This window comes from Acinetobacter sp. ACNIH3 (genome assembly GCF_002918965.1).
Taxonomy (GTDB): domain Bacteria; phylum Pseudomonadota; class Gammaproteobacteria; order Pseudomonadales; family Moraxellaceae; genus Acinetobacter; species Acinetobacter schindleri.
The window spans coordinates 1-41,859 of the sequence record NZ_PQLP01000026.1 but is presented as its reverse complement, the minus strand read 5'-3'; the positions used below and the strand labels follow the sequence as shown (position 1 = coordinate 41,859).

The following is a 41,859-nucleotide window of genomic DNA, read 5'->3' as shown; positions in this document are numbered from 1 at the left end:
TACTTATATACCACAATATTAAAAATTTATTTTTAAAACTTGAAATAGTAATTTTTTCAAAATCTTCTCTCTCAAAGAAAGAAACTTCATAATCTAGTAAATTCCCATTTCTTTCTAACTTAAATTTTTTATTTTCTTTCTCATATATTAGGCAATTATTATAAGGATGGATATAAACTTCGATATCAAAATTCTGTTCTTCTATCTCAAAAAAATTGAGTTCAATAGCCATAATATTTTATATATAATTCAATTATTTGATTAAATATTAAGCTATATTTTTTCCTTACGCAATAGATCAATTCTCATACTTCTTCCACTTTAACAAATCAAAAGCCTAGCAAAATCTAAACTATTCAAAGACTAGCTTCCAAAGCTCCCTTTGTATAATAGTGTCGCCTATCATCACACTCAATCACCGAATTTGGAGCAGGACAGTAAAAATCCACGATGTAATTCAAAATGGGCTTTTGTCTATAAAACTGCAAACCTAAAATTTGCTTATTGCGAAGCCGTGACCATAACAGCTTTTCAGCATCTGTCATGTTATTGCGTAAATCACGCGATGCTTGTTTTAAATTTTCATTGTAAGGTTTCATTTTTATTCTCTTTTTTAGAATCCCCCTAAATCCCCCTTTTGCAAAGGTGGATTTAGGGGGATTCTTTTCATAAATATATACATCAAAAACAGCCCCTTTTCTAACCCATCACACCAAAATCATCCGTTTTAACACTATTCATTCAGCAATCTCAGTCACTTTCCATAATAATAGGTCCTTAAATTTATCTCCCAAATCAATAATTACTGGTGTTTCAATGAAAAAACTCATCAACAACCCTGAAAACCTGGTTGTCGAAATGTGCAAAGGCTTTGTCCTTGCCCACCCTGAACTACAATTTACCGAATCCCACAAAATCATTTCACGTAAACAAAAACACAATAACGTGGCACTGATCAGCGGCGGTGGCAGTGGTCACGAACCTGTACACGCAGGCTTTGTCGGTACAGGCATGTTAGATGCTGCCGTATGTGGCGATGTCTTTGCCTCACCTTCGCAAATTCAAGTCTATAAAGCCCTGCAACATGTCGCAACGGACAAAGGCGTGTTGATGATCATCAAAAACTATTCTGGCGATATGATGAATTTCCAGAATGGTGCAGCTTTAGCTATAGAAGATGGCATTAAAGTCGATTATGTAAAAGTAGCAGATGATATTGCAGTCAAAGACAGCCTCTACACAGTCGGCCGTCGTGGCGTGGCGGGTACTGTATTTGTACATAAAATTGCAGGTGCAGCAGCATCAAAAGGTTTAGAGCTTGCGGAAGTCAAAGCTGTGGCTCAAAAAGCAGCAAATAACGTGATTAGCCTTGGTTTTGCCTATAGCTCATGTACTGTTCCTGCCAAAGGTACACCGACCTTTACCCTAGCCGATGATGAAATGGAATACGGCGTCGGCATCCACGGCGAACCGGGTATCCGCCGTGAAAAAATCCTGCCATCCAAAGAGCTGGCACAACGTATTATCGATGACTTGTTCCTCGATCGCCCTGATCTGACTGAAGTTGCTGTTCTAGTCAACGGCTTTGGTTCAACACCAATGCAAGAGCTGTATGTCTTTAATAACGATGTGTGCGAACATTTGGCGCGCAAAGGCATCAAGATTTACCGTACTTTTGTCGGCAACTACATGACCAGTATCGACATGAACGGTGCTTCGGTGTCATTGCTAGCTGTGGATGATGAACTAAAAGGCTATTTAGATGCAGAGGCGAACACGCCCGCTCTTAAAATGGATGGTTCAGCCGCACAGCCTTTAATCTTCTCAACAAAAAATGCCGCAGCAGAAGATGTAATAAATACGGAAGTCGAAACTCAGCCCGAACATGCTGAAATTCAAAATGAACAGTTCACGATTGAAAATATGCGTTATGTAGTCGATGTGATGGCTGCCTGCATTATCAAAAACGAAGTGCCATTCTGCGAGCTGGATGCCCATGCAGGTGATGGTGACTTTGGCATGAGTGTAGCTAAAGGTTTTAAACAGCTGAAACGCGAATGGCAAAGCCTGATTCAAGCCCAGCACATGGATGAATTCTTGCTAAATAGTTCAATGATTATTATGGAACACTGTGGTGGTGCATCGGGCCCGATCTGGGGTTCAGCGTTTCGTGCAGCGAGTAAAGCCATTCAAGGCAAATCCACATTAACTGTGGCAGATTTTGCCGAGATGCTGCAAGCAGCAGTGAAAGGCATTCAAGTTACCGGCGAACGTTCATTTGGCCGTGGAGCAGTTGTTGGTGACAAGACCCTGATTGATGCCTTAGTGCCATGTACAGATTCCTGGTCAGCCAATACCCACAAGACGTTTAAAGAAAACTTTGTGTTGGGTGCAGCGGCGGCAGTAAAAGGTGCAGAATCCACCAAAGATATCGTGGCGCGTATGGGTCGTGCCGGTACGGTCGGTGACCGTAGCTTGGGCTATCATGATGCAGGTGCACATGGGTTAGGCGTAATCTTTACGGATATTGCTGAACATATTAAATAAGAATTTCAAGATTTGAAAAAAGCCTCACATTATCGGGGCTTTTTTATTTACTGACAGATATCCTATTCTGAAGCAAGCTGGCAGAAAAACGTCTATTGAAATTTTTCCAGATACTTGGTCAGTTTTTCTTTGACCACGACCCTTTTATTACCCTTCATCTGGGCTTCACTCAAAATTCCTTCCGAATCAACCACCACGACTGGATGACCATCCTTCTTCAAACGGGCCACACCTTCAAATAACATTCGGGCACCAACATTATGAATTAAGGTCAAATTGGTCAGATCCAACACAATTCGTTTTTTGCCTTCCGGTTCATTTTCCAAAATACGCAGCAGCATTTCCGATTCAGTAAACTGCAATACGCCACGTAGTTCATATACCACCACATGATCACGTTTACCGGTGAGATAACGACTTTGCAAAATGGTTTGTGCCGATGGCGTCCCTTCCATTAAATGCAGCCCCATTTCCCGGGACATACGCTCAAAAATATCGACACCACGTACACTATGTCCATGCTCATCAATTCGCGGAGAAAACACGGCGATACCCACCTGTCCAGGTAACACGCCGATAATACCGCCTGCAACCCCACTTTTGGCCGGAATACCCACCGTGGTCAGCCAGTCACCAGCTGCATCATACATGCCGCAAGTGAGCATCACACTCAGGACTTGCCGCACTACAGAACGGTCCAGCAATTTTTTACCAGTCTGTGGCTGAATTCCCCCGTTGGCGAGTACCCCGGCTATCATCGCCAGGTCTTTGACCGTCACCTTGATTGAGCATTGCTTGATATAACCATTCACAATCGCTTCCGGATCTTCTTCCAGCACCCCCACGGTACGCAGCATATAGCCCAAGGATCTGTTACGAAACGCTGTTTTCAGTTCGGAGGTATATACATCGGTATCAAAACTCAGTTCACGCCCAGCCAAACCACTTAAAAAACGGCGCAATTGCTCTGCACGGGACACTGTCCGTTTATAGGGAATCAAGGAGTGGGTGGTAATTGCACCCGAATTTATCATCGGATTTTTTGGAATATTGGAATCTTTCTCCAGTGAAATCTGGTTAAAGGCTTCGCCCGAAGGTTCCACGCCCACCTTTTCCATGACCTTGGTCAAGCCGACTTTCTGCAAAGCCAAGGCATAGGCAAAGGGCTTGGACATGGACTGCATGGTAAACTCAACTTCGTCATCACCGGTGGAATAGATCGTGCCATCTACGGTGGAAAGTGCCAAAGCAAACTTATCTGGATCGACTGCTGCCAGCTCAGGAATATAATCTGCCAAGGCACCTTTTTCATTGTCACGGCAGGAAGTTAAAACATGCTTGAGGTAGTCTGGCACCGGTGTTTTCATCGAATGAGCTTATTCCAGTTGGCTGTTATTTTTAATTAACATACCGGCTTTTGGCTTAAGTACCAGAGTGAAAAGGTAATTTTCTGCATATCCGTGTTATCGGAACTGTACTCTTTGGATCAGATTCTCCAGAAATAAATGGTACATATATTAGAGTTCTTCCATAAATCATTATGGAATCACTATAAAGGGAATTCCCTCTCCTTGCAGGAGAGGTTTTTTTCTAAGAAATCCCTTCATTCTCTTGCTAAGCTATGCTTCTCATCCCAGAGGGAGACGGAAATTTAAATATGAATATAACGATCATGTTTTGATTTATGAAAAAGATCTATTTTAATTTTCTCTTTTTAAGAAATATCAAAAAAAGGGCACTCCTGCCCTTTTATTTATGCTCGATAACTTATTTCACTTTAGTCTTGCGAATCATTTTATACAGCATCTTTGGTGAAATACGTGAAACCAGTACGCCCAGTTTTTCTTTCTTGCCGCTAACTACAATATATTCCTCGCCCTGCTGTAATGCCCTCACCGTCTGTTTAGCAAAATCATCAGCCTCTAAACCATTTTCAATTGCTTCATCCTGCTTGGCTTGCGGTTTGCCTTCACCATTTAAGGCATTAAAAGAGACATTGGTTTTGACAAAGCCCGGGAAAATCACTGAGACCTGAATACCCTGATCCGCCACTTCAGCACGCAGACTATTCGCCCACATATGTATTGCACCTTTGGCAGCGGAATAGGATGCGCGATACTGGGTGCCCAGCAAACCTGCTACACTGGAAATAAATGCAATACGTCCAGACTGCTGTTTCAAGAAAGTTGGCAAGACCGTTTTAGTCAAAAACACCTGCGAGAAATAATCCACTTCCATAATGGCGCGTTCAGTCTGCATGGTAGTATCAGCAATCAAGGCACGCTGACTTAAACCGGCATTATTGATCAGCCAGTCAATCCGGCCTTTATTTTCCAAAACCTTGGCATAGGCTTTTTCCACCTGGGTTTCATCGGTAATGTCAGCAATGACAGACAGATGCTGATCAGGATTAGGCAAACTGAGACGCACATTTTCCAGTTCTTCAAAACGGCGTGCCGTTAAAACTACCTGCGCTCCCTGTGACGCACATACCTGCGCGACTGCCTTACCAATCCCTGAAGATGCTCCGGTAATCCAGACCACTTTTCCATTTAAACTTTCCAGCTTTGCCATTGATCCCTCTATCTCTTTTAAATATCCGATGTCTGTTTTACTTCATCTTCTAAAAACGCTAAAAAATGCTCAAAGTAATGACTGATAGTCGGTGCATCATACAGGCTTCCCAACTTGTCAAAACGCTTATAACCGAGCTGCGTAGTTAAATTAATCACACCATTCAGGGTTTTATCAACCACCATATTGAACTTCAGCATGTTTTTGGGTTGACGTACCAGATGGGTAACCCCCTGATCCACCACTTCAATAAAAGTCTTTAAGGCAGGTGAAACACAGTGATGATTGCCACTTTCCATTTCTTTTACATAGCCGAGTAATTCGATCGCCAGTGTCTTCTGAATGGGATAACGCACATAATAATCGCCTTCAATTTCATGGGTCATTTCATAAAGATAATTCACCATTGGAATCAGCCGTTCATTGCCAAAAAATGACACTGACCATGGCATATATTTACGTGTGGTCTCAACAATTTGCTGAACGACTTTTTCAGACTCGCGATCCGCAGAATTTGAAAGACGCGCAAGGCGGCCAAAGACCTGATCGATAATTTCGCAGGCAATATCCGTCAGGCTTTCACCCAGGGCTTTGGATAGACTGGTTTGATCACCACTATTGAGACGGGAATGAATATCGCGGAAACGATAGTGAGTTTCTGGCTGTATTTTCAGGGAAATGTTATAGCTCATCTTCTTATCCTTAATATTCATCTTGTTATTTAAATTTTGTGATGAGTTGTCTGGCACTGTTGCTATCATACGATGAGTTCAGCTTACTGCCAATTGCTTAAAGTTTGCTTTTGGTTAAGCTGCCGCAGCCGCCATTTTTTTTGCTACAATAGATGCAATTTTTTATCCACTTTTGATCTGTTCGAACTATGACTGATTCAGCGCAAAATATTGCTACAACTTACGATCCGACCGAGATCGAGAAAAAATGGTACCAAACCTGGGAAGAGCGCGGTTACTTCAAGCCGTCTGAAAAAGGCGAGTCTTTCTGTATCATGATTCCGCCACCAAACGTCACCGGTAGCTTGCACATGGGTCATGGTTTTAACAATGCCATCATGGATGCCTTAACCCGTTATAACCGTATGTCAGGTAAAAATACGCTTTGGCAACCGGGTACTGACCACGCAGGTATTGCAACGCAAATGGTGGTTGAGCGTCAGTTGGGTGCACAAGGCATCAGCCGTCATGACCTGGGTCGTGAAAAGTTCATCGAAAAAGTCTGGGAATGGAAAGAACAGTCTGGCGGTAATATCACCCGTCAAATCCGTCGCCTAGGTTCTTCAGTTGACTGGTCTCGTGAACGCTTCACCATGGATGAAGGCCTATCTAACGCAGTGAAAGAAGTGTTCGTTAAACTGCATGAAGAAGGTCTGATTTACCGTGGTAAACGTCTGGTGAACTGGGACCCTAAACTACAAACTGCCCTGTCTGACCTGGAAGTTGAGTCTGATAAAGAAGAACAAGGTTCGCTGTGGCACTTCAAATATTTCTTTGAAGACAAGTCATTGCGTACCCACGATGGTAAAGATCACATCGTTGTGGCAACAACACGTCCTGAAACATTGCTCGGTGATACGGCGGTTGCGGTTGCATTGGATGATGAACGTTATGCGCACTTGGTCGGACAAAACATCATCTTACCTATTACAGGTCGTGCGGTTCCAATCGTTAAAGATGAATATGTCGACAAAGAATTCGGGACAGGCTGTGTAAAAATTACCCCTGCGCATGACTTCAATGACTATGAAGTGGGCAAACGTTGCGAATTGCCAATCATCAACATCTTCAACAAAAATGCTGAAGTGTTGGCTGAGTTTGAATACATCGCGAAAGCAGGCGAGCAAATTTCTAAAACCATTCCTGCCCCTGCGGACTATGTTGGTTTAGAGCGTTTCGAAGCTCGTAAAAAGTTAGTAGAACAAGCGGAAGCTGAAGGCTGGTTAGACCAAATTCAACCGTACACATTGAAACCACCTCGCGGTGACCGTTCAGGTGTGATCGTTGAGCCGTTATTGACGGATCAATGGTATGTGAAAATCGCGCCACTTGCGAAACCTGCAATTGAAGCGGTTCAAGATGGTCGTATCAAGTTCGTTCCTGAGCAGTACAGCAACATGTACATGGCGTGGATGAACAATATTCAAGACTGGTGTATCTCACGTCAATTGTGGTGGGGTCACCGTATTCCAGCCTGGTACGACGCTGAAGGTAATGTTTACGTGGGTCGTGACGAAGCTGAAGTACGTGCGAAAAACAACATTCCTGCCGATGTTGAGTTGAACCAAGATGAAGATGTACTGGATACATGGTTCTCATCTGGTCTTTGGACATTCTCAACTTTAGGTTGGACTGGCGACGAAGCGAAAGATAAAGAAAACTATTTCTTAAATACCTTCCACCCAACTGATGTATTGGTAACAGGTTTCGACATCATCTTCTTCTGGGTTGCTCGTATGATTATGCTTACGATGCACTTCATGAAAAATGAAGATGGTACACCTCAAGTACCGTTCAAAACTGTGTATGTACATGGTTTGGTACGTGATGGTGAAGGTCAGAAGATGTCTAAATCTAAGGGTAATGTCCTTGACCCACTCGATTTGATTGACGGTGTAGATTTAGAAACTTTAGTACAAAAACGTACCACAGGTTTGATGAATCCGAAACAAGCGGCGAAGATTGAAAAATCAACCCGTAAAGAATTCCCTGAAGGGATTCAATCTTACGGTACAGATGCGGTTCGTTTCACATTCTGTGCGCTTGCCAACACCGGTCGTGACATCAAGTTCGACATGAAACGTGTTGAAGGTTACCGTAACTTTGCCAACAAAATCTGGAACGCAACACGTTTCGTGATGATGAATGTCGAAGGCCAAACGATTGGTTCAGAAGCACGTCAAGACCTCTGGGAATTGCCTGAACAATGGATTGTGAGCCGTTTACAAAAAGCGGAACAAGCAGTGCAAACAGCATTTGCAACCTACCGTTTAGACTTGGCTGCACAAGCGATTTACGAGTTCATCTGGAATGAATACTGTGACTGGTATGTTGAGCTGACTAAGCCTGTCCTCAATGACGAAAATGTGTCTGAAGAGCGTAAAGCTGAAGTACGTCGTGTTCTTCTTTCGGTAATGGAAGCGTCTTTACGTTTGGCTCATCCGTTGATGCCTTACCTAACAGAAGAAATCTGGCAAACCCTTGCGCCAAAACTCGGCATCACTGGCGAAACGATTATGTTGGCGCAATACCCTGTTGCTGACCAAGCGTTAATTAACGACCAAGCTGAAGCAGATATGCAATGGCTTCAAGGTTTGATTGGTGCAGTACGTAACATCCGTGGTGAGATGGGTCTAGGTAATGCTCGTTTGTTGCCTGTTCTGCTGCAAAACACGACTGAAGCTGAAAAAGCACAGATCACACGTATTGAAGCGCTGTTCAAAGCACTGGCGAAAGTTGAAAGCATCACCTTCTTGGCTGATGGCGAACAACCACCATTGTCTTCATCTTCTGTAGTCGGTCACGTGTCTGTATACGTTCCAATGAAGGGCTTAATTGACCCTAAAGCAGAACTGGGTCGTCTACAAAAAGACTTAGACAAGGTTCAAAAGCAACATGACCAAATTGCCACTAAACTTGGTAATGAAGGTTTTGTGGCGAAAGCACCTGCTGCTGTGGTTGAAGGTGAGAAAGTAAAACTTGCTGAGTTTGCTGATCAGTTAGCGAAGATTAAAGCGAATATGGAGCAGATTGCGGCGCTTTAATGTGTTGCTTAATTAATCTTTTTTGTGTAAAAAGAAGTCTTTAGGGGCTTCTTTTTGTTTTTATGAATATCGACACATTATTATTAAATCTAAAAAATGATCACAAATTAAGTGAAAATGAAATTAATCACAATATAGAAATATTAATACGCTCTATAATTTCTGAAGATATTAAAAAGAAATCTATCACGTTTGACCGTGATTACAAAATTAGTGAAAGTGCAACATATGATTTATATCTACTCGATTCTTATGAAAATTATAAACCCCCAATCGTTATAGAGTTTAAGCCACAAATAACTCCTAATTACTTTAATGCTTTAGTCCATCATTTGGTCTTTAGTAATAATATAAATTACAAGACTTTATTAATTATCCATCTAAATGATTTCAAGCCAGATGAAAATCTACTAAAAGAAATAAACTCATTAGGTATAGAAATTAATTTTTTAAATAAAAATTTTATTAATAAAATCATTAATAAAAATAAAAATTTTACTGAAAAAATCATCAAAAACTTATTCTCTGCAAAGATTCAAGAAGCTGTTTTCAATAAAGAAGATGACTGGAAAGCAAAACGGACTAAATTAATTTTAGATTTAAGACAGATATATAATGAAAGTGGTAAAACAACTTTACTTATAGGTGCTGGAGTGTCATGCAGTGCTAATCTGCCGAGTTGGAATGAATTGATATCTGGCTTATTTATTACTTATTTAATTAATATCAATTCAGATAATAATGTATTAGGAATTGAAGTTGGTGACTTCATAGAATCCATCCAAGATATAAATAAAAATTTCTCAGAGAAACATTTAAAATCTGCTTTATTATCAGCTAGATATTTAAGAAAAGGATTAGCTACGGACGATAAAGAAAACAGTAATGATTTCATCGAACTTCTGAGAAAAAACTTATATAAGAATGAAAAACCTAGACAATCTGAATTAATTAAAATTATAGGAAAGTTATGTTTGCCCACCAGAATTGGAGCGAAAATCCATTCCATAATTAATTACAATTTTGACGACTTACTTGAACAACATTTTGAACAGTTAAACTTAAAAAACAAAGCCATATATTTTCAAAATGCAACTTATACTAACGAAGAATTACCAATCTATCACGTGCATGGATTTATACCCGAACAATCTAGTCATTATAGAAACTTAGAGTTAATTGAAATGGTATTCTCAGAAGAAGGATATCATCGTATGTATTCAAACCCATATCACTGGTCAAATCTTGTTCAATTAGCAAATTTTAGAGATAATACTTGTGTGATGATAGGTCTTTCAATGGACGACCCTAATTTACGGAGACTCTTAGATATTGCTCAAAATGGTAATCCAAATGCAAATCATTATGCTCTCTTACAACGCGTATCACTGAAAGAAATCTCAAATAAAAAAGAAAATGAATCTATAATAATTGAAGAGTCTTTTTTAAAAAGACACCATAATTTACAAGAACTTATTTTTAAGGAATTAGGAGTTAATGTCATCTGGTTTGAAGAATTTGATGAATTACCTCGATTATTGGGTCAGTTATTAAATTAAAAACCCATACCTACCTCTCACTACAAGGGAGAACGTAGTAATTGTTTTGTATACCTATATAAATTTCACAATGGAGCCCCCTCTCCCTATGGGATGAGAAGCACCGCTTCGCAAGGGGTGAGGGAAACTAAAGAACTTGATGCTCTATCAACATCTCTACCCCACTTACCTTCTTCATATACTTCAACCGTTCTTTCTCCCCTTTTAACTGCTTTTTCATCGCTAAAGTATCTGCATCCACTTGCTTATATAAATCAGTAATTTTGACCTTGCCTGTATGGGCTTTTTTATTCCAGCTCAACGATTGAAGAATCTCTTCTATCTGGTCATCTAGGTTCTGGCTTTGCATATCCAAAGCCAGTTGATAAAACTTTAGCTGCTCGGAACTTAAACCCTTTTGTGAAACACCCCGATTCTGCTCAATCTGGATTTGTAATTTCAGTAAATAAAATAAATCTTGCGCTGCATAGGCCTCATTCGCGCGTTGCAGTAACTCAGTCTTTTCTACTTTCTTGGCTTCATCCGGCTCACGGTCTGGATGAATGGTTGCAGCAATTTTTAAATACACTGCTTTTAAAGACTGCTCTGCCAACTTCGCAGCCTGTTCCAGTTTTTCCTGCTGGCGTTTAAGCTTGGCTTGCTCTCGTGCCTGACTATACTTTTCGCTATCCCATTCTTCAAAATTTTCAGATGCTGCCTGATCCGAAGTATCGTCATTAGCAAAGAACAGCTCAACATCCTTTATGCTTTGCTTTTTGTTTTTTCTGGCTTGGCTATGTTCAATATGCTGTTGATAGTAATTATAAATTTCCTTAACAATCTCGGCCTGTTGTTTTGATAAAGATTGGGAGTCGGTTAAATAAGCCGCAAGATACTGGATTTTAACATCTAGCTGCGTCGCCTCGGCCTTGGAAAATTCTGCCTCATGCAAATGCTTCCATAACTGTTCCAGTTGCTGAAACAGCACTGTATGTAACTCATGATAGACCGGCATCAAGGTTTGACGGGTATATTGCTGAATCTGTTCCTGCGCCTGCTGCCACTGCTTCAGTTCAAGCTGCTGCTGTTCAATTTTATCAATCAGACGGTTCAGCTTTCTTTGCTGCGGAGTAAGATCGGCATCGGGCTGAATAGTAGTTTTCAAATCAAAAGACATGGCAAACAGGCAAAGCAAATAAATGCTATTTTATCCCTAAAACTTTTAAGTGACTGCTGATTTACTGCAAATAAAAAAAAGCAGACCGCAGTCTGCTTAAGGGAGTTATCAATTAATTTTCAACAATAACCCGTCCATTTAAGGGCTGAATCGGACGATTATTCGGATGTCCCATAAGTTTGGAAAACGCTGCAATCTGTTGTGCCGAAGCCTGCTGAATATCTTTTAGAATTAACCAGCGTACCCCTTCCGAACAAGGCGGTGTCGTCAGTGACCCGCTAAAGCGATAATAATCAAGGTTTTTAGGTAGCATCTGATTCACCGGTTGCGGCTTGTTTAATACCACTTTTTCACCTTGCTTTTTCGGCAGACGATTCCACATACGTTTGAGCATCTGGCTTTCTGCACCCTGCTCGAACATCATGCCGACCACAGCAAGCTCACCTTTAGTATTGGCATGCACAAAATGAATTTCCAGTGGATAGCTTTTGCCCTTGATCAGATTTTCACTCGGGCTATGCAAATGAAACTGTTTCAGCACAAAGGTATCGCCGTCCAGCTGTAATTTGCCACCTTGAGCAAAATCTACCTGCACGGTATGACCTTTATTCTCGATCGCATGAATCATGGTGTTATAGCTGAACTTTAAAGGTTCCAGTTCTGCCTTTACGCTGCCTTCGATATTAATAGGTGACTGATTTACGCTATTACATGCAGCATATTTATCGCTCAGTGAACCCCACTGATGGGTATGCTTATAATCCCAGTCTGCATCCGCATATGCCGTATTTATTAGTCCAAAAGCAACTGCACATAACATGGCCTTTTTCATCTATTCACTCACCCTTGTTATCAATCATCTTGTCAAAATGCATGAATATTCATACATTAATTTTCCATACGATATAATTAAGAAACTGATTTATTAATAAAATAATATCTATAATAATAATTATGATATTAAAAAATTCAGACGGGTATTATTAAAACAGAGCGGAAATTTGAAACAAGCACAAAAGATTCCATTCTCAAACTTGAATGTCGTTGGAGTTTTATAGTTTTGTTATTAATTGAAAAATATAATATTTTTAAATTGGTAATTCATGTTCATCATCGGCTAATCGATAACCGATGATACCGAGATCTTACCTGTATAAACATAATCACTAAACTTCGCATCCAAGTTCATTGCTACACTCAATTCACTTAAGGAAATATGAGCTAAGCCTATGGATTTTTTCACGATTTTTATCCATGACACTGACTGGACCTTTATTGGCGAAATTCTGCTGCGCTGCCTGGTCATGTATACCATGATCATTGTATTCTTGCGCCTGACCGGTAAACGTGGGGTACGTCAACTTTCTATTTTCGAAGTCGCAATTATCTTGGCTTTGGGTTCGATCGCAGGCGATCCTATGTTCGATGAAACACTGCCTTTGCTGCAGGCGTTTATCGTCATGGCTACCATCATTATTTTATACCGTCTTACCACCTACCTGACCATGCAATATCAGTCCTTCGAAGATCTGCTCGAAGGCAAACCGCTTTATATTGTGGAAAATGGTGAAATGGTGCTTGAGCATATTTCCAAAGGCAAAATGTCGCATGATGAATTCTTTGCCGAAATGCGTCAGCAAGGTGCTGAACATTTGGGACAAATTCGTACTGGACTGCTGGAAAGCGATGGTAAATTCAGCATACTCTTTTACAGTCCCGAAGAAGTCCGTTATGGCTTGCCCTTATTTCCCAAAGCCCAAAAAGACCTCATTACGGAAGTTGAACCAGATACTTATTATGCCTGTCTGCATTGCGGCAACGTGGAGTTGCTGTCTAGTCCAGATGCAATCTGCCAGCGCTGTGAATATTGCAAATGGATCAAAGCCATCAATACCCTGCGCCAGACTTAATGTTTGAGATAATCCAGCACTTGAGCCAGATTCTGGATCTTGTGTTCTATCTGCTGTAAAGGCGTATGGAATCCTTCCATCCATAAAGTCTACATGCCGGCATTCTGTGCACCCTGAATATCATTGACAGGATGGTCTCCAATATAAAGACAATGCTCTGGAGCTACAGCGAGCTTTTGTGCAGTATATTGAAAAATTTCAGGATTTGGCTTACTGATACCAACCAGACCTGAACTCATGATTTCATCAAAATAATGAGCAAAACCCAGCCCGTTAATAATATTCATGCGGGTGTCATGTCCACCATTAGAAATAATCGCCAGCTTATAATCTGCGGCTTTAAGTGATCGCAATAAGTTTTCTGCTTGCGGCATGGCGACTGCGAACTGGCCAAAATACTGGAACCAGAAATCATTCAATTCTTCTAATGCTGGCTGAGATTTCCAGGACAATTCTTGCAGAAGCGCAAAAGCGACTGATCTACCAATTGTGGAATGGGTCAGCAGTTCTTTTTTCGGATAGCCACCATTATCAATACGGCGTACGATCTCGGTAATTTTTGCGATATCGGCTAGATTTAGCATCGGGCTATATTGCTCTGCCAGATATCGGCTATAAGCCTGCACACTCAAATCACGATGCGTCAGTGTATTATCCAGGTCAAATAAAACAGCTCGTATAGTCATAATAGTTACATCAAACTTTTGTGTTTACTTTAACAGCTCAAACCCTGCGGCTAATGGGTTTAAAGTCATAAGCTATACAAAATTCCATATAAAAAGGCGATGTAAAAACATCGCCTTTTTTCAGAATACGAAGTCTAGATTAGAATTTGTATTCGAAACCTGTACCTAACAGGAACTGATTATCTTCATCAGAACCTTGTTCAATCGTCAGGTAGCCTGCTGTACCGTACACTTTTACTTGTTTAGAGAAAGCATAGTCAACACCAGCAAGAATTTGCTTAGCTTCAAAGTCAGAAGTAGCATCATCAAACGTTACATCGCTATAGCTGTACTGCCCCTTCACTGTCCAATTTTTAGCATTTGGAAGGTTATATTCCGCACCAATTAACCATGCTTGCGCATCGTCAATATTTGCTGCTACCAAAGCGTTTGCTGGAGTTGGACTTGCATCAGCATTTTCAATATCAGAAGTTTGATATAATGCGCGTAGTGATAGCCCATTATCCAAATTAATACGACCAATTGCACGAATTGTATTTGCTTCTGCTAAAACATTACGACTTGCTGTAACATCTTGACCTCGTCGTGCATCCGTATTATCAGCATTTAAGAAACCACGACTTAAGAAACGAGATGGGATCGCTTTATCATAGCCCAGGCCAGCAACGAACATTTTGTCGCTATAAACAACTGAAGAAGACCAAGAATCACCTAGGCCACGACCAGCAACAGTTGAACCACCTTTAGTTGACTCAATAGTGTCATTACCTTCACCTGTAGCAAGCTGTAATTTACCTTCAAGTTTACCTTCACCTAACTGGAAAGCTGGTGTTTCATAAACAAGTACATTATCAATACGGTTTTCACCAGCCATGATACCTGCCACATCTGCATTGTTAGCTACATAGTTATTAAATGTATCTACTACAGATGAAAGTTGCTTTACTGGCGTATCAATTTTACCTAATTTTACTGTACCCAGCTTTTCATCTTTAAGACCAATTAAAAGATTACGTGGTACGAATGTGTCAGAGCTTCCACCATTGTCTACATAAAAAGTAAACTCGGCTTGGTAAAGTGCACTTAGGCGGTCAGTTAACTTCTCATCACCCTTTAAACCAAGGAATGAGTTATTTGAATTTAGGTCAGTAATATGACGATCTTCTACGCCATTTTTATTATCTGCCTGTACATGGTCAACAGAAAGGTCAATTTCACCATAGAAAGTTGGTGCTGCAAGAGTTGTCCCCGCCAATAGGCTCAATGCAATCGCTGTCGCTAACTTGGTTTTCATTTCAATAATCCTTTGGTTTATTTTGTAACAAATCATACACAACGTCTTTATATTACAAAATTATTAAAAATGTATTTATATATTCTTTTTAGTACTTTAGGCTAATATCTAATCAAACATTTGATTTAGATAATTTTTCAATCAATTTTACGGTATTTTATCCAACCGTTTATCGGGATTAAGCACAATATTGCAGTAAAAACGATGCCATACAGATAATCCTGATAACCCAATCTATCCCCTAATATTCCACTTATGCTATAAAGCCCACCACTTACCGTCGCCATGATCGCTACTTGAAACGTAAAGTCCGTTCCCGCCAGATGTTTACGGCTGTATTGCATAACTAAAGTCAGCATCACGACTAATAACATGGCAGAAATCATATCTTCAGCCGCATTAATCAAGTAAATCACCATGGGTGTAACTGACTGTTTGGCTTCGTATTGCATTGCCAGCCAGGCATACGCCATTAGGGTAATAATTTTGATAATTGAGAAAGCCATCAAAGTTCGGGCACGGGAAAATATTTTCAGGCACCAGCCCGCAAGTCCTGCACCAATCAGTGCCGCAAATGCACCGAGCATAGTCACGTAAATCCCGATCTGGCTAAAACTCAGTCCCATATCTATCATTAACGGTTTTAATAGAGGTCCAGACAGGCCATCCGCAATTTTAAACGTCACCAGAATCGCCAGCCACCAGCGTAAAGTAGGCTGTTGGAGAAAATATTGAAAATAGGTTTTTAACTGGAATTTATTTTGCTGGTTTTTTGCAATCGCGTTCAGGTTTTCATGTTGTGGCTCTTTAAATAAAAGTATGGGTAAAGTATTCAGAAAGACCAGAGCTGCTAAAATCAGGAACGTCGTTTGCCATTGCAGGACATCCAAAAGCCATAGGATGGCACCCCCACCGACAATAAACCCCAGACGTGAACCCATCACCTGAAAGGTATTACCCCAGTGTTGCTGGTCATTTTTCAGAATATTGACCGCGAGTCCATCCGTAGCAATATCCTGTGTCGCTCCAATACCATTCATAAATAACAGCGCCACAAAAAAAGCTAGCAGATAAACTGGCTGATTTAATGCCTCAATTGGTATAAAGGACAGGATGATGAGTACGATGACAGACAATAACTGTGCGGGAATAATCCAGCTACGATAATGGCCTTTTGTAGAACCATAACGATCGACTAGAGGTGCCCAAAAGACTTTGATTGACCAAGGCAACATCAGCAGGCCGAATCCCCCAATATGCGTCAAAGATACACCTTGAGCACGCAAAATTACTGGAAGTGCATGCGTCATAAATCCCACCGGTAAACCTTGCGCCCAATATAAGGAAAATAGCAAAACATAGAGGTTGCGCATGGCCGGCATTAAAAGTCCTTGGCTGATCAAATATTCCAGAAAACATCATCTGGCATGGATATTTTGCCAGTGAAAAAATTATCACGAAGCAATAATATAATAAAAAACAAAGAATATTGTCGTAATTCAAGAGTCTTATAAGATGGCAAATACTTCCTTTCCTAACCTACCTGCTTTAGTCCCTGGGCGTGGCAGTAAATTCAGCCGGACATTTTATAAAAAGCTTTTTCTTGCTCAAGGCTGGAAAATGGAAGGTGAATTTCCAAATCTGCCAAAAGCAGTTGCCATCATTTCTCCGCATACCTCTAATATTGATGCCTGGTTGGGCTTTAATGCTCTGCTCGGTCTCGGCATTCAGATCACGATTTTTGGCAAGGACAGTTTATTCCGTACACCACTGAAACCGATTCTGGAATGGATTGGTGTGGTTCCGGTGGTACGTGATACTCCTCAAGGACATACCCGACAGATTGTTGATATCATTAACAAGACTGATCGGATCTGGATAGGTATGGCACCTGAAGGTTCGCGTAAGGCACCGGAAAAAATCCGTAGCGGTTTTTATCATATTGCCAAAGCTGCCAATCTGCCGATTGTGATGTTTTCTTTTGACTATGACATTAAAACCATTCATATCCTGGGCGTATACCATTTAACCGGTGATTATGAATATGATCTGGAGCAGATCTATGCCCATTATGAAGGCAAGATCTCGGCAAAAAACCCGGACTGGATTGCCAAGCCTTTACAAAAACTGGTGAAAAAACGCTAGGCAAAATGTCTTTTTTTTGCTCTGATAACCATAATTTGCTTATTTAATCCTCTATTTTTAGAATGAAATTAATTCGTTATGCAATGATTGGCTGTTTGGGCCTGAGCCTTGCAGCCTGCGACAGAAGCCCATCGAAACCTGTTGTTACCCCGACGCTTAAAGCCCGTGAACCTGTCATTGCCCTTGCCTTGGGTGGTGGCGGAGCGAAAGGTTTTGCCCATATCGGCGTGATTAAAGTCCTTGAATCACATGGAATTAAACCTAAAATTGTGACTGGAACCAGTGCCGGCAGTTTTGTCGGCAGTCTGTATGCCAGCGGTAAAACTCCATATCAGCTGCAACAAATTGCGCTTAATTTTAAAGAGGCGGATATTCGTGATCTGACTTTAAACCGTCAGGGCATTATCGCCGGTCAAAAGCTACAGGATTATGTAAATAAGAACGTGGCCAATAAACCCATTGAACAGTTCCCGATCCGTTTTGCTGCGGTAGCTACCCGCCTGGATAATGGCCGTAAGGCTGACTTTATCAAAGGCAATGCTGGCCAGGCGGTACGTGCCTCTTGCAGTATTCCAAATGTCTTTGTGCCAGCGGTGATTGGGGGTAACAAATATGTCGATGGTGGATTAGTCAGTCCAATTCCAGTGAAAACAGCCAAAGATATGGGAGCGGATATTGTCATTGCAGTTGATATCTCAGCGCGTCCGGATGCCAACAAAGCCATGAACATGTTTGGCCTGCTGGATCAGACCATTAATATCATGGGTCAGCAAAGTATTAATGAAGAACTGGCTCAGGCTAATGTGGTCATTCAGCCGAAGGTCGGACATATTGGTACACTGGATCTGAAATCGAGTAATGAAACGATTCTGGAAGGTGAAAAGGCGGCCCAGTTAAAAATCCGGGCCATTGAAAAGGCCATCAACGATTTCAGCAAGTCCCCAGCTGCATTACAACCGCCACGCAAGGCCAGGTTCTAAATCGGGATTGCAGGTATTCATCCGCTGCTGCATCTGCTACATTGAAGTGAAGATAAAAATCATGATGAATATTTAATTTTGAATTACATAGGTTAATTTATGCAATTTGTTCTTGAACCGTGGCACTGGTTTGTACTTGGCATTATCCTGATTCTGTCAGAGTTAATTCTGCCAGCATTTGCTGCACTCTGGTTTGGTATTGGGGCCATTATGGTGGGTATTCTGTACTGGATGTTCCCGATGATGGGACTGACCACGCAGCTGCTGACCTGGATCGTTCTCTCTGTGCTATGTACTCTGGCCTGGTTCAAGTTTATTAAACCGCTGTCTACAGACAAGACCAAAGCCGGACTGTCACGTGAGGCCACCATTGGTCAGGTGGGGATGGTGATTCAAACCAATCTGGATCACGGTCAAGTTAAAGTCCGCTTTCCGCTCCCTGTCCTCGGTTCAGATGAATGGGAATGTCGTACCCTCAGTCCGGTACAAGTTGGCGACCGGGTTCGTGTGGTCGATATTCTCGGCAATGACCTGGTGGTACAACCACATAGCAATAATTAAGAAAAGGAAAAGGTGAAAAAGACATGAGTATAAGTTCTATTATTGTATTGGCCTTGCTGGTCTTTGTGGCCGTCACCATCTTCAAAGGTGTACGAATTGTTCCTCAAGGCTATAAATGGATTGTACAGCGTCTGGGTAAATACCATTCTACCCTGAATCCTGGCTTGAACTTCGTGATTCCTTATATCGATGAAGTTGCTTATAAAGTGACGACTAAAGATATCGTGCTGGATATTCCTTCTCAGGAAGTGATTACCCGTGATAATGCAGTCTTGCTGATGAATGCCGTAGCTTATATTAACCTGACTACACCTGAAAAAGCCGTATACGGGATTGAAAACTATTCTTGGGCGATTCAGAACCTGGTTCAGACTTCATTGCGTTCGATTGTCGGTGAAATGGATCTGGATGATGCCTTATCATCTCGTGATCACATTAAGGCACGTTTGAAAGCCAGTATTTCGGATGATATTTCAGATTGGGGGATTACCCTGAAAACCGTAGAAATCCAGGACATCAAACCATCGCATACCATGCAGGCAGCGATGGAAGAACAGGCAGCGGCTGAACGTCAACGTCGTGCCACAGTAACTAAAGCCGATGGTGAAAAACAGGCAGCCATTCTGGAAGCAGATGGTCGTCTTGAAGCCTCACGTCGTGATGCGGAAGCACAAGTGGTATTGGCTGAATCTTCACAGCGTGCTATTGATATGGTGACTCAGGCGATTGGTGATAAAGAAATTCCTGTGGCTTACTTACTTGGCGAGCAATATGTAAAAGCCATGCAGGATATGGCGAAATCTCCAAATGCCAAGACTGTGGTCTTGCCAGCAGATATTATGAATACCATTCGTGGCGTTATGGGTCGCAACAATTAACTGTTAAGAAATATGAATCAAATAGGCAGTCGAATGACTGCCTATTTTCATTTAAATCAAGAAAATCTCAGCAAAGATTGTGAAATTATGGTTAAATTTCGCGTTTATTTTTGAAATCTTCTGGATTTAATGTTGCATGGCTTTCGGATTAAAGACCATAACATTTGCCATAATCCTTATTTCGATCTACTGTCCAACTTAAAAATGGATACCGTATGAGCTCCCTAAATCCAACCTTAATCACCTTTCTATTTTATATTGTTGCCATGATCGTGATTGGCCTGATGGCTTATCGCGCGACAACAAACTTTTCCGACTACATCTTAGGGGGCCGACGTTTAGGTAGTTTTGTTACTGCACTTTCTGCTGGTGCTTCCGATATGAGTGGCTGGCTGCTGATGGGTTTGCCCGGGGCAATTTATCTTTCAGGTCTGTCTGAAATGTGGATTGCAATTGGCCTGATCATCGGTGCCTGGCTAAACTGGCTCCTGGTCGCTGGACGTTTACGTGTACATACTGAAGTACAGCACAATGCCTTGACCTTGCCAGATTATTTCTCGAACCGCTTTAACGACCAGAAAAAAGTTCTGCGTGTGGTTTCTGCATTCGTGATCCTGATTTTCTTCGCTATTTATTGTGCTTCAGGCATGGTTGCAGGTGCACGTCTGTTTGAAAGCATGTTTGAACTTCCATACAGTACTGCCCTCTGGATTAGCGCGATTGCGACGATCAGTTATGTATTCATTGGTGGCTTTCTGGCTGTCAGCTGGACTGACACGATTCAGGCGGGTCTGATGATCTTTGCTTTGTTACTGACACCAATTGTGGCTATTTTATCTTTCTCAGATATATCACAAATCACTTTGGCACTTGAAGCGGCTCGTCCACAAGCCATGAATGTCATGGGTGATCTGAGCTTTGTTGCGATTATTTCCTTACTGGCTTGGGGGCTGGGTTACTTTGGTCAACCGCATATTCTGGTGCGTTTCATGGCAGCAGATTCGGTGAAATCGATTCCGAATGCACGTCGTATTGGCATGACATGGATGATACTGTGTCTGGGTGGTGCGGTCGCAGCCGGTTTCTTTGGTATTGCTTACTTCCAGGCACATCCAGAACTGGCAAGTGTAGTCAATGCCAATCCTGAAACCGTATTTATGGAGCTGACTAAAATTCTGTTCAATCCATGGATTGCCGGTGTGGTTCTGGCTGCAATTCTGGCTGCGGTAATGAGTACACTCAGCTGTCAGTTACTGGTGTGCTCAAGTACTTTGACTGAAGACTTCTATAAATCTTTCCTGCGTAAAAATGCTTCTCAGAAAGAACTGGTTTGGGTCGGTCGTTTGATGGTGCTATTGATTGCCCTGCTTGCGATCTGGATGGCGGGTAATCCGGAATCTAAAGTGCTTGGTCTGGTTGCTTATGCTTGGGCGGGCTTTGGTGCTGCATTTGGCCCACTGATTATCCTGTCACTATTCTGGAAACGTATGACCCTGAATGGTGCCTTGGCCGGTATGATTGTGGGTGCAACTGTTGTGATCCTATGGAAAAATCTGTTTGCTGCGACTGGTCTGTATGAAATCATTCCAGGTTTCATCTGTTCAATGATCACTATTATTGTGGTGAGCTTGATGGGCAAAGCGCCGACAGAAGAAATTACTGACCGTTTTGAACAGGCAGAACGTCTGTACAATGAAAGCAAATAAAATGAGCTGAAATAAAAAAGAGGACTAAATGTCCTCTTTTTTATGCGTTACATCCCCATGAAAATTAACTTTTGCGATGTAACAAAAACTGTGTAATCTGAGTCAATTCTTCAGCCTGACTTTCGAAGTGAGCCAAAGCATTTAAGGCTTGATCATGCAACTGCTTAGCATACTGTTTTGCCTGCTCGAGTCCCATAAGCGCAGGATAAGTCGATTTCTCTACCTGTTCATCCTTGCCTGCCGTTTTTCCTAATACTTCAGTATCAGAAATGATATCCAGAATATCATCCTGTACCTGGAAAGCCAGACCAATGGCCTGCCCAAATTCACGCAGTTTCGGAATCGCCAGATCTGTACCTTCAAAAATCGTCACCGCTGCCATCATGATGGCTGCTGAGATTAGTGCACCAGTCTTATTACGGTGAATAATTTCTAATGCTTCCTGGTCAATTCGTTTTCCTTCAGACTGCAGATCTAAAACCTGACCATTGACCATCCTGGAAGATGCTGTAGCCAGAATCTGCATCTGCTTTAATACAATTGCTGGCTCAACTGCAGGGCCCTGATCAAACAGACGGCTGCCTAAAATTTCAAAAGCCATGGACTGCAGAATATCGCCAGCAAGCAACGCGGTATCTTCACCAAAGGCAACATGGCAGGTTGGTTGTCCACGACGCAGCAAATCATTGTCCATACAAGGCAGATCATCATGAGCTAGTGAATAGCAATGAATGAACTCGATTGCGACTGCAGCACGACGCACAGCAGCAATGTTCTGATTTGGCTTGAGTGTGGCCGTGGCATAACACAAGGCTGGACGTACACGTTTTCCACCCAGCATCACTGCATGGTGTACGGCCGATTTCAGCGGCTCAGGAATGGCAAAAGCATCTAATGCTGTCAATAGGTCCTGTTGAATACGATGTTGTGCTTGAGTCAAAGCATGGGTTGACAGCTCAGTTGTAGATGACACATTCGCCTCAGATCGGTTGTTCAATATATTTTCGATGACAAGAATAAAGAACTTGCCGCTTTATTCCTGCATTGTACCTCTAAATATCCTGAATTATCAGCTTGAATTCGTCTGCTGATTTTTTTCTATAAAGAGCAAAGTTCATTTTTAATGAAGAGAAGCTATCTAGAATGTTAAAGGTGCTGCCCTGAATATAAAAAACCATTGTACGGACAATGGTTTTTTATATAAGCAGATTTCATTAAATTAATTCTATTCTTTCAAAACTTCTGCAGGCACACGTACCCAGCCTTCCATCAAGACACGCGCACTACGGCTCATGATAGCTTTCTTCACTTTCCATTCACCATTTTCCTGAGTAGCTTGTGCCCCAACGCGTAAAGTCCCTGATGGATGACCAAATCGCACCGCTTCACGCTCCCCCCCACCTGCTGCCAGATTCACCAATGTTCCTGGAATCGCAGCTGCAGTGCCAATCGAAACCGCGACGGTTCCCATCATGGCATGATGCAGCTTACCCATCGATAAGGCACGTACCAATACATCGGTATCTAATTCGGTGATCGCTTTCCCCCCTGAAGATACATAGGCCTTAGGCTGGGATACAAAAGCGATTTTCGGCGTATGCTGACGTTGAGCTGCTTCAGTAATATCTAAAATCAATCCCATTTTTAATGCGCCATAAGCACGAATGGTTTCAAATTTAGCGAGCGCTACCGGATCACTATTAATATCTTCCTGTAGCTCTGTGCCCTGATAGCCCAGGTCTTCAGCTTTCAGGAAAATTGTCGGAATACCCGCATTGATCAAAGTTGCTTCAAAGGTACCGTATTCTGGAACAACCAGCTGATCGACTAAATGACCTGTCGGAAACATGGCTCCACCCTCGGCATCATCATCGGCAGGGTCCAGAAATTCGATCTGAACTTCAGCCGCTGGAAAGGTGACACCATCCAGCTCAAAATCACCCAGTTCCTGTACCTGTCCATTCACAATTGGCACATGGGCAATAATGGTTTTCTGAATATTGACCTGCCAGATCCGTACTGTGCAGATGCCGTTTTCTGGAATACGAGAGGAATCTACTAGACCTTTACTAATCGCAAATGAACCTACACCCGCTGTCAGGTTGCCGCAGTTACCACTCCAGTCGACAAAAGGTCGGTCAATTGCAACCTGTCCAAACAGATAATCTACGTCATGATCAGTTTGCTGGCTTTTAGACAGAATGACTGTTTTGCTGGTACTGGAACTGGCTCCCCCCATCCCGTCAATCTGCTTGCCATAAGGATCTGGGCTACCAATCACACGTAAGAGTAACTGGTCTCTGATTTTGCCCGGCTGTTGTGCTGCAGGTGGAAGATCTTCCAGCTTGAAAAATACACCTTTACTGGTACCGCCACGCATATAGGTAGCTGGAATCTTGATTTGCGGGGCAAAACTCATCGTTATTATCTTCCTTTGTCTGATCTTTATTTTGTAAATGCAATGTAACTGAGGTTGAATTTGAGTATAGTATATTTATATCGTGATAAATTGACTGCAAGACCTTTGTATAAAAAAACAACATATACAACGGCTGTCTTTTTAGTATTCGATGAGGAATATCAGATTCAATAAAATTAATATATTGATTCATTTATCTTTTATTTAATTTATTTTTATAATAATTTTTTATTAATCTGATAATAATTTTTCATTCAAGGCTTCTACTAGGCTTCTTTTGACTGATCAATTACAATCTTTCAACTTATTTTTACATTGTCGGGCTGAATACTTTGAATAACGAGTCTTCACAACTTCAGCGTGGCTTAAAGAACCGTCATATTCAGTTGATCGCCATGGGCGGTGCAATTGGCACAGGCTTATTCTTAGGTTCCGCACAGGTGATCCAATCCGCTGGTCCTTCGATTATTCTGGGCTATGCCATTGGTGGCTTAATTGCTTTCCTAATTATGCGTCAATTGGGTGAAATGATTGTTCATGAACCTGTTGCAGGTTCTTTCAGCCATTTTGCTTATAAATATTGGGGTAAATTCCCTGGCTTCCTCGCGGGCTGGAACTACTGGATCCTGTATATCCTGGTCGCAATGACCGAGCTTACTGCTGTCGCAAAATATATTAACTACTGGTGGCCCCATATTCCTGCTTGGGCATCGGTGCTGTTTTTCTTCATTGTGATTACCCTGGTCAACCTTGGCAATGTAAAATTCTACGGTGAATCAGAATTCTGGCTATCCATTGTAAAAGTGACTGCGGTCATTTCCATGATTGTCTTTGGTCTCTATCTGATCCTGACTGCTGATGCTTCTTCAGGAGCTTCTTTCAGCAACCTTTGGACAGCAGGCGGTTTCTTCCCGAATGGCTTTGAAGGCTTATTCTATATGCTGGCCTTCCTGATGTTTGCCTTCGGTGGTATTGAACTGATCGGGATGGCGGCAGCAGAAGCTGAAAATCCAGAAAAAACTATTCCAAAAGCGATTAATCAGGTTGTATTCCGTATTCTGGTGTTCTATGTAGGTGCGTTGACCATTCTGTTATCTTTAGTGCCTTGGAACCAGCTGGAACTGGGTGGTCTGGATAAAAGCCCGTTTGTAATGATCTTTAGCCAATTGGGGATTGACTGGGCAGCACATCTGCTGAACTTCATCATCCTGACAGCTGCACTTTCTGTTTATAACAGTGGTATGTATGCTAATAGCCGTATGCTCTATGGTCTGGCACAGCAAGGTAATGCCCCTAAAATCTTTAAGACTGTGAACAAACAAGGCGTTCCAATTCCTGCAGTTCTGTTCTCTGCCCTGCTGATTTTCGGCTGTGTACTTCTAAACTACTTTGTTCCTGAAGATGCCTTAAGTCACCTGATTTATGTAGTGGTAGGTGCACTGGTACTGAACTGGGCCATGATTAGTCTGACTCACTTCAAGTTTATGCAAAGCATGAAGCAGTTAGGACAAAAGACCAGTTTCCCTGCATTGTGGTCACCTGCAAGTAATATTCTGGTTTTAGCTTTCATTGCGACCATTCTTTACATCATGTGGACACAAGGCTTTAAAGAATCGGTACTGATGCTTCCGATTTGGGTCGTGATCATGTTTATTCTGTTTAAGGCACTGCGCCCTAAGAATTAATCAAAAAATCTTTTAATCGATGATTTTTAAAGTTATTGCTTCGGCAATAACTTTTTTTTTGCATTTTTTACAGTACAATAGCCTTTTTTCGCGCCCTTAGCTTAACTGGATAGAGCAGTTGCCTCCTAAGCGACCGACGTGGGTTCGAGTCCCGCAGGGCGCACCATCCTTTCAAAATGTGATCTATACTTCAAAAAATTAGCGTTAATCTTCATATTTTTAGAATATTTTTTATACAAAAAATCATTTTTTCTCCATTATTTTATTTCTTTTACTTTCAAATACTTATTTCAAAATAAGGCCATTTTTTGGTGCAAAAACTCTATTTTGGTGCTTTTTTAGACTAATTAGTTTTTTCTAGAGCATTTACTCTTATTTTAATTGTGCTATTTTTGTCACATGGAGTAACAAATGATTGCGGATAAATACCCGAAATCTCCAAGAATTCAATAAGTGCAAACAACAACGCTAGATATAAATTTGTACCTCAAGGAAAGACGTAAATGAAATTAAAAACATTAACTACTGCAATGATTCTTGCAACTGTACCTATGACAGGCGCATTTGCAGCAGCACTAGATCGTTCAGGCCAATCTATTGCAGCCTTCCTACAACCTGGTAACTATTTTGAAGCAGGTATTTCTGTTTTAGATCCATCTGTATCTGGTAAAGCTAATGCAGGTTATACACCTAACGCTGCTATTCCTGCAGCTTTAGCTGGTCTTGAGAATACCTCTCTATCAGACATGGGCGAAGATTATTACTTCCCAAGTGCAGCATTAAAGTTTCAAGTAGCTGATAAATTATCAGTGGGTCTTTTATACGATCAACCTTTTGGTGCTGATGCAGCCTATTCAGTTGGTGATGCTGGAGCAAACCCAGCATTAGCAGGCTTGGGGCTTCCAGCTGCATTATTTGCTGGACAGGGCTTATTGCATGATGGCCAAGAAGCAACTGAAGTAGAAGTTACAACCGAAAATTTAACGTTCCTATTAGGTTTCCAACCAACTGAAAACTGGAATCTATATGGTGGTGCGGTATACCAGACCGTTAAAGGGAATGTTCAACTACGTGGTACCGCATACGGTTCTACTATTGCATTAGGCCAATATAATGCAGATATGAAGAAAGATTCTGCAGTAGGCTGGATTGCAGGTTTAGCTTACCAAATTCCTGAAATCGCATTAAAAGCATCTTTAACGTATCGCTCTGAAATTGATCACGAAGCAGCAACGAATGAATATGGTACAAGCTTAATTTTAACTGGTTTAGTTCCTGGACCAGGTGCGGTATATAACGAAAACACTACTACCAAAATTACAACTCCACAATCTGTAAACCTTGATTTCCAAACTGGTATCATGGCTGACACAGTCGCTTTTGCTAATGTGCGCTGGGTAAACTGGGAAGATTTTTCAATTCGTCCTGAACAGTTTGGTACAGTTTCAGAAGCTTTAGGTGCCGCAGGCTTAACCCCAGATAATCCAAATGGTTTTGACTTAGTGGGTTATACAGATGATCAATGGTCAGCTACTGTAGGTGTAGGCCGTAAATTTAATGAAAAATGGGCAGGTAATGTCTCTGTAGGTTGGGATTCAGGTGCAGGCAACCCTGTTTCAACTTTAGGTCCAACTGAAGGTTACTGGAACGTTGGCCTAGGTCTACAATTCTCACCTGCTGCAAACTACTTTATCGCTGGTGGTGTGAAGTACTTCTGGTTAGGTGATGCTAAAGCTCAACCTGCATCAATGTTTGGTACAGGAAACTCTGTGGCACAATTTGAAGATAACCATGCTTTAGGTTATGGCTTAAAAATGGGCTATCGCTTCTAATTCCTGTTAGTTAATAAAAACCACCTTCGGGTGGTTTTTATTGTCTCATTTATATTTTTATACACCCGTATACTATTCGATGCTTTTATCACCAATCAAATTTTGCCTAAATTTTGTTTTTAATATATTTTGATAAAAATTATTATTTGTTTATTTTCATTAAGTTAATCAAAAAAATATAGTATAAATACTCTAAGCAATCATTTTTTATAACCGCCATAGTTAATTTCTTGGACGAAGTGGAGCATTTACTCTTTTTAAATTTGTGTTACTTTTCCACAACTTTTATTAATATTTATGCAACATTGTCAAGGATGAGCCATGAAGCTTAAGCCAATCTCTATCGCTATTCTTCTTTCTAGCCTGCCTACTTCTCTCGTGTTCGCTGCCGGTTTAGACCGTTCAGGCCAGTCTATTCAGGCTTTTTTACAACCTGGTAACTATGCAGAAGCAGGAATTTCTGTTCTTGATCCAACTGTGAAAGGGACATCTAAAGTATCTGCTTTTGAAGGTGAAAAAATTAACGACATGGGGGAAGATTACTATTTCCCCTCTGCTGCAATTAAAGTTCAAGCAACAGACAAAATTTCTTTAGGCTTGATCTATGATCAACCTTTTGGAGCAGATGCAACATACGCTGAAACTGCTGGTTCTTTTGGTAATGGTGTAGAAGGTACATCAGTTGATGTTGACACACATAATTTAACTGCCCTCATTGGTTATCAACCTACAGAAAACTGGAATTTCTATGCTGGTCCAGTGTGGCAAACTGTTGAGGCTGATATTAAATTACGGGGGGGTGCTTATTCTTTATTAAGTGGCTATAACATTCAGCTTAAACAAGAAGAAGCCTTTGGATGGCTTGCTGGATTTGCTTATCAAATTCCTGAAATTGCATTAAAAGCTTCTGTTACCTATCGTTCAGAAATTAAGCATAAGGCAACAGGAACTGAAAGTTTTACCTTTGCTCAGTCTACTACCTTAGCACCGGGATTCACTGTACCTGCAGGTACTACTGTTCCTATGAGTAATGAGCGCGTAGATGCAATTACACCACAATCTGTGAATTTAGATTTCCAGTCTGGTGTTGCACAAAATACCATCGCTTTTGCTAATATACGTTGGGTACATTGGGATCAATTTGCTGTAACTCCTGTATTCTTAAAAGCTAATTCAGGGAATAATCTTATCGATTACTCTGACGACCAATGGTCTGCAAATATCGGTGTCGGTCATAAGTTTAATGACAAATGGTCAGCATCTACTTCAGTAGGCTGGGATTCAGGTGCAGGTAATCCTGTGACAACACTTGGCCCAACTGAAGGTTATTGGAGTTTAGGTCTAGGTGCTCAATATAGCCCTGCTGCAAATTACTTTATCCAGGCTGGTGTAAAACACCTTTGGTTAGGTGATGCGACTGCACAGACAGGAGGAAATCCAGTAGGTGAATTTGAAGATAATAATGCATGGGCATATGGCATGAAGATCGGTTACCGCTTCTAATTCAGGCTATGTCCTCAAAATAAAAAAGGCGCCTCAAGCGCCTTTTTTATTTCATTCAGCTTTTAACACTTAAGCTGGAATATTACGGATTGAAGCATTACGGATGGCTTCTTTCAACGCTGCATAACCATGAATCGGTGGGAATTGCGGGAATTCAGCAATCACATTTTCCGGTGCATCAAACAGGAAACCGTGATCCGCTTCACCCAGCATGGTGGTATCGTTATATGAGTCCCCTGCTGCAATCACACGGAAGTTCAGACCGTGCAATGCTTTCACCGCTTGACGCTTTTGATCTGGCTGACGCAATTTATAGTCAGTAATCATACCCTTTTCATCTGTTTCAAGTTTATGACAGAAAATTGTTGGCCAGCCCAACTGTTTCATTAAAGGATGCGCAAACTCATAGAAAGTATCAGATAAAATAATCAGTTGGAAATGAGTGCTTACCCATTCTACAAATTCTTTGGCGCCTTCAAATGGCCCCATATCTGCAATCACTTCCTGAATATCATTCAGACCCAAGCCATGCTCTTTCAAAATATTCAGACGTTGTGTCATTAACACATCATAGTCAGGAATATCACGAGTCGTTGCTTCAAGCGCTTTAATGCCTGTTTTCTTTGCAAAATTAATCCAAATTTCAGGAACCAATACACCTTCAAGATCCAGACATACGACTTCCATGAATATTCCCCTCAGTTATCATCTAAAAAATTTTCCATATCATAGCTGAAGATTCATATTTTGCATTGTTCTTTTTTAAATCTATTTTTTTCATAAGTATTTATTTTTTAGTGATAAGCCTACTAATTCTCTTCTATTAAAATACATGTGAAATTAATTAATATAGGCAGAGTCATTCCAAGCCTATATCGCCAGGATTCTCATGACCACTATTCCTACTATTGATATTGTGGATGCGCTTGCATCTGAATATGCTGATAAATCTCCAAGTGAAATTTTGGCACTTGCCCTGAATCAACCAGGTGAAATTGCCATTTCATTTTCTGGTGCAGAAGATGTTGTACTGATTGACATGGCTTCCCACCTCGGTAAACCTTTCCGTGTCTTTAGTCTGGATACAGGCCGCTTGCACGCTGAAACCTATCAATTTATCGAACAAGTTCGAAAACACTATAATATTGATATTGAAATCTGTTTTCCTGAACGTGAAGCCATTGAAAATTTGACTACTCGTAAAGGGATGTTCAGTTTCTATCAAGATGGTCATCAGGAATGTTGTGGCATCCGCAAGGTTCAACCATTACGTAAAAAACTTGCAACGCTTGATGGCTGGATTACCGGTCAGCGTAAAGACCAGAGCCCGGGTACACGGAATGAAATTCCGGTGGTTCAGGCAGATCCAGGTTTTTCAGGTCCCGGTAAACAGCTGATTAAATACAACCCACTTGCCAATTGGTCGAGTGCCGATGTATGGAGTTATATCCGTATGATGGAAATTCCATATAACCCATTGCATGAGAAAGGATTTATTTCTATTGGCTGTGAACCATGTACTCGTCCCGTTTTACCGAACCAGCATGAACGTGAAGGTCGCTGGTGGTGGGAAGAAGCAACACATAAAGAATGCGGCTTACATGCAGGCAACCTGAAAAAGTAAAATTAAATCAGACTGTGTATATTTGTAAGAGGCTATCCTGAATCAGGATAGCCTTTTTAACTACGATTCTTACATTTGGTGACAAGATTTAAAGTCTCCTCTTTTACCATTCATCAGGAAAGATCCTGAGGATTATCAAAGAATTTATAAAATGTTATTGAATAGATTTATTTGCAAAAAAATGTGAAATTGAACCCAATACCATTCTTTTAATGATGCATAATTACTCAGTTATACTCCCATCAGACCTAAAAAACGTATTTTCAGCAGTAGCTTTAAAAACTAAAATTTTCACATTTCAAAAACTTAGGAAGGTATAAACCTCCATGTCAATTATTAATTTTTAACTTAACAGATTAAGATTAAGCAGTTCATTTCTACGTTAAAACAGCTATACTTTCTTTACTAAAGCAATAATTCTAACAAGGCTTTTCAGACAGAGCACAGCCATATAGAGTGCAGTGAGGCAATCCACGCTATGCGTCCATTACATCCAATTGATCTTATTTTTTTATCTTTAGAGAAACGGCAGCAACCTATGCATGTAGGTGGTCTTTTTTTATTTCAGATTCCCGATAATGCACCGGCAACTTTTATTCAGGAATTGGTGCGTGATATCCGTACTTCCAAATCTATTCCAATCCCACCTTTCAATAATTATTTAAATGGCTTGTTCTGGGACGAAGATCAACAGTTCGATCTGGATCATCATTTCCGGCATATTGCCCTGCCAAAACCGGGTCGCATCCGTGAATTACTCACCTATATTTCACAGGAACATAGTGCTCTGATTGACCGTGCCAAACCACTCTGGACCTGTCATATCATTGAAGGAATAGAAGGTAATCGTTTCGCGATGTACTTTAAAATTCACCATGCTATGGTCGATGGCATTGCAGGTATGCGTCTGGTCGAGAAATCACTGTCTCATGATCCACATGGAAAAAGTATTGTGCCACCATGGTGTGTAGAAGGACCACGTGCCAAGCGCCTGAAAGCACCAAAAGTTAGCCGCATTAAAGGCGTTTTATCTACGCTGAAAGGACAGCTGGAATCTACTCCGCGTGTCATCTATGAGCTGTCGCAAACTGTATTAAAAGACATGGGACGTAATCCTGATTATGTCTCCAGTTTCCAGGCCCCTTCATCCATTCTAAATCAACGTGTCAGTGCATCACGCCGATTTGCTGCGCAATCCTTTGAATTTGAGCGTCTTCGTCGTATTTCTAAAGCCTTGGGTGTAACTATTAACGATATCGTGCTGGCAATCTGTTCTGGTGCCTTGCGTGAATATTTAATCAGCCAAGATGCTCTACCAAAGAAACCGTTGATTGCCATGGTACCGGCTTCTGTACGTTCTGATGACTCTGATGTATCAAACCGTATTACCATGATTCTGGCGAATCTGGGTACACATAAGGAAGATCCTTTAGAACGCCTCAAGATCGTACGTCGTAGCGTACTGAATGCCAAAGAACGTTTTAAGCGTATGAATGCCAATCAGATTCTGAACTATAGTGCTTTTGTTTATGGCGCTGCAGGTTTAAATATTGCATCAGGTCTGATGCCAAAACGCCAGGCATTTAATCTGGTGATTTCCAATGTTCCAGGTCCCCAAGAACCGCTGTACTGGAATGGTGCCCGTCTGGAAGCCCTCTACCCTGCCTCTATCGTGCTCGATGGTCAGGCACTCAATATCACCATGACCAGTTATTTAGACAAACTTGAAGTGGGTCTGACCGCCTGCCGTAATTCCCTGCCTAAAATGCAGAATCTGCTTACTCATCTTGAGGACGAAATCCAGCGTTTTGAACGGATCGTCGATGGTGGCAAAACCCCAAAGCTCGCAGCAGTAAGTTAGACTGCGATGAAGACTAAAACCAAGACTAAGTTTTTATGCAAAAATAAGTATGAACATTTTTGCCAATAATTTCATGCAATAATAAAGGGGCATATGGTGCCCCTTTATTTTTATTTGATTATTTTTTATTCAAATCATTCAAGCAATATTCAAATTTTAACTTTTCACAGTACGACATTGTTTTAATAGCTGATGGCAGACCGTACGGATCATAGATGAAGTAATCTGAACTTCATTGCCGCGTTCGTCCACAATGTATCCTGCGTGGACAGTTTTCGGTTCAAGCACGTGTTTTAGACCCTTATTAATAACTGCTTTACTTATACTCATGACACACCTCATTTTTTGCTAAGCCAAAATATTGGGAGATTGGCTTTGGCTACTGGATGTGTCTAGTATTCAGAATTCACCTGCGCTTGTAAAATTCCAGTTGTAACAAGGGTTTTACGATATTCTGTTACAATTTCAGCTGAGAATGATATCGTATTGCTCTTGCGTATATAAATTCTCAACTTGGAACTTAATCACGCGATCAATAAAGTGTTCCAGATCCGCCACAGCCGGGGCTTCTGCAGTCAGCAGTCGATCAATCACTGACGGATGTGCCACTACAGTAAATCCACTTTGTGATTGATAAGCGCGTGCGTAACGTAAAATTTCACGGAATATTTCGTAACACACTGATTCTGCTGTTTTGACGTATCCACGTCCCTGACAGGTTGGACAGGATTCGCATAACAGGTGCTCTAGAGATTCACGGGTACGTTTACGCGTCATCTCGACCAGACCCAGTTCAGATACCTGGGTAATCTTGGTTTTGGCATGATCACGTTGCAGCATTTTTTCGAACTGGTTCATTACCTCGTCACGATGCTGTGCTTCCTGCATGTCAATAAAATCAATAATAATGATCCCACCCAGATTACGCAGTCGTAACTGACGTGCAATCACCTCAGTTGCTTCCATATTGGTTTTGAAGACGGTATCTTCCAGTGAACGACCGCCGACATAGGAACCGGTATTGACATCAATCGTGGTCATGGCCTCAGTCTGATCAATCATCAGATAACCACCAGATTTTAGTGCCACACGGGTTTGTAGAGCCTTCTGGATATCATCTTCAACATTATATAAGTCAAAAATCGGGCGCTCGCCTGGATAGTGCAGCAAACGATCATTCATGCTTGGCACAAATTCTTTAACAAACTCTTTCAGTTTGCCGTGGATTTCACGTGAATCGACATAGATTTTGGCAGTATTTTCATTGGCCAGATCACGAATCACACGCTGTGGCAGCGGCAGTTCTTCAAAGATCAGTGATGGAACAGCAATGCTCTTCTGTTTGCGCTGAATGTAGTCCCAAAGCTTGGCCAGATAAGCCATGTCCTGGGCAATTTCAGCTTCATCAATGCCTTCTGCCGCAGTACGGACAATCACCGAACCGGGCAGTTTATGCTGGGCCTGAATCCGTTCAATAATCGAACGTAAACGGTTACGTTCTTCCTCGGATTCAATCCGTTGCGATACGCCAATATGATTGCCATAAGGCATCAAAACCAGATAACGTGAAGGAATGGAGAGATCAGTTGAAAGACGTGCGCCTTTGGTCCCGAGCATGTCTTTCATCACCTGCACCGTCAGAATCTGACCTGGCTGCAGTAATTCAAACACATTCGGTGTCGGCTGCTGACGCGGCCAGACCATGTCATTGATATGCAAAAAAGCAGTACGTGACAGACCAATATCGACAAAAGCAGCCTGCATCCCTGGCAGGACACGGACCACTTTGCCTTTATATACGTTCCCCACCAGACCGCGCTTCGCGGTACGCTCGATGAACAGTTCGTTCACCGTGCCGTTTTCGATTAACGCCACACGACATTCCATCGGTGTGAAGTTAATCAATAACTCGTCAGACATAACAACACTCAAAACATTATAAGAATTCTTTTTTCAGCAGTTAATTTAGTGCTTTAACCGTCTGTAATAACTGTACCGTTTCATATAGGGGCAAACCGACTACATTAGAGTAGCTCCCCTGAATCGCGGGGATATAACGTGCTGCAATGCCTTGAATGGCATAACCGCCTGCCTTGCCTACCGGTTCACTAGTCGCCCAATAAATTTCCATATCATGGGTGGTGAGTGATTGAAATTCAACCTGTGTTCTTACCACTATACTGTATTTTTCATTTTTAGTGCGTACGCAGACACCGCTAAATACATCATGTTTACGGCCTGAAATTTTAGCCCACATTGCAAAAGCATGCTGTTTGGATTCCGGCTTACCCAGAATCTCGTTATCGATACCCAGACTGGTGTCGGCAGCAATGATAATTGCATCTGGATAACGCTCGGCCACGGCATCCGCTTTGGCACGTGCCAAACGCTCAACATAAGCCGCAACTGACTCATTGGGCAATACGGATTCGTCAATATCAGGACTGTAAATCTCGAACTCCAGTCCCAACTGTTGCAGCAGTTCACGGCGTCGAGGTGAACTGGAGGCCAGAATCAGATGCGCCATTTTCTGAGCAGATAATATAGAACAGGCCATACCATAACGCTAGTCAGTATCGGTAGCCAGTGACGTGGAATCGAGAACTGCACGCCGCTAATGATTTGAGCAAAGAAGGTCAGCATCAGATGGGCAACGAGTGCTAATGTAGCAATAATCCAGAGATTGCTAAAAGTCAGGATGCGGCGCTCACGGGTCAGGAAGCGCGCCATAAAGGCAATAATAATAAAACTCAGCGCATTCAGACCTAAAGGTGCATCCAATAGCAGATCCAGCAAAATCCCGGTACTAAACGCGAACCAGATCCCACACCAGGTCGGCTGGCAGAGCACCCAGAACAGCATCACCATCAGCATAAACTGCGGACGCCAGCCAGAGAGCGAATAAGATAAAGGATAGACCACCAGAACCGAGGCCAAAATTACTGAAATAATAATCGGGAATAATGGATCCCGATGGGTTCTGGACTGCATTTTAGCGATCGACATGTGGCTGCTCCATCGCTAATGAATCAGAGAACAGTACCACCACATGATGACCACCAGCCAGCTGTGCTGCCGGAATCACATCAATCTGGGCAAATTCACCTGAATTATGACGTTGTACTTTGGAGACGGTGCCAACCAGATAACCTGCCGGAAAATGCTGTCCCAAACCTGAGCTATAAACTTTTTCACCGACTTTGATGTTGGCACTGGTCGGTACATATTCCATTTTCAGACGCCCAAGATCACCCGTCCCCGAGACGATGGCACGCATTCCGGTGTGTTCCAGACGTACTGAAAGTGAATGTTCTTTATCTGAGAGCAGCATGACACGGCTACTATGCGGATAGACACTAATGATCTGCCCCATGATCCCCTTGTCATCCAGCACAGTCTGTCCTATCCGTAGGTGGCTGTTAGAACCCCGGTTAATCACGATGATATGACGCAGCGGATCGGCATCAGTACCAATCACTTCTGCAATTTCCATACGTCCATCAATAATTAAAGGCGTGTCCAGCAACCCGCGTAGACGGGTATTTTCAGCAGACAGTTCAGAAATTTTCTGTAAGCGTACCTGCGCCTGTAATAGCTCAGCCTGCATCGCGGTATTTTCACGACGCAGTTGTGCTTCAGACTTGGTTTGTTGATTCAGCCATTCTCGCGACAATACAGGATAGCTGGCCACGGCATATATCGGATTATATGCCGCATTCAGTACATCCCTTGCAGGTTGAACCAGATGAGGCATGCGCCAATCAAAGAAAAGCACCACCAGACAGGTCACCAACGCAATGATGAATGAGCGAAAAGATGGCGGTTGTCGAGAAAACAGATGTGTTTGCACCCGCCGTGTCCTGTTCTTAGCCTACGAATAACATGTCATGATTTGGGTTATCGAAGAATTCGAGAACCTTACCGCCACCACGTGTTACACATGACAGCGGATCTTCTGCAACCACGACAGGAAGACCAGTTTCTTTAGCAAGAAGCTTGTCCAGGTTACGTAGTAATGCACCACCACCCGTCAATACGATCCCGCGCTCAGCAATGTCTGAAGACAGTTCAGGAGGGGTTTGCTCCAGTGCAGATTTCACAGCAGACACGATATATTGCAATGGGTCAGAAATTGCCTGAGTCACTTCATCAGAAGTCACCGTAATTGCACGCGGCACACCTTCAGCCAGATTACGACCACGAACTTCAATTTCCAGTGCTTTTGCACCTTCATCCGGAAGCGCCATACCGACTTCTTTTTTAATAATTTCGGCAGTCGTTTCACCGATCACGCAACCATGTGCTTTACGCACGTAGTTAATGATCTGTTCATCAAATACATCACCGCCAATACGCAATGAGTCTGCATAAACACAGCCCTGCAGCGAGATGATCGCGATTTCTGTTGTACCACCGCCCACGTCCACAACCATTGAACCACATGCCTGCTCTACCGGCATGCCAGCGCCAATTGCAGCTGCCATCGGTTCTTCAATCAAACGTACTTCACGCGCGCCAGCGTTATACACGGCTTCACGGATCGCACGACGTTCAACCAGAGTAGATTTACATGGAACACACACCACAACACGTGGTGCAGGCGGGAATAAACGTTTTTCGTGAACCTTGCCGATAAACTGATTCAACATGGTTTCAGTGACTTCAAAGTCTGCAATCACGCCATCTTTCATCGGGCGGATTGCTGAAATATTTGCCGGGGTACGACCAAGCATTTGTTTCGCGTCAAGACCTACGGCAGCAACAATTTTTTGTGAACCACTATGACGGATTGCTACAACCGTCGGTTCATTTAATATAATGCCTCGTCCTGGCGCATAAATAAGTGTATTTGCAGTACCTAAATCAATGGCTAGATCTGGCGAAAACAAGCCTATTAGTCGTTTTAGAATCACGGGGACGTTCTCAATTAAACTTTATATGGACGCAAGGTGGCAACTTTAACTAAATGTGATGCTTTGGACAAGTCAATCGCTTATCATAACGCATGATAATTTGATTTTTTTTTAATACTGATTAGGTAATGTTATGTCTACATCGGATGCACAGCATTCTGCAGATTTAAATGCAGAAACAGTTTCAGCTATTGCGAACCTTGCACGATTATCTCTGAATGATACGCAATCTGCTGAATATGCTCAAAGTTTAAATAAAATTTTAGGCATGATGGAAACGCTGAAAGGTATCAATACTGACGGTGTTGAACCATTAAAAAGCCCTTTCGACCATCCTCAGCCATTACGTGAAGATGTAGTGAGTGAAAGTAATCACCGTGATGAATATCAGGCAGTTGCGCCAGCGGTACAGGACGGTTTGTATCTCGTCCCACGCGTGATTGAGTAATTACTATCCAGTTCAATCTTTTTATTAAATTAAACGTAAAGAATTATTTCTCATGACAGATTTACACCGCCTATCAATTCGTGAACTTACCGAAGGTTTGGCCAATGCTAAATTTTCATCACGCGAATTGACTGAACATTACTTAAAACGCATCGAAAAAGTGGATGCTCAAGTGAAGTCATACGTGACTGTGACCGCTGAGCAAGCACTGGCACAAGCCGATGCTGCTGACGCACTGCGTCGTGCTGGTAGCGCAAATGTGCTGACTGGTGTACCAATTGCACATAAAGATATTTTCTGTACCCAAGGCATTAAAACAACTGCTGGTTCTAAAATGCTGGACAATTTTATCTCTCCTTACGACGCGACCGTTGTAGCGAAAGGTAAAGCTGCGGGCCTGGTGACGCTTGGTAAAGTGAACATGGACGAATTCGCCATGGGTTCAACTTCCGAGTCCTCTTACTTTGGCGCAACCAAAAACCCTTGGGCACTGGATCATGTTCCGGGCGGTTCTTCAGGCGGTTCTGCTGCGGTTGTAGCGGCTGATCTGGCACCATTTGCAACCGGTACTGATACTGGTGGTTCGATCCGTCAGCCAGCCTCTTTCTGTGGTCTGACTGGTCTGAAACCGACTTATGGCCGTGTATCGCGTTTCGGTATGATTGCCTATGCTTCATCACTGGACCAAGGTGGTCCAATGGCACGTTCTGCGGAAGACTGTGCTTACCTGATGAATGTGATGGCAGGCCACGATGCTAAAGACTCTACTTCAATGGAAAAAGAAGTAGATGATTATGTGGCAAACCTGAATGGCACATCTGTGAAAGGCCTACGTATTGGTATTCCAAAACAGTACTTCAATGTTGAAGGTCTTGCCGCTGATGTAAAAGCACGCGTTGAAGAATCCTTAAAAAAACTGGAAGAAATGGGCGCTATTCTGGTTGAGATTGATCTCAACATGACGGAAGCCTATGTTCCAACGTATTACCTGATCGCACCTGCTGAAGCATCTTCTAACTTGTCACGCTATGACGGCGTGCGTTATGGCTACCGTTGTGAAGAGCCTAAAGATCTTCTCGACCTGTATAAACGTTCCCGTTCAGAAGGTTTCGGTTCTGAAGTTCAGCGTCGTATCCTGATTGGTACCTATGCCCTGTCTGCTGGTTATTACGATGCTTATTATGTAAAAGCACAGAAAGTACGTCGCTTGATTCAACAAGACTTCTTGAAAGCATTCGAATCAGTTGATGTGATTGCTGCCCCATCTGCGCCAACCACAGCATATAAAATCGGTGCGGATTTAACACCGGTTGAAATGTATCTGGGCGATATTTATACGCTTGCAGTGAACCTGGCAGGTCTTCCTGCGATTAACGCGCCTGTTGGTTTTGACCATAACAACTTGCCGGTTGGCTTACAGCTGATTGGTAACTACTGGTCAGAATCTCAACTGTTGTCTGTGGTACACCAGTATCAACAAGCAACAGATTGGCATACAAAACGCGCTGCAATTGCTGAGGAGAACGCATAATGGCGAAGAACAACGCTAAACCTAAATCAAACCTGATTGATGGTTGGGAAGTCGTTATTGGTATCGAGATTCACACTCAGCTTGCGACCAAATCTAAAATCTTCTCGGGTTCATCAACTGAATTTGGTAATGATCCAAACACTCAGGCCAGCCTTGTAGATTTGGCGATGCCGGGCGTATTACCGGTATTAAACAAAGAAGTTGTGGATCTTGCGATTCGCTTTGGTTTGGGGATTGATGCTTACATTGACCAAGCATCTGTGTTCGCACGTAAAAACTATTTCTACCCGGACTCTCCAAAAGGCTACCAAATCAGCCAGATGGACAACCCGATTGTGGGTTTGGGTCATATCGACATCCAGCTTGAAGATGGCACAACCAAACGTATTGGTGTGACGCGTGCTCACCTTGAGGAAGATGCTGGCAAATCGATTCATGACCAGTTTGAAGGCATGTCAGGCATCGATTTAAACCGTGCAGGTACACCTTTACTTGAAATCGTATCTGAACCCGATATGCGTTCTGTGGAAGAAGCGGTTGCCTACATTAAAGCGATTCACACACTTGTGCGTTGGTTAGGTATCTCTGATGGTAACATGGCGGAAGGTTCATTCCGTGCCGATTGTAACGTGTCTTTACGTCGTCCGGGTCAACCCTTCGGTACACGTTGCGAATTGAAAAATCTCAACTCATTCCGTTTCATTGAACAGGCGATCAATGTAGAAATTGAACGTCAAATGGAAATCCTGGAATGGGACGGTACGATTGACCAAGAAACACGTTTGTTCGACCCTGTAAAAATGGAAACGCGTTCTATGCGTTCGAAAGAAGAAGCGAACGATTACCGCTACTTCCCTGACCCAGACTTGTTGCCTGTGATCATTGCAGACGAGCAAATTGAAGCGGCACGTGCGGCACTTCCTGAGCTTCCGGCGGCACGTCGTGCGCGTTTTGTGGCTGACTTTGGCGTGACTGAGTACGATGCGCACGTTCTAACGCTGACACGTGAAATGTCAGAGTTCTATGAAGCTGTTGTTGCTGCTGCTGGTGGCGCTGCACAAGGTAAAGTGTCTGCAAACTGGGTGATGGGCGAATTCTCAGGGGCTTTAAACAAAGCAGGCTTAGACTTAGCTGAATCGCCTGTATCTGCTGAAAAACTTGGCGGTATGATCGCACGTATTGTGGATAATACGATTAACGGTAAGATTGCGAAACAAGTATTCGGCTTTATGTGGGACGAAGGCAAATCTGCGGACGAAATTATTGCGGAAAAAGGCTTGAAACAGGAAACTGATACAGGCGCAATTGAAGCGATTATTAAGGAAGTGCTTGCTGCGAACGAGAAGATGGTTGAAGAGTACAAATCTGGTAAAGAGAAAGCGTTCAATGGTCTTGTTGGTCAAGTGATGAAAGCAGCAAAAGGTAAAGCTAACCCTGCGCAAGTAAATGAATTGATGAAGAAGTTGATTGGTTGATTTGATCTTTCTTTATAAAGAAACCCGCTTTAAAGCGGGTTTTTTTAATTTTGAAAAAAATCTCTAATTTCATTAATCCATGGTATTTCTTCTATATTTTCCACCTCTTTAATATATTCTTGAGCAAACTCCACTTTCATATGATTTTTGTTTTTTCCAAAAAACTCTTTTAACATTCTTTTTTCAGGAATGGAAAGTGTTAAGCATAAGCCTGATGGATAAAATTTTCCCTCTATTAATTCCACTCTTTTATGATCATGAAGTAAACTAGATAACTCGTCATTAGATTCATTGAACTTCTCCAATACTTTTAAAAATGTCTTTGCATTAAGAACATCTTCAAGAACGGTGGAGTTTGAAGCAGTTGTTGAATTAATAACTACCAACTCAGATTTTTCATTTTCATGATTATTAATCAATCTTCTATATTTTAATTTAGGATGCTTAGAATCTTGTTTCACATAATCAGTATTTGCATCTAAATTTGTATCCGTATCACAAACTAAGAATACTTTACCTTTCATATCAATTTTAAAATCTTCAAATGCAATCGAAAGATGGTTATAAAGTTTTTTCACCTCACTATAACCACCAACAGGTAAAATTCTTAACCGTGAATTCTCTACTAAATCAGATAAGTAATGATTAAAATAGACTTTTTCTGATGAACGGCAGAGTAAAACTTGAAGTGCGACATAAACCACCTAATTAATTTAAAGGGTTTATGGAGTATATAAAATTGTCATACCATCATCTTAACTTTGAAGATCGTACTGCATTAATGCTTGAGTCAAGAA

At 42.0% G+C, this 41,859-nt stretch carries 34 protein-coding genes, 1 tRNA gene and 3 pseudogenes; 18 read left to right on the top strand and 20 right to left on the bottom strand.

Annotation, left to right across the window (positions count from 1 at the left end; translation table 11 throughout):
- Both C3420_RS11105 and C3420_RS11100 read right to left on the bottom strand, forming a co-directional pair.
- Window positions 1–232 (bottom strand): annotated as a pseudogene (locus C3420_RS11105) (hypothetical protein); the annotation flags it as partial.
- A gap of 133 nt (window positions 233–365) precedes the next feature.
- A pseudogene (locus tag C3420_RS11100) lies at window positions 366–599 on the bottom strand (endonuclease domain-containing protein); the annotation flags it as partial.
- A 217-nt stretch (window positions 600–816) separates the two neighbouring features.
- On the opposite strand from C3420_RS11100, the gene dhaK reads away from it, so the two are divergent.
- Window positions 817–2,547: a dihydroxyacetone kinase subunit DhaK gene (gene dhaK, locus C3420_RS11095; protein WP_103800543.1), complete on the top strand. Its 1,731-nt coding sequence runs from the start codon at window positions 817–819 to the stop codon at window positions 2,545–2,547.
- 92 nt (window positions 2,548–2,639) lie between these two features.
- Here dhaK and C3420_RS11090 read toward each other — a convergent pair whose 3' ends face one another.
- The 3 genes from C3420_RS11090 to C3420_RS11080 form a co-directional block, all read right to left on the bottom strand.
- Window positions 2,640–3,914, bottom strand: coding sequence for a glutaminase (locus C3420_RS11090; RefSeq protein WP_103800542.1), 1,275 nt, complete (start codon window positions 3,912–3,914; stop codon window positions 2,640–2,642).
- Between the two features lie 400 nt (window positions 3,915–4,314).
- Window positions 4,315–5,121, bottom strand: a complete 807-nt coding sequence (locus tag C3420_RS11085; protein ID WP_103800541.1) for an SDR family oxidoreductase — start codon at window positions 5,119–5,121, stop codon at window positions 4,315–4,317.
- A gap of 17 nt (window positions 5,122–5,138) precedes the next feature.
- Window positions 5,139–5,813: a hypothetical protein gene (locus tag C3420_RS11080; RefSeq protein ID WP_103800540.1), complete on the bottom strand. Its 675-nt coding sequence runs from the start codon at window positions 5,811–5,813 to the stop codon at window positions 5,139–5,141.
- Between the two features lie 188 nt (window positions 5,814–6,001).
- On the opposite strand from C3420_RS11080, the gene C3420_RS11075 reads away from it, so the two are divergent.
- The gene (locus C3420_RS11075) at window positions 6,002–8,896 is read left to right on the top strand and encodes a valine--tRNA ligase (protein ID WP_103800539.1); all 2,895 of its coding nucleotides are present in this window, start codon (window positions 6,002–6,004) and stop codon (window positions 8,894–8,896) included.
- Between the two features lie 62 nt (window positions 8,897–8,958).
- Window positions 8,959–10,455 (top strand): SIR2 family protein, encoded by a 1,497-nt coding sequence (locus C3420_RS11070; protein ID WP_103857232.1) that lies wholly within the window; start codon window positions 8,959–8,961, stop codon window positions 10,453–10,455.
- A gap of 127 nt (window positions 10,456–10,582) precedes the next feature.
- Here the strand turns inward: C3420_RS11070 and C3420_RS11065 are convergent, their stop codons facing one another.
- Window positions 10,583–11,611, bottom strand: coding sequence for a molecular chaperone DnaJ (locus C3420_RS11065; RefSeq protein WP_103800537.1), 1,029 nt, complete (start codon window positions 11,609–11,611; stop codon window positions 10,583–10,585).
- Window positions 11,612–11,723: 112 nt separating this feature from the next.
- On the bottom strand, window positions 11,724–12,443 hold the full coding sequence (locus tag C3420_RS11060; RefSeq protein WP_103800536.1) for a carbonic anhydrase: 720 nt from the start codon (window positions 12,441–12,443) through the stop codon (window positions 11,724–11,726).
- 397 nt (window positions 12,444–12,840) lie between these two features.
- Between C3420_RS11060 and C3420_RS11055 the strand changes: the two genes are divergently transcribed.
- Window positions 12,841–13,521 (top strand): DUF421 domain-containing protein, encoded by a 681-nt coding sequence (locus C3420_RS11055; RefSeq protein WP_103800535.1) that lies wholly within the window; start codon window positions 12,841–12,843, stop codon window positions 13,519–13,521.
- Here the strand turns inward: C3420_RS11055 and C3420_RS11050 are convergent.
- From C3420_RS11050 to C3420_RS11040, 3 genes and pseudogenes are all read right to left on the bottom strand, one after another.
- Window positions 13,518–14,207: pseudogene (locus tag C3420_RS11050) on the bottom strand (HAD family hydrolase). The gene C3420_RS11055 and the pseudogene C3420_RS11050 sit on opposite strands and share 4 nt — an antisense overlap.
- 139 nt (window positions 14,208–14,346) lie before the next feature.
- Window positions 14,347–15,501 (bottom strand): porin, encoded by a 1,155-nt coding sequence (locus C3420_RS11045; protein WP_103800534.1) that lies wholly within the window; start codon window positions 15,499–15,501, stop codon window positions 14,347–14,349.
- A 137-nt stretch (window positions 15,502–15,638) separates the two neighbouring features.
- Window positions 15,639–16,883, bottom strand: coding sequence for an MFS transporter (locus tag C3420_RS11040; protein ID WP_103800533.1), 1,245 nt, complete (start codon window positions 16,881–16,883; stop codon window positions 15,639–15,641).
- 133 nt (window positions 16,884–17,016) lie between these two features.
- Here C3420_RS11040 and C3420_RS11035 point away from each other — a divergent pair, with 133 nt between their 5' ends.
- From C3420_RS11035 to putP, 5 genes are all read left to right on the top strand, one after another.
- The gene (locus tag C3420_RS11035; RefSeq protein WP_103800532.1) at window positions 17,017–17,646 is read left to right on the top strand and encodes a 1-acyl-sn-glycerol-3-phosphate acyltransferase; all 630 of its coding nucleotides are present in this window, start codon (window positions 17,017–17,019) and stop codon (window positions 17,644–17,646) included.
- Window positions 17,647–17,708: 62 nt separating this feature from the next.
- Window positions 17,709–18,626: a patatin-like phospholipase family protein gene (locus tag C3420_RS11030; RefSeq protein ID WP_103800531.1), complete on the top strand. Its 918-nt coding sequence runs from the start codon at window positions 17,709–17,711 to the stop codon at window positions 18,624–18,626.
- A gap of 99 nt (window positions 18,627–18,725) precedes the next feature.
- Window positions 18,726–19,187, top strand: coding sequence for an NfeD family protein (locus C3420_RS11025; protein WP_004810952.1), 462 nt, complete (start codon window positions 18,726–18,728; stop codon window positions 19,185–19,187).
- Window positions 19,188–19,210: 23 nt separating this feature from the next.
- Complete coding sequence (locus C3420_RS11020; RefSeq protein WP_004810953.1) at window positions 19,211–20,065, top strand: SPFH domain-containing protein; 855 nt, start codon at window positions 19,211–19,213, stop codon at window positions 20,063–20,065.
- Between the two features lie 215 nt (window positions 20,066–20,280).
- On the top strand, window positions 20,281–21,771 hold the full coding sequence (gene putP, locus C3420_RS11015) for a sodium/proline symporter PutP (protein ID WP_103800530.1): 1,491 nt from the start codon (window positions 20,281–20,283) through the stop codon (window positions 21,769–21,771).
- A gap of 64 nt (window positions 21,772–21,835) precedes the next feature.
- On the opposite strand, the gene C3420_RS11010 is transcribed toward putP, so the two are convergent.
- Entirely contained in the window at window positions 21,836–22,744 is a 909-nt protein-coding gene (locus tag C3420_RS11010; RefSeq protein ID WP_103800529.1) for a polyprenyl synthetase family protein, read from the bottom strand.
- A gap of 252 nt (window positions 22,745–22,996) precedes the next feature.
- The gene (gene prpF, locus C3420_RS11005; RefSeq protein WP_103800528.1) at window positions 22,997–24,190 is read right to left on the bottom strand and encodes a 2-methylaconitate cis-trans isomerase PrpF; all 1,194 of its coding nucleotides are present in this window, start codon (window positions 24,188–24,190) and stop codon (window positions 22,997–22,999) included.
- 332 nt (window positions 24,191–24,522) lie between these two features.
- Here prpF and C3420_RS11000 point away from each other — a divergent pair, with 332 nt between their 5' ends.
- The 4 genes from C3420_RS11000 (at window position 24,523) to C3420_RS10985 (ending at window position 29,210) form a co-directional block, all read left to right on the top strand.
- Window positions 24,523–25,875 (top strand): amino acid permease, encoded by a 1,353-nt coding sequence (locus C3420_RS11000; RefSeq protein ID WP_103800527.1) that lies wholly within the window; start codon window positions 24,523–24,525, stop codon window positions 25,873–25,875.
- Between the two features lie 90 nt (window positions 25,876–25,965).
- Window positions 25,966–26,041 (top strand) — tRNA-Arg (locus C3420_RS10995).
- Between the two features lie 337 nt (window positions 26,042–26,378).
- Entirely contained in the window at window positions 26,379–27,707 is a 1,329-nt protein-coding gene (locus tag C3420_RS10990) for an OmpP1/FadL family transporter (protein ID WP_004783080.1), read from the top strand.
- A 321-nt stretch (window positions 27,708–28,028) separates the two neighbouring features.
- Window positions 28,029–29,210, top strand: coding sequence for an OmpP1/FadL family transporter (locus tag C3420_RS10985; RefSeq protein ID WP_103800526.1), 1,182 nt, complete (start codon window positions 28,029–28,031; stop codon window positions 29,208–29,210).
- 69 nt (window positions 29,211–29,279) lie between these two features.
- On the opposite strand, the gene thrH is transcribed toward C3420_RS10985, so the two are convergent.
- The gene (thrH, locus tag C3420_RS10980) at window positions 29,280–29,897 is read right to left on the bottom strand and encodes a bifunctional phosphoserine phosphatase/homoserine phosphotransferase ThrH (RefSeq protein WP_103800525.1); all 618 of its coding nucleotides are present in this window, start codon (window positions 29,895–29,897) and stop codon (window positions 29,280–29,282) included.
- Window positions 29,898–30,099: 202 nt separating this feature from the next.
- On the opposite strand from thrH, the gene C3420_RS10975 reads away from it, so the two are divergent.
- Both C3420_RS10975 and C3420_RS10970 read left to right on the top strand, forming a co-directional pair.
- Window positions 30,100–30,834, top strand: coding sequence for a phosphoadenylyl-sulfate reductase (locus tag C3420_RS10975; protein WP_048881385.1), 735 nt, complete (start codon window positions 30,100–30,102; stop codon window positions 30,832–30,834).
- A 478-nt stretch (window positions 30,835–31,312) separates the two neighbouring features.
- The gene (locus C3420_RS10970) at window positions 31,313–32,695 is read left to right on the top strand and encodes a WS/DGAT/MGAT family O-acyltransferase (RefSeq protein WP_048881384.1); all 1,383 of its coding nucleotides are present in this window, start codon (window positions 31,313–31,315) and stop codon (window positions 32,693–32,695) included.
- 156 nt (window positions 32,696–32,851) lie between these two features.
- Here the strand turns inward: C3420_RS10970 and C3420_RS17395 are convergent, their stop codons facing one another.
- The 6 genes from C3420_RS17395 to C3420_RS10945 form a co-directional block, all read right to left on the bottom strand.
- Complete coding sequence (locus tag C3420_RS17395) at window positions 32,852–33,025, bottom strand: PA1571 family protein (protein ID WP_004810972.1); 174 nt, start codon at window positions 33,023–33,025, stop codon at window positions 32,852–32,854.
- A 135-nt stretch (window positions 33,026–33,160) separates the two neighbouring features.
- On the bottom strand, window positions 33,161–34,615 hold the full coding sequence (rng, locus tag C3420_RS10965) for a ribonuclease G (protein ID WP_103800524.1): 1,455 nt from the start codon (window positions 34,613–34,615) through the stop codon (window positions 33,161–33,163).
- A gap of 40 nt (window positions 34,616–34,655) precedes the next feature.
- Window positions 34,656–35,222 (bottom strand): Maf-like protein, encoded by a 567-nt coding sequence (locus C3420_RS10960; protein ID WP_103800523.1) that lies wholly within the window; start codon window positions 35,220–35,222, stop codon window positions 34,656–34,658.
- Window positions 35,210–35,701 (bottom strand): rod shape-determining protein MreD, encoded by a 492-nt coding sequence (mreD, locus tag C3420_RS10955; RefSeq protein WP_048881382.1) that lies wholly within the window; start codon window positions 35,699–35,701, stop codon window positions 35,210–35,212. Before mreD ends, C3420_RS10960 begins: the two co-directional genes overlap by 13 nt.
- The gene (mreC, locus tag C3420_RS10950) at window positions 35,688–36,545 is read right to left on the bottom strand and encodes a rod shape-determining protein MreC (RefSeq protein WP_071319928.1); all 858 of its coding nucleotides are present in this window, start codon (window positions 36,543–36,545) and stop codon (window positions 35,688–35,690) included. The genes mreD and mreC overlap by 14 nt, the downstream gene beginning before the upstream one ends.
- A gap of 16 nt (window positions 36,546–36,561) precedes the next feature.
- Window positions 36,562–37,608 carry a rod shape-determining protein gene (locus C3420_RS10945; protein WP_004810982.1) on the bottom strand — a complete coding sequence of 349 codons (1,047 nt, stop codon included), beginning with the start codon at window positions 37,606–37,608 and terminating at the stop codon, window positions 36,562–36,564.
- A 133-nt stretch (window positions 37,609–37,741) separates the two neighbouring features.
- On the opposite strand from C3420_RS10945, the gene gatC reads away from it, so the two are divergent.
- Genes gatC through gatB form a run of 3 tightly spaced genes read left to right on the top strand, consistent with a single transcriptional unit; the run spans window position 37,742 to window position 41,062 of the window.
- Window positions 37,742–38,056 (top strand): Asp-tRNA(Asn)/Glu-tRNA(Gln) amidotransferase subunit GatC, encoded by a 315-nt coding sequence (gene gatC / locus C3420_RS10940; RefSeq protein WP_005221175.1) that lies wholly within the window; start codon window positions 37,742–37,744, stop codon window positions 38,054–38,056.
- 52 nt (window positions 38,057–38,108) lie between these two features.
- Window positions 38,109–39,587 carry an Asp-tRNA(Asn)/Glu-tRNA(Gln) amidotransferase subunit GatA gene (gene gatA / locus C3420_RS10935; protein ID WP_103800522.1) on the top strand — a complete coding sequence of 493 codons (1,479 nt, stop codon included), beginning with the start codon at window positions 38,109–38,111 and terminating at the stop codon, window positions 39,585–39,587.
- Window positions 39,587–41,062: an Asp-tRNA(Asn)/Glu-tRNA(Gln) amidotransferase subunit GatB gene (gatB, locus tag C3420_RS10930; RefSeq protein WP_103800521.1), complete on the top strand. Its 1,476-nt coding sequence runs from the start codon at window positions 39,587–39,589 to the stop codon at window positions 41,060–41,062. Before gatA ends, gatB begins: the two co-directional genes overlap by 1 nt.
- A gap of 44 nt (window positions 41,063–41,106) precedes the next feature.
- Here the strand turns inward: gatB and C3420_RS10925 are convergent, their stop codons facing one another.
- The gene (locus C3420_RS10925) at window positions 41,107–41,766 is read right to left on the bottom strand and encodes a hypothetical protein (RefSeq protein ID WP_146048156.1); all 660 of its coding nucleotides are present in this window, start codon (window positions 41,764–41,766) and stop codon (window positions 41,107–41,109) included.
- Window positions 41,767–41,859 lie beyond the last annotated feature (93 nt).

Coding starts and splice junctions, on each gene's coding strand:
- C3420_RS10975 (WP_048881385.1), top strand. CDS start 30,100: ATGACCACTATTCCTACTATTGATATTGTGGATGCGCTTGCATCTGAA.
- C3420_RS11090 (WP_103800542.1), bottom strand. CDS start 3,914: ATGAAAACACCGGTGCCAGACTACCTCAAGCATGTTTTAACTTCCTGC.
- mreD (WP_048881382.1), bottom strand. CDS start 35,701: ATGTCGATCGCTAAAATGCAGTCCAGAACCCATCGGGATCCATTATTC.
- C3420_RS11065 (WP_103800537.1), bottom strand. CDS start 11,611: ATGTCTTTTGATTTGAAAACTACTATTCAGCCCGATGCCGATCTTACT.
- C3420_RS11075 (WP_103800539.1), top strand. CDS start 6,002: ATGACTGATTCAGCGCAAAATATTGCTACAACTTACGATCCGACCGAG.
- C3420_RS11080 (WP_103800540.1), bottom strand. CDS start 5,813: ATGAGCTATAACATTTCCCTGAAAATACAGCCAGAAACTCACTATCGT.
- C3420_RS11055 (WP_103800535.1), top strand. CDS start 12,841: ATGGATTTTTTCACGATTTTTATCCATGACACTGACTGGACCTTTATT.
- C3420_RS11045 (WP_103800534.1), bottom strand. CDS start 15,501: ATGAAAACCAAGTTAGCGACAGCGATTGCATTGAGCCTATTGGCGGGG.
- C3420_RS10985 (WP_103800526.1), top strand. CDS start 28,029: ATGAAGCTTAAGCCAATCTCTATCGCTATTCTTCTTTCTAGCCTGCCT.
- C3420_RS10960 (WP_103800523.1), bottom strand. CDS start 35,222: ATGGCGCATCTGATTCTGGCCTCCAGTTCACCTCGACGCCGTGAACTG.
- C3420_RS11020 (WP_004810953.1), top strand. CDS start 19,211: ATGAGTATAAGTTCTATTATTGTATTGGCCTTGCTGGTCTTTGTGGCC.
- C3420_RS17395 (WP_004810972.1), bottom strand. CDS start 33,025: ATGAGTATAAGTAAAGCAGTTATTAATAAGGGTCTAAAACACGTGCTT.
- prpF (WP_103800528.1), bottom strand. CDS start 24,190: ATGAGTTTTGCCCCGCAAATCAAGATTCCAGCTACCTATATGCGTGGC.
- C3420_RS10970 (WP_048881384.1), top strand. CDS start 31,313: ATGCGTCCATTACATCCAATTGATCTTATTTTTTTATCTTTAGAGAAA.
- C3420_RS11035 (WP_103800532.1), top strand. CDS start 17,017: ATGGCAAATACTTCCTTTCCTAACCTACCTGCTTTAGTCCCTGGGCGT.
- gatC (WP_005221175.1), top strand. CDS start 37,742: ATGTCTACATCGGATGCACAGCATTCTGCAGATTTAAATGCAGAAACA.
- C3420_RS11025 (WP_004810952.1), top strand. CDS start 18,726: ATGCAATTTGTTCTTGAACCGTGGCACTGGTTTGTACTTGGCATTATC.
- putP (WP_103800530.1), top strand. CDS start 20,281: ATGAGCTCCCTAAATCCAACCTTAATCACCTTTCTATTTTATATTGTT.
- rng (WP_103800524.1), bottom strand. CDS start 34,615: ATGTCTGACGAGTTATTGATTAACTTCACACCGATGGAATGTCGTGTG.
- C3420_RS11060 (WP_103800536.1), bottom strand. CDS start 12,443: ATGAAAAAGGCCATGTTATGTGCAGTTGCTTTTGGACTAATAAATACG.
- C3420_RS11040 (WP_103800533.1), bottom strand. CDS start 16,883: ATGCCGGCCATGCGCAACCTCTATGTTTTGCTATTTTCCTTATATTGG.
- C3420_RS11070 (WP_103857232.1), top strand. CDS start 8,959: ATGAATATCGACACATTATTATTAAATCTAAAAAATGATCACAAATTA.
- gatA (WP_103800522.1), top strand. CDS start 38,109: ATGACAGATTTACACCGCCTATCAATTCGTGAACTTACCGAAGGTTTG.
- dhaK (WP_103800543.1), top strand. CDS start 817: ATGAAAAAACTCATCAACAACCCTGAAAACCTGGTTGTCGAAATGTGC.
- C3420_RS11085 (WP_103800541.1), bottom strand. CDS start 5,121: ATGGCAAAGCTGGAAAGTTTAAATGGAAAAGTGGTCTGGATTACCGGA.
- C3420_RS10990 (WP_004783080.1), top strand. CDS start 26,379: ATGAAATTAAAAACATTAACTACTGCAATGATTCTTGCAACTGTACCT.
- gatB (WP_103800521.1), top strand. CDS start 39,587: ATGGCGAAGAACAACGCTAAACCTAAATCAAACCTGATTGATGGTTGG.
- thrH (WP_103800525.1), bottom strand. CDS start 29,897: ATGGAAGTCGTATGTCTGGATCTTGAAGGTGTATTGGTTCCTGAAATT.
- C3420_RS11030 (WP_103800531.1), top strand. CDS start 17,709: ATGAAATTAATTCGTTATGCAATGATTGGCTGTTTGGGCCTGAGCCTT.